Annotated in this window: 54 protein-coding genes and 1 riboswitch (1 of these 55 cut by a window edge); of the genes, 19 read left to right on the forward strand and 35 right to left on the reverse strand. The window is 67.1% G+C overall.

The annotated features are described in order from the left end of the window. Positions 1 to 65: 65 nt before the first annotated feature. The 7 genes from O1Q03_RS11385 to O1Q03_RS11415 all read right to left on the reverse strand — a co-directional run bounded on the left by O1Q03_RS11385 (position 66) and on the right by O1Q03_RS11415 (position 6,594). Entirely contained in the window at positions 66 to 515 is a 450-nt protein-coding gene (locus tag O1Q03_RS11385) for a nuclear transport factor 2 family protein (protein WP_269503490.1), read from the reverse strand. A 247-nt stretch (positions 516 to 762) separates the two neighbouring features. Continuing rightward, entirely contained in the window at positions 763 to 1,473 is a 711-nt protein-coding gene (locus O1Q03_RS11390; protein WP_269503491.1) for an NIPSNAP family protein, read from the reverse strand. Positions 1,474 to 1,511: 38 nt separating this feature from the next. Continuing rightward, the gene (locus tag O1Q03_RS11395) at positions 1,512 to 2,570 is read right to left on the reverse strand and encodes a maleylacetate reductase (RefSeq protein ID WP_269503492.1); all 1,059 of its coding nucleotides are present in this window, start codon (positions 2,568 to 2,570) and stop codon (positions 1,512 to 1,514) included. A gap of 47 nt (positions 2,571 to 2,617) precedes the next feature. Then, positions 2,618 to 3,253 carry an alpha/beta hydrolase gene (locus tag O1Q03_RS11400; RefSeq protein WP_269503493.1) on the reverse strand — a complete coding sequence of 212 codons (636 nt, stop codon included), beginning with the start codon at positions 3,251 to 3,253 and terminating at the stop codon, positions 2,618 to 2,620. A 62-nt stretch (positions 3,254 to 3,315) separates the two neighbouring features. After that, complete coding sequence (locus O1Q03_RS11405) at positions 3,316 to 4,275, reverse strand: VOC family protein (RefSeq protein WP_269503494.1); 960 nt, start codon at positions 4,273 to 4,275, stop codon at positions 3,316 to 3,318. Positions 4,276 to 4,339: 64 nt separating this feature from the next. Continuing rightward, positions 4,340 to 5,098: a citryl-CoA lyase gene (locus O1Q03_RS11410; RefSeq protein WP_269503495.1), complete on the reverse strand. Its 759-nt coding sequence runs from the start codon at positions 5,096 to 5,098 to the stop codon at positions 4,340 to 4,342. Next, positions 5,098 to 6,594 carry a class I adenylate-forming enzyme family protein gene (locus O1Q03_RS11415; RefSeq protein ID WP_269503681.1) on the reverse strand — a complete coding sequence of 499 codons (1,497 nt, stop codon included), beginning with the start codon at positions 6,592 to 6,594 and terminating at the stop codon, positions 5,098 to 5,100. Before O1Q03_RS11415 ends, O1Q03_RS11410 begins: the two co-directional genes overlap by 1 nt. A gap of 279 nt (positions 6,595 to 6,873) precedes the next feature. Between O1Q03_RS11415 and O1Q03_RS11420 the strand changes: the two genes are divergently transcribed. Both O1Q03_RS11420 and O1Q03_RS11425 read left to right on the forward strand, forming a co-directional pair. Continuing rightward, positions 6,874 to 7,581, forward strand: a complete 708-nt coding sequence (locus O1Q03_RS11420; protein WP_269503496.1) for a GntR family transcriptional regulator — start codon at positions 6,874 to 6,876, stop codon at positions 7,579 to 7,581. A gap of 392 nt (positions 7,582 to 7,973) precedes the next feature. After that, positions 7,974 to 8,687: a riboflavin synthase subunit alpha gene (locus O1Q03_RS11425; RefSeq protein WP_269503497.1), complete on the forward strand. Its 714-nt coding sequence runs from the start codon at positions 7,974 to 7,976 to the stop codon at positions 8,685 to 8,687. Positions 8,688 to 8,792: 105 nt separating this feature from the next. Here O1Q03_RS11425 and O1Q03_RS11430 read toward each other — a convergent pair whose 3' ends face one another. The 8 genes from O1Q03_RS11430 to O1Q03_RS11465 form a co-directional block, all read right to left on the reverse strand. Beyond that, entirely contained in the window at positions 8,793 to 10,034 is a 1,242-nt protein-coding gene (locus O1Q03_RS11430) for a voltage-gated chloride channel family protein (RefSeq protein WP_269503498.1), read from the reverse strand. Between the two features lie 79 nt (positions 10,035 to 10,113). Continuing rightward, positions 10,114 to 10,219, reverse strand: a riboswitch (Fluoride riboswitch). 102 nt (positions 10,220 to 10,321) lie between these two features. Beyond that, the gene (locus tag O1Q03_RS11435; RefSeq protein ID WP_269503499.1) at positions 10,322 to 11,341 is read right to left on the reverse strand and encodes a chemotaxis response regulator protein-glutamate methylesterase; all 1,020 of its coding nucleotides are present in this window, start codon (positions 11,339 to 11,341) and stop codon (positions 10,322 to 10,324) included. After that, the gene (locus O1Q03_RS11440; RefSeq protein WP_269503500.1) at positions 11,338 to 13,629 is read right to left on the reverse strand and encodes a hybrid sensor histidine kinase/response regulator; all 2,292 of its coding nucleotides are present in this window, start codon (positions 13,627 to 13,629) and stop codon (positions 11,338 to 11,340) included. The genes O1Q03_RS11435 and O1Q03_RS11440 overlap by 4 nt, the downstream gene beginning before the upstream one ends. Beyond that, on the reverse strand, positions 13,626 to 14,357 hold the full coding sequence (locus tag O1Q03_RS11445; RefSeq protein ID WP_269503683.1) for a chemotaxis protein CheW: 732 nt from the start codon (positions 14,355 to 14,357) through the stop codon (positions 13,626 to 13,628). The genes O1Q03_RS11440 and O1Q03_RS11445 overlap by 4 nt, the downstream gene beginning before the upstream one ends. 52 nt (positions 14,358 to 14,409) lie before the next feature. Beyond that, complete coding sequence (locus O1Q03_RS11450; RefSeq protein WP_269503501.1) at positions 14,410 to 15,909, reverse strand: CheR family methyltransferase; 1,500 nt, start codon at positions 15,907 to 15,909, stop codon at positions 14,410 to 14,412. Then, positions 15,906 to 16,418 carry a chemotaxis protein CheW gene (locus O1Q03_RS11455; RefSeq protein ID WP_269503502.1) on the reverse strand — a complete coding sequence of 171 codons (513 nt, stop codon included), beginning with the start codon at positions 16,416 to 16,418 and terminating at the stop codon, positions 15,906 to 15,908. Before O1Q03_RS11455 ends, O1Q03_RS11450 begins: the two co-directional genes overlap by 4 nt. Next, positions 16,415 to 18,091 (reverse strand): methyl-accepting chemotaxis protein, encoded by a 1,677-nt coding sequence (locus O1Q03_RS11460; protein WP_269503503.1) that lies wholly within the window; start codon positions 18,089 to 18,091, stop codon positions 16,415 to 16,417. Before O1Q03_RS11460 ends, O1Q03_RS11455 begins: the two co-directional genes overlap by 4 nt. A 123-nt stretch (positions 18,092 to 18,214) precedes the next feature. After that, positions 18,215 to 19,348 carry a hybrid sensor histidine kinase/response regulator gene (locus tag O1Q03_RS11465; protein ID WP_269503505.1) on the reverse strand — a complete coding sequence of 378 codons (1,134 nt, stop codon included), beginning with the start codon at positions 19,346 to 19,348 and terminating at the stop codon, positions 18,215 to 18,217. Positions 19,349 to 19,876: 528 nt separating this feature from the next. On the opposite strand from O1Q03_RS11465, the gene O1Q03_RS11470 reads away from it, so the two are divergent. Then, complete coding sequence (locus O1Q03_RS11470) at positions 19,877 to 20,122, forward strand: hypothetical protein (RefSeq protein WP_269503506.1); 246 nt, start codon at positions 19,877 to 19,879, stop codon at positions 20,120 to 20,122. Positions 20,123 to 20,230: 108 nt separating this feature from the next. On the opposite strand, the gene O1Q03_RS11475 is transcribed toward O1Q03_RS11470, so the two are convergent. From O1Q03_RS11475 to O1Q03_RS11485, 3 genes are all read right to left on the reverse strand, one after another. Continuing rightward, a complete protein-coding gene (locus O1Q03_RS11475; RefSeq protein WP_269503507.1) occupies positions 20,231 to 21,814 on the reverse strand; it encodes a Na+/H+ antiporter in 1,584 nt (527 codons plus the stop codon). A 251-nt stretch (positions 21,815 to 22,065) separates the two neighbouring features. Then, positions 22,066 to 23,499: an aldehyde dehydrogenase family protein gene (locus O1Q03_RS11480; protein WP_269503509.1), complete on the reverse strand. Its 1,434-nt coding sequence runs from the start codon at positions 23,497 to 23,499 to the stop codon at positions 22,066 to 22,068. A 28-nt stretch (positions 23,500 to 23,527) separates the two neighbouring features. Further along, positions 23,528 to 25,168 (reverse strand): acetolactate synthase large subunit, encoded by a 1,641-nt coding sequence (locus O1Q03_RS11485; RefSeq protein WP_269503511.1) that lies wholly within the window; start codon positions 25,166 to 25,168, stop codon positions 23,528 to 23,530. A 373-nt stretch (positions 25,169 to 25,541) separates the two neighbouring features. On the opposite strand from O1Q03_RS11485, the gene O1Q03_RS11490 reads away from it, so the two are divergent. Both O1Q03_RS11490 and O1Q03_RS11495 read left to right on the forward strand, forming a co-directional pair. Then, entirely contained in the window at positions 25,542 to 25,859 is a 318-nt protein-coding gene (locus O1Q03_RS11490) for a type II toxin-antitoxin system RelE/ParE family toxin (protein WP_269503512.1), read from the forward strand. Between the two features lie 3 nt (positions 25,860 to 25,862). After that, positions 25,863 to 26,162 (forward strand): addiction module antidote protein, encoded by a 300-nt coding sequence (locus O1Q03_RS11495; RefSeq protein WP_096505596.1) that lies wholly within the window; start codon positions 25,863 to 25,865, stop codon positions 26,160 to 26,162. Positions 26,163 to 26,210: 48 nt separating this feature from the next. Here the strand turns inward: O1Q03_RS11495 and O1Q03_RS11500 are convergent, their stop codons facing one another. After that, positions 26,211 to 27,497, reverse strand: a complete 1,287-nt coding sequence (locus tag O1Q03_RS11500; RefSeq protein ID WP_269503518.1) for a DUF445 domain-containing protein — start codon at positions 27,495 to 27,497, stop codon at positions 26,211 to 26,213. A 318-nt stretch (positions 27,498 to 27,815) separates the two neighbouring features. Between O1Q03_RS11500 and O1Q03_RS11505 the strand changes: the two genes are divergently transcribed. From O1Q03_RS11505 to O1Q03_RS11530, 6 genes are all read left to right on the forward strand, one after another. Further along, positions 27,816 to 28,556: an IclR family transcriptional regulator gene (locus O1Q03_RS11505; RefSeq protein WP_269503519.1), complete on the forward strand. Its 741-nt coding sequence runs from the start codon at positions 27,816 to 27,818 to the stop codon at positions 28,554 to 28,556. A gap of 80 nt (positions 28,557 to 28,636) precedes the next feature. After that, positions 28,637 to 30,256: an OPT/YSL family transporter gene (locus O1Q03_RS11510; protein ID WP_269503520.1), complete on the forward strand. Its 1,620-nt coding sequence runs from the start codon at positions 28,637 to 28,639 to the stop codon at positions 30,254 to 30,256. 24 nt (positions 30,257 to 30,280) lie between these two features. Further along, positions 30,281 to 31,465 (forward strand): aminotransferase class V-fold PLP-dependent enzyme, encoded by a 1,185-nt coding sequence (locus O1Q03_RS11515; RefSeq protein ID WP_269503521.1) that lies wholly within the window; start codon positions 30,281 to 30,283, stop codon positions 31,463 to 31,465. Positions 31,466 to 31,495: 30 nt separating this feature from the next. Further along, a complete protein-coding gene (gene pepE / locus O1Q03_RS11520) occupies positions 31,496 to 32,251 on the forward strand; it encodes a dipeptidase PepE (RefSeq protein WP_269503523.1) in 756 nt (251 codons plus the stop codon). Between the two features lie 54 nt (positions 32,252 to 32,305). After that, positions 32,306 to 33,451, forward strand: a complete 1,146-nt coding sequence (locus O1Q03_RS11525; protein WP_269503525.1) for a porin — start codon at positions 32,306 to 32,308, stop codon at positions 33,449 to 33,451. A 79-nt stretch (positions 33,452 to 33,530) separates the two neighbouring features. Beyond that, complete coding sequence (locus tag O1Q03_RS11530) at positions 33,531 to 34,490, forward strand: DUF1177 domain-containing protein (protein WP_269503526.1); 960 nt, start codon at positions 33,531 to 33,533, stop codon at positions 34,488 to 34,490. A 125-nt stretch (positions 34,491 to 34,615) separates the two neighbouring features. Here the strand turns inward: O1Q03_RS11530 and O1Q03_RS11535 are convergent, their stop codons facing one another. The 7 genes from O1Q03_RS11535 to O1Q03_RS11565 all read right to left on the reverse strand — a co-directional run bounded on the left by O1Q03_RS11535 (position 34,616) and on the right by O1Q03_RS11565 (position 39,723). Next, on the reverse strand, positions 34,616 to 35,074 hold the full coding sequence (locus tag O1Q03_RS11535; protein WP_269503527.1) for a Fic family protein: 459 nt from the start codon (positions 35,072 to 35,074) through the stop codon (positions 34,616 to 34,618). Positions 35,075 to 35,407: 333 nt separating this feature from the next. Next, positions 35,408 to 35,938 carry a hypothetical protein gene (locus O1Q03_RS11540; protein WP_269503528.1) on the reverse strand — a complete coding sequence of 177 codons (531 nt, stop codon included), beginning with the start codon at positions 35,936 to 35,938 and terminating at the stop codon, positions 35,408 to 35,410. A gap of 216 nt (positions 35,939 to 36,154) precedes the next feature. Continuing rightward, positions 36,155 to 37,378 (reverse strand): anthranilate 1,2-dioxygenase system ferredoxin--NAD(+) reductase, encoded by a 1,224-nt coding sequence (andAa, locus tag O1Q03_RS11545; RefSeq protein ID WP_269503529.1) that lies wholly within the window; start codon positions 37,376 to 37,378, stop codon positions 36,155 to 36,157. Continuing rightward, positions 37,368 to 37,694 carry an anthranilate 1,2-dioxygenase ferredoxin subunit AndAb gene (gene andAb, locus O1Q03_RS11550; protein WP_151067931.1) on the reverse strand — a complete coding sequence of 109 codons (327 nt, stop codon included), beginning with the start codon at positions 37,692 to 37,694 and terminating at the stop codon, positions 37,368 to 37,370. The genes andAa and andAb overlap by 11 nt, the downstream gene beginning before the upstream one ends. A gap of 44 nt (positions 37,695 to 37,738) precedes the next feature. Continuing rightward, entirely contained in the window at positions 37,739 to 38,224 is a 486-nt protein-coding gene (gene andAd, locus O1Q03_RS11555; protein ID WP_269503530.1) for an anthranilate 1,2-dioxygenase small subunit AndAd, read from the reverse strand. A 17-nt stretch (positions 38,225 to 38,241) separates the two neighbouring features. Continuing rightward, entirely contained in the window at positions 38,242 to 39,513 is a 1,272-nt protein-coding gene (andAc, locus tag O1Q03_RS11560) for an anthranilate 1,2-dioxygenase large subunit AndAc (RefSeq protein ID WP_269503531.1), read from the reverse strand. A 69-nt stretch (positions 39,514 to 39,582) separates the two neighbouring features. Beyond that, on the reverse strand, positions 39,583 to 39,723 hold the full coding sequence (locus O1Q03_RS11565) for a hypothetical protein (RefSeq protein WP_269503533.1): 141 nt from the start codon (positions 39,721 to 39,723) through the stop codon (positions 39,583 to 39,585). Here O1Q03_RS11565 and andR point away from each other — a divergent pair. Further along, positions 39,722 to 40,681 (forward strand): anthranilate 1,2-dioxygenase regulatory protein AndR, encoded by a 960-nt coding sequence (andR, locus tag O1Q03_RS11570; RefSeq protein ID WP_269503534.1) that lies wholly within the window; start codon positions 39,722 to 39,724, stop codon positions 40,679 to 40,681. The two genes, O1Q03_RS11565 and andR, sit on opposite strands and share 2 nt — an antisense overlap. Positions 40,682 to 40,828: 147 nt before the next feature. Here the strand turns inward: andR and O1Q03_RS11575 are convergent, their stop codons facing one another. The 3 genes from O1Q03_RS11575 to O1Q03_RS11585 all read right to left on the reverse strand — a co-directional run bounded on the left by O1Q03_RS11575 (position 40,829) and on the right by O1Q03_RS11585 (position 43,917). Then, positions 40,829 to 41,140, reverse strand: a complete 312-nt coding sequence (locus tag O1Q03_RS11575; RefSeq protein ID WP_269503535.1) for a hypothetical protein — start codon at positions 41,138 to 41,140, stop codon at positions 40,829 to 40,831. Positions 41,141 to 41,184: 44 nt separating this feature from the next. Next, positions 41,185 to 42,861, reverse strand: a complete 1,677-nt coding sequence (locus tag O1Q03_RS11580; protein ID WP_269503536.1) for a methyl-accepting chemotaxis protein — start codon at positions 42,859 to 42,861, stop codon at positions 41,185 to 41,187. A 165-nt stretch (positions 42,862 to 43,026) separates the two neighbouring features. Then, complete coding sequence (locus O1Q03_RS11585; protein WP_269503537.1) at positions 43,027 to 43,917, reverse strand: LysR family transcriptional regulator; 891 nt, start codon at positions 43,915 to 43,917, stop codon at positions 43,027 to 43,029. 91 nt (positions 43,918 to 44,008) lie between these two features. On the opposite strand from O1Q03_RS11585, the gene O1Q03_RS11590 reads away from it, so the two are divergent. The 3 genes from O1Q03_RS11590 to catC are packed head-to-tail and all read left to right on the forward strand — an operon-like array spanning position 44,009 to position 46,414. Further along, entirely contained in the window at positions 44,009 to 45,142 is a 1,134-nt protein-coding gene (locus O1Q03_RS11590) for a muconate/chloromuconate family cycloisomerase (protein WP_269503539.1), read from the forward strand. A gap of 36 nt (positions 45,143 to 45,178) precedes the next feature. Continuing rightward, entirely contained in the window at positions 45,179 to 46,081 is a 903-nt protein-coding gene (catA, locus tag O1Q03_RS11595; RefSeq protein WP_269503540.1) for a catechol 1,2-dioxygenase, read from the forward strand. Between the two features lie 42 nt (positions 46,082 to 46,123). Further along, positions 46,124 to 46,414: a muconolactone Delta-isomerase gene (catC, locus tag O1Q03_RS11600; protein WP_269503541.1), complete on the forward strand. Its 291-nt coding sequence runs from the start codon at positions 46,124 to 46,126 to the stop codon at positions 46,412 to 46,414. Between the two features lie 155 nt (positions 46,415 to 46,569). Here catC and O1Q03_RS11605 read toward each other — a convergent pair whose 3' ends face one another. Beyond that, on the reverse strand, positions 46,570 to 47,355 hold the full coding sequence (locus O1Q03_RS11605; protein WP_269503542.1) for an NAD(P)H-dependent oxidoreductase: 786 nt from the start codon (positions 47,353 to 47,355) through the stop codon (positions 46,570 to 46,572). 38 nt (positions 47,356 to 47,393) lie between these two features. Continuing rightward, entirely contained in the window at positions 47,394 to 48,446 is a 1,053-nt protein-coding gene (locus O1Q03_RS11610) for an RNA-guided endonuclease InsQ/TnpB family protein (RefSeq protein WP_269503543.1), read from the reverse strand. 92 nt (positions 48,447 to 48,538) lie between these two features. Between O1Q03_RS11610 and O1Q03_RS11615 the strand changes: the two genes are divergently transcribed. Then, positions 48,539 to 49,432, forward strand: a complete 894-nt coding sequence (locus tag O1Q03_RS11615) for a LysR family transcriptional regulator (protein ID WP_269503545.1) — start codon at positions 48,539 to 48,541, stop codon at positions 49,430 to 49,432. Positions 49,433 to 49,569: 137 nt separating this feature from the next. Continuing rightward, positions 49,570 to 49,974 (forward strand): DUF2471 family protein, encoded by a 405-nt coding sequence (locus tag O1Q03_RS11620; protein ID WP_269503547.1) that lies wholly within the window; start codon positions 49,570 to 49,572, stop codon positions 49,972 to 49,974. Positions 49,975 to 50,135: 161 nt separating this feature from the next. Here O1Q03_RS11620 and O1Q03_RS11625 read toward each other — a convergent pair whose 3' ends face one another. Continuing rightward, positions 50,136 to 52,169, reverse strand: a complete 2,034-nt coding sequence (locus O1Q03_RS11625) for an NADPH-dependent 2,4-dienoyl-CoA reductase (RefSeq protein ID WP_269503549.1) — start codon at positions 52,167 to 52,169, stop codon at positions 50,136 to 50,138. 76 nt (positions 52,170 to 52,245) lie between these two features. Between O1Q03_RS11625 and O1Q03_RS11630 the strand changes: the two genes are divergently transcribed. After that, positions 52,246 to 53,328, forward strand: coding sequence for an AraC family transcriptional regulator (locus O1Q03_RS11630; protein WP_269503550.1), 1,083 nt, complete (start codon positions 52,246 to 52,248; stop codon positions 53,326 to 53,328). Next, on the forward strand, positions 53,325 to 53,492 hold the full coding sequence (locus tag O1Q03_RS11635; RefSeq protein WP_269503552.1) for a hypothetical protein: 168 nt from the start codon (positions 53,325 to 53,327) through the stop codon (positions 53,490 to 53,492). The genes O1Q03_RS11630 and O1Q03_RS11635 overlap by 4 nt, the downstream gene beginning before the upstream one ends. Before the next feature lie 20 nt (positions 53,493 to 53,512). Here the strand turns inward: O1Q03_RS11635 and O1Q03_RS11640 are convergent, their stop codons facing one another. The 3 genes in view from O1Q03_RS11640 to O1Q03_RS11650 are tightly spaced (at most 49 nt apart) and all read right to left on the reverse strand, a layout consistent with a single transcriptional unit that may run on beyond the window. After that, positions 53,513 to 53,962: an aconitase X swivel domain-containing protein gene (locus O1Q03_RS11640; RefSeq protein ID WP_269503554.1), complete on the reverse strand. Its 450-nt coding sequence runs from the start codon at positions 53,960 to 53,962 to the stop codon at positions 53,513 to 53,515. Further along, on the reverse strand, positions 53,955 to 55,202 hold the full coding sequence (locus tag O1Q03_RS11645; RefSeq protein ID WP_269503556.1) for an aconitase X: 1,248 nt from the start codon (positions 55,200 to 55,202) through the stop codon (positions 53,955 to 53,957). Before O1Q03_RS11645 ends, O1Q03_RS11640 begins: the two co-directional genes overlap by 8 nt. Before the next feature lie 49 nt (positions 55,203 to 55,251). Next, positions 55,252 to 55,665, reverse strand: the 3' portion of a protein-coding gene (locus O1Q03_RS11650; RefSeq protein WP_269503558.1) for a MarR family winged helix-turn-helix transcriptional regulator. 21 nt of this gene lie beyond the right edge of the window; the window shows 414 of its 435 coding nt (coding positions 22-435); its start codon lies beyond the right edge, outside the window — the gene reads right to left on this strand; the stop codon is at positions 55,252 to 55,254.

Here is a 55,665-nt window from a genome sequence, read left to right on the forward strand (position 1 = left end):
TGTTGGTGGGGTGTGTTGGGCCCCGGGGGGGGGGGGGTGCGCGCCCGTTTAGCGCCACCCCCGGCTCAGTAGCGGCGGACCGGTTTCGTCCCGAGCCACGGGTAGCGGTCCGTATCGCTGCCCGCATAGTCAGGATCCAGATAGACGTGACACCGCTGGATCCTGAAATCGCGAATCTCGAACACATCACACCAGCGCCCCGCGTGTGTGGCGCCTGCCTGCCAGGCCGCACCGGTTTTCAGGCTGCCGCTCGACAGCCCCTCGACGCACACGAGATCTCCGTGTTGAATGACGTTCAGACAGGAAGTCTCGTGCGAGACACCGGCCAGAATCGTCATGAGATCGCTGAACAACTGACCGATTTCCTCTTTGCCGCGTGCAACGCCCCACTTCGGGAAATACATTTGTGCGTGGTCGTCGAACAGCTCCAGCAGGTTGCCGCCCCGGTCCAGCCGCCTGAAATACTCGAGCGCGATCGCCTTACGTTGCTCATCGTTCATCGCCTTGATCTCCATCTCCGTCTCCTTTGACCAAAAAATTTCATGCCTGTCGAACTACATATGCATTCCTAATAAATTCAAAGGGAGAACGCCCATTGAAATTTCTCCGTCCGGAACACGCCGCGCTTATTTCATGGCGGCCGCTGCGCGTCGAAAGATCCAGGCAACGGGTTCGTCGTGCGCACTGCCCCCCGGCAGGCACAGCACCATAGGCAAAGCGGGGGCTTTCCGGCCGAGCGCATGACTGCGCTGCCGCGCTCGGTCATGGCTCGCTGAACAGCGGCGACATGTCGGCCACCGGCGACGGCCTGAACAAAGCATGTGCGACGTCCAGCAGCACCGGAGAAAGTTCGTTCAGCAGCGACTTCCATGTGCCGGGCCAGGACTGCACCCACTGCCGGGCGACCCAGGCGTCGACGCTCGGCGGGCGCGTATAGACACGCACGCGGTTCAGCGGGCCGACCATCACATTGAACGCGCCCAGCAAACCATCGACAAACGACGCGTCGTCGGGCAGGCCCCGTTGCGCGAAAGCCTGCCAGAACCGCGGCACGCCGCCTGCGCGAAAGCTCAAGGTCGTCTCGACGACCACCGCGCGTGGCGCGGACACCGGTATCGGCGCGCCGTGTACCGGCAACCAGTCGTTGCCGTTGCCCCACATCGGCGTCGCGCGATCAACGCCCGCCGGCACGAGAAACTCGTTTTCCTGGCGCAGGATCATCGGCCGGACTCGCGCGAAATACGTGGCCAGACGCGTATCGCCGGGCAGACTGCCCAGCCGCGCTTGCCAATCCGCGAAGTCGTCGTAACGATAGAGACAAACGACCGACTCGGGCATGCCCGACACAGGCGCGAACGCGCCGATCAAACGCTGGAGGATCGGGTTCAGTCCATCGGCACGCAACTGTTGTGCGTCCCAGAAATCACTCAGCATGCCGGGTTGCAGCGTGTAGGTACGGCGCTCGATCAGCATCGGTTTCTCCACTTCTCGGCGATGACGCCGCTATCGTGTTACAGGGTATCGGCGCCTTCGTAAGCGCGTTCCAGCAGCGCGCGAACCGCGTGCCGCTCGATCGGGCGAGGGTTCGGATAGGTCCTTTCGACAATCAGGTCCGCCGCACGGTCGAGGCCGTCGCGCGGCATCCCGATCTCGCGCAATGAACGCGGCGCACCGAGCGAGTCGATCAGGCCGCGCAGCCCGGCGACCGCGTCCGTCGCACCGATCGCGCGCCCTATACGCTCGAGCGCATGCGCAACGTGAGCCGCGTTATAGCGCAGCGCATACGGCAGGATGACGGTGTGGACGTCGGCATGAGGAAGATTGAACGTGCCGCCCAGCGTATGGCATATCTTGTGATGAAGGCCCATTTGGACGTTGCCGAGCACGGTCCCGCAGAGCCATGCGCCGTAAAGCGCGTCGCCACGCGCGTCGACGTCGGAAGGCGACACGTACAGGCGCGGCAGCGCGCTCGCGAGTGCACGTATCCCCTCTTCGGCCATCAGGCTGTATACCGGGCTGCCATCGCGCGCATACAGCCCCTCGACGGCGTGCGCGATGGCGTTCACACCGCTCGTGACGCTCAGCTTCACCGGCAACGTGAGCGTCAGCCGCGGGTCATACACGACGCACCGCGGCAGCACGCGCCAGTCCTTGCCGGTTTTCTTCACGCCCGCTTCGGTCAGCCCGTAAAGCGGCGTCATTTCGGAGCCGGCATAGGTCGTCGGCAACGCGATGATCGGCAGATCGGCGTCGAGCGCAATGGCCTTCGCGAGGCCGATCGTCGACCCGCCGCCCGCCGCGATGCACGCATCGGCGCCGGACGCCCGCATCACCCGGACAGCCTCTCGCGCCGTCTCGATCGGGACATGCATGACCGCCTTGGCCAACACGCCCGCACTGCGCTTTCCGAGCAGATGGGCGATTTGATGCCCCAACGCCGCCTGTTCGGGCGTCGTAATCAGCAGAGCCCGAGCGACGCCCAGCGAGTCGAGAATTGCGGGAAGGGTTTCCAGGCTGCCGCTGCCGAATACGACCCGACCGCCGTGGCTTTCATGGTTGAACGACTGCATGATGTGATTCGATTCCTGCTCAAAGGGGTATCCGGCGCGCGACTGGATCACGCGTCGAGCGTGCGTCTCGCATATTCGATTTCCGCATCACGTATGCCGTGCTCAGTCGCCGGATCGACGTGCAGTGTGACGGCGGCACCGGCCGCTTCGAACAGGGCCGCCGACCGGCGGACGTATTCCACCGGGACATGAGGATCGCGCTCCCAGGTGGAAAACAGCGCCGGCATGCCTGAAAAATCGCGCGCCGCCGGAGCGCGCTGCAGTTCCGGCGGCCCGATCAACGCTCCAGTGAAGGACATCAACGCACGGTACCGCCGCCGGTTGCGCCACACGAACTCGCTGCACAGGCAGGCGCCTTGCGAGAACCCCATCAGCACCTGCGACGCATACGGTACGCCCTGCAGCCGCAGCCGCTCGGACAGCGCGTCCAGACACGCGAGCGCGTCGGAAAGACGGGGCTCGTTCAATTCGACGGGAACCAGAAAGCGCTCCGGGTACCACGATGCGCCGTCTGCCATGGGCGCCCGCCACGCAAGGTCCGGCCGACCGAATCGGCGCACGACGTGATCGTGCATCCAGTCCGCCGACTGACCACGCCCGTGCACGAGAATCACCGTTGCAGCGGCACGATCGAGCGGCGCGCCATAATCGGTCACCGGCTGTTCGAGATGTGTATTCGTCATGAGATCGACGCTTCCAGACCATCGCAGCAGGCGGCACGTCGCCGCCCGGCCTGCTTGTCGTTTCAATAATTGAGGGCTTCCAGCGATTCCAGGATCACCGCGCGCTGACTTTCGAACTGCGGCGCAAGCTGCACCGTCTGCCCCATCTCCTCGTACGGTTCGTCGATCAGGAACGCATCCGGCTTCGAAACGGTCGCCTCGAACATCGCACCGCTCGGCGTGCGAACGTAGATCGATTCGAAGTAGCCGCGGTCCTTGCGCTCCGACGTATCGGTAAAGCCGAGACCTTCGAGATTGGCCTTGACCCGATCCTGTACCGAGCGGTCGGCGACCTGAAACGCGCAGTGATGCACGATCCCCTCGCCGTAAGTCCAGCTCGCCTGACGCATGTCCGGCTCGAGCGCGTAATCGACAAACTTGCCGGAGCCGCCGTCGCCGAATGCATAGCGCGCGAACTTGCCATCCTTGTCGACCTCGTGCGCCGACCAGCCCTGCTGCATGAATTCCTGCGAAGCCTCCATGTCGCGCACGTTCACGCCGATCGTATGCAGGCCGCGAATCGCCAGCTCGGCCGGCACGTCGCCGTTCGAATAGGGCTTGCGTGCGTCGTCGGCAATGCCGATCAGCTCGTACGGGATGCCGCACGGATGGCAAAACGACAGGACCTGCTCGCCGAAACGTTCCGACCGACGGACCTCGAATCCGTGCGCGGCAAGCCGTCGTTCCCAGAACGGAATCGCCGATACAGGAACAGACAGCGACAGGCCGCCGATCTGCCCCGCGCCGCGATGCCCCTTGCGCCCGAAATGCGCGACCGGAAAGCAGGTAATCAGCGTGCTTTCCTCGCCGAGATCATTACCGTAGTAAAGGTGGTAAAACGGCGCCATGCCGTCGTAGATGAGCGTCTTCTTCACGCTTTTCAGCGACAGCACCTTCGTATGGAAGTCATAGTCCTGTTGCGCGGTACCGACGCACAGCGTGATGTGATGGTGGCGCATGATCGCCTGGTTGATCTGGGTCATGTGTGTCTCCTTCATGGAATCGAATGCGATACAAATTCGCGGCGGGCGGGAACCGGCCGACGTACTAACCGGTCATCGCGTCGTCGACGAGTTGCCAGATGAAGCGCCCCGACGGACGCTTCTGCTCTTCCGCGATATGCGCGATCAATCCGGCCGCGCGACTGAGCACGGCGAAGCCGCGCATCAACGACGGGGGAATGCCGAGATCGCCGAGCAGTGCCGCGATCGCGCCGGTCGCATTGATCGTGACGTGCTTGCCGGCGGCGGCATCGACTTCCGCAGCCAGCATCTCGAGCGCTTCGCAATGGGCGCCATACGTACCGGCATCGCGCGCGAGCGCAAGCAATGCGATGGCACGCGGATCGTCCGGCCGGTGCAGATGGTGCCCAAATCCCGGAACGGGCTCGTGCCGCGCGCGGTATTCACGTGCCACGTCCGCGGCCTCGCGCGGCCCGTTCTCCTGGGCCGCGACAATCCTCGCGAGCAGCTCCGCGGCCGGCTCCATCGTGCCGACGAAACGGCTGGCCACCGCGAGCAGGCCCGCGGCGACGCCCGCCTGAAGATTCTCGGGCGAACTCGAGTACACCATCCGCGTCGCGATGGCACTGGGCGTCATGCCATGCTCCATCAGCGTCACGAGAATCGCATCGACGACACGTCGCTGGTGCTGCGCGAGCGCGATACCGAAGGTCTGCTGCATGAATACGTCGATGAAACCGGCGTTGCCGATCAGGTCGTCGACGAGATTGCTGTCGCCGTAGTACACCGCATCCGCGGTGTAGCGACAGAGCCGGCTATCCGGCACATCGGCCTTGCCCGCCATCACTGCCCCCTTGTTCCGAGGATCGCATCGCGAACCGCCGGCTTGAGCACCTTGCCGACCGCGCTACGCGGCAATGCATCGAAAAAATGAACGACCTTCGGCGTCTTGACCGAACCGAGCTCGCGCTTGACGAACGCGATCAGTTCGTCCGTGTGTACGCTTGCGCCCGGGCGCAGTTGCACCGCGGCATGTACCGCTTCGCCCCATTTGTCGTCCGGAACGCCGACCACCGAGCAGTCCGCGACGGCCGGGTGCCCCGACAGGACCACTTCGACGTCTCCGGGATAGACATTGAATCCGCCGGTGATGATGACGTCGCGCATGCGGTCGCGCAGAAACAGATAGCCGCGCTCGTCGAACACGCCCGCATCGCCGGTACGCAGCCAGCCGTCGATCAGGGTCTTGCGCGTTTCTTCTTCCGCATTCAGGTATCCGCTCATGACGAGGCCGCCACGCACGGCGATCTCGCCCTCCTCGCCCGGCGGCAGCGGCACTCCGTCCTTGCCGATGATCGCCACCTGCGTCAGCAGCGTCGGTCGTCCGACCGACGCGAGGTTCTCGCCCGTCATGTCGGTCGGCGGCAGGAACGTGATGATTTGCGGTGCTTCGGTCTGCCCGAACGACGTACAGACGACCGGACCGAACACGGCTTGCGCATCGCGAATCTGCTCGGGCCGCATCGGCGCGCCGCCGTAGACCAGATAGCGCAGCGCGCCGAGCGAGCGCGGCGCGCTGCGCTGTTCTTCAGCGAGCGCCTGGATCAGCGTGGGCGGCGCAAAGAAGACCGTCACGTCGTGCGCGCTCGCGTGATCGAGCAACGCTCCCGGCTTCGCGTGGTCGGGAAAGACGAGCGCACCGCCGGAGCCGAGGATCGGCAGCATGTACGTCGATGTGCCGTGCGTGAGCGGGGCCGCGACGAGATAACGGTCATTCGGCTGCAACCCGAGCTCATGAATCTGCGTCGCGATGCTCGTGGTCCACGCGCGCAGCGGCTGGATCACCCCTTTCGGGAAACCCGTCGTCCCGCCGGTAAATTTGATGGCCTGCGCGTCGTCCAGCGGAATGCCGGCGCGCGAGCGCGGGCCCATCGCGAGCGCGTCGCGATTGCCGGTCTGACGAGCCAGCGCATCGAGCGGCTGCAATGGGGCATCGATCGGCTCGAGACGTTCCAGCATCGCCGTATCGGCGAGTACCAGCGACGGTTTGACGAAATCGACGATGCGGTGCAACTCGGGATCGCCGTTGCGCGGATTGAGCGGCACCCAGACCTTGCCGGCCGCGAGAATCGCGAGAATGGCCACCAGATGGTCGACCGAATTCGCGGCGCCCACGCAAACACGGCTGCGCGGCTGCGGATCGATGCGATCGAGCGCGGCGGCGCGATCGAGCACGATGTCCGCGAGCGCGGCGAACGTCAGATCGCCCTGCGGGCTGATCACCGCGAGACGGTCGGGATGCCGCTGCACGGCACGCCACAAATAGTCGATTGGATACATGGACAGACTCCGGGTTTCGGGGCGCACTCGAAGCGAGTGCATCAGTACGTGGCTGAACTTTATTAATTGTTCAAATGTTCGAACATTCGGATATACCCGAGGGCCATGCGATGCGTCCCCAACACAACCGAAGCGACACGTTCCGGACGAACATTCGAACAAAGGCCCAACCGCCCGCTATACTGAAAGCCGCTCAATCATGCGTCGTCGCCAATGAACGCCCCCGTCCCAGCGTCCGATACCGTCTCGCTCGAGTCCCCCCAGCCCCGTCATGTCGACTTGGCCCGCACGCTGATGCACGACATCGGCAGCGGCCGATACCGGGTCGGAGACATGCTGCCGACGGAAGCCGAGCTGTGCGCCCAATGGAACCTCAGCCGCTATGCCGTGCGCCAAGCCATTCTGAAGCTGTGCGAACTTGGCCTGATCAGCCGCCAGGCAGGGATCGGCACCCGCGTGATCGCGAGTCATCCACACACCCGCTACGTGCAGTCGATGGATTCGTTATCGGATCTCGCCCGTTACGCGCAAGGCACACGACTCGATGTCGTATCGCGCAGCGTCCGCCCCGCGAGCGATGCCGAATCCGGCCTCCTGCACTGCGCACCCGGGACCAAGTGGTTGCATATCGCCGGCATTCGCCACGATGTATCGGGCGCAGCCGAGCCGATCGCGCTCGTCGACCTGTATGTCGCGGAGCGCTACAGTCGCCTGAAAGGCGTGGGAGAAACGCTCGATACACCGATACACACGATGCTCGAGCAACAGTTCGGCATCAAGGCGACGCGCGTCGAACAGCAGATCCAGGGGCTGCTGCTCGTCGGCGACCAGGCAGTCGCATTGCGGGTGCCGGACCAATCGGCCGGGCTACGTATCGTGAGAACCTATTACGCTCAAGACACTGTGATCGAGGTCACGTCGGGCATTCATCCTGCAAGCCGCTTCAGCTATTCGATGACGTTTCAGCTGACGCATACATCGAGCTGATATTCGAACTCGCGCCGCGTGCTGCGTCGAACGAATGCGTCGCGTGCGTTCGACAAAAATGCTCCGTTCGACCATCGTGTCTGCCGCGCTTGCAGCGACTCGCTTGACGTAGCGTTGAAATTCGCCGGCTGCCGCGCGATGCCGCTTGCCGCGTTCCGGCTCGTTCGCGCGACATGGCCCTCTCGATGATCTTTCCTACGATCATGCGCGCAATATCGACGGGGCACGCATCGCGCTCGACGGCGGCCTCGCGGTGAGCGCAAGGTACGCAGTCGATCCGCCCGATCGTCGACGATGCATGCGACCCAACAGGCCCGGTGTATCCAGTCCCGGCGCCATCTCCCCGGATCACTTATCATACCGGCCAAGAAATTCGCGACGAAAGGCAGATCATGTTTACAGGCATTGTTCAGGGTATTGGCGTCATCGAGGCCATCAAGGATCACGGCGAGCTGCGCACGTTCAGCATCGCATTCCCCGAGGGCTTCACCACCGACATCGAGATCGGCGCGAGCGTGTCCGTCGACGGCGTCTGTCTGACCGTGACGACGATCCATTCTCCGGCCCTGATCGACTTCGACGTGATGCTGCCGAGCCTGCGCATCACCACGCTCGCCGGCCTCACGACCGGCGCGCGCGTCAACGTCGAGCGGGCCGCCAAGGACGGCGCGGAAATCGGCGGGCATCCGCTGTCCGGCCACGTCGACTTCATGGGGACCATCGCGAACATCGCGTCGTCCGAGCACAACCGGATGATCCGGATCGCCGTGCCGGCCGATTTCAAGCGCTATGTGTTCGCAAAGGGCTATATCGCGATCAACGGCTGCAGCCTCACCGTGGCGGACGTCAACCGCGACGAAGGCTGGTTCGAGGTCTGGCTGATTCCCGAAACGCGCCGCGCCACCACCTTCGATGCGAAGGGCGTCAACGACAAGGTCAACATCGAGATCGAGCGCAGCACGCAGGTCGTCGTCGATACGATCCGCGAGTCGGTCAAGGAAACGCTCGGCGAACTGACCGGCGTCGTCACGACGTTGCTCGCGGAAAAGGGCATCGACATCGAGGAACTGCTCGCGCGCAACGTCGCGAAGCTACCGAAGGCGTAACGCCCGCGTTCCCGGTGATCCACGGGATCACCGGTTCAGGCTGCCGTGGACCCGATCCGGTCGTCCGCGTCGCCCACCGCCACACCCGCCGGCTTCATGCCGGCTTCACTCCGCCTCCGCCTGCGCGCCCTTCCCCACCGCCACCCGCTGCGACCGATAGATCCCCGCGTGCCCGGAGAACAGATACGCGACCACGCAAGCAACGATCGCATACACGCCGATATCCGCGCCGAACAGTTCGATCGCCATGATCGTCGATGCGATCGGCGTGTTGGCCGCGCCCGCGAACACCGCGACGAAGCCGAGCCCCGCGAGCACCGGCACGGGCAGCGCGAGCACCGGTCCGAGCGCGTTGCCGAGCGTCGCGCCGATGTAGAACAGCGGCGTCACCTCACCGCCCTTGAATCCCGACGCCAGCGTGACGACGGTAAACGCGAACTTGCCCGCGAAATCGTAAGCCGGCAGCGGCCCGTGAAACGCGGCCTCGATCGTCGGAATCCCGAGGCCGAGATACTGCGGCACGTTCAGCACGGTCGCGGCCACGGCGACGAGCAGGCCGCCGAGCACCGGCTGCAGCGGCGCGTAGCGCACGATCCGCCGAAACCATGCCGTCAGCCCGTGCGTCGCATACGCGAACAGCCGACCGACGACACCGAACGCGACACCCGCGACCACCGTCGCGGCAAGCCCCGCCGCCGACACGGCCGGCACGAACGGAATCGCATACACGGTGTGATGCACGCCCCACGCGCGGCACACGACGTCCGCGACGATCGCCGATGCCACGCAGGTCAACAGCGCGTCGTACCGCAAGCGCCCGATCGCGAGCACCTCGAGCCCGAACACGGCACCGGCGAGCGGCGTGCCGAACACCGACGAGAACCCGGCCGCGATACCGCCCATCAGCAGCACGCGCCGATGCTCGCGATCGAGACGGAACACGTGCGTGACGCGATCGGCGAGCGCGCCGCCCATCTGCACGGCCGTGCCCTCGCGGCCGGCCGACCCGCCGAACAGGTGCGTGACGACGGTCGCGACGAGCACGAGCGGCGCCATCCGTTTCGGCACGAGCGCCTTCGGGTCGTGGATCTCGTCGATCAACAGGTTGTTGCCGCGCGCGACCGACTGGCCGAACCGGTGATAGATCCAGCCCGTCGCGAAGCCGGCGGCCGGGAGCCCCCACAACAGCCACGGATGCGCGACGCGCGTGCCGGTGGCCCAGTCGAGCGCGATCAGGAACACCGCGGAAGCCGAGCCGGCCAATGCGCCGAGCAGGGCCGAAAGCGCGAGCCAGCGGCACACGTAGCGGACGGTCGCGAAAAAATCGGCAGAAGTCGAAAAAAACATGATTTCCAGATTCGACGGAACATCGAACCCTGGGCGGCAGAACACCGCGTGGACGGCCTGCGACCTCCTGACGACCCAGGAACACGCAGGCATCATCAGCCGGGCAGACCGGCGGTTGAGGGCCGAACCGTGCGCGCAACGCGCCGGGATCGACCGCAGGGAGGCATGCCATCTCCGCTGGCGGCAATTGTACGCGACGCGCGACACGGCGCGCAATGCGGCTCCGGTCAGGGCGCGCGGGCTGCCCGGGTCGCGCGCGCGGCCCCAGCGCGCCGTCAGTCGCGCCGTCAGTCGCGCGGCATGCGCGCCACGCGCGAGATCAGCTGCGGCGCGATCCGCTCGAGCGGCAGGATCGCCGATGCCGCGCCGATGGCCGCGGCCGCCTTCGGCATCCCGTACACGGCGCTCGTCGCCTCGTCCTGCGCGATCGTGTAGCAGCCCTTCGCGCGCATCGCCTTCAGCCCGAGCGCGCCGTCGCGCCCCATTCCCGTCAGCAGCACGCCGAGCGCATCGCCCTGCCAGCCATCGGCCACGCTATTGAAGAACACGTCGATCGACGGCCGGTACGGCGTCTCGGCCGGATGCCGCGTATAGCTGAGCACGCCGCGCGGCGACAGGCACAGGTGATCGTTGGTCGCCGCGAGCAGCACCTCGCCCGGCTGCGGCACGCTGCCCTGCCGCGCGATACGCACGGGCAGCCGCGTATTGCCGTCGAGCCACTGAGCCATGCCGACCGCGAACGCCTGGTCGACGTGCTGCACGATCACGAGCGCGGCCGGAAAATCGGCCGGCAGTGCGCGCAGCAGCGCGGTGAGCGCGGTCGGGCCACCCGCCGACGCGCCGATCGCGACGAGCGTCGGCTGGCCGCGCGCGCGTGCCGGCGCGGGCGGCACGACTGTGGCGGTGCGGTTTTCGAGCAGCCGGCCGATCTGGTCGATCTTCGCGAGCAGCGGCTGCCGCGCCCCATCAGACGGCAGGCCGAGCGCGAGCGTCGGCGTGTCGACCGCATCGAGCGCACCGGCGCCCATCGCCTCGTACACCGACGACGTGTTCGCACTGACGCTCGCGGTCACGATCAGGATCGCGCACGGCGCGCGCGCCATGATCTGCCGCGTCGCGGCCACGCCGTCGAGCCTCGGCATCACGAGGTCCATCAGCACGAGATCGGGCGGATGCGCGACGCAGAAATCCACGGCCTCGTCGCCATCGGTCGCGACCCACAGCACCCGATGATCGGTGCGCAGCGCGATCACGCGGCGCAGCGCCTCGACGGCCAGCGGCAGATCGTTGACGATGCCGATGTTCATCCGCGCGCATCCCCGATCAGGTCGTGCACCGCATCGAGCAGCGCCTCGTCGTGGAAACTGCTCTTCGCGAGGTAGTAGTCGGCGCCGGCGTCGAGCCCGCGCCGGCGATCCTCGTCGCGATCCTTGTACGACACGATCATCACCGGCACGCGCGTGAGCATCGGATCGCCCTTGATCAGCGTGACGAGCTCGATGCCGTCCATGCGCGGCATGTCGACGTCGGTCACGACCAGGTCGAACGCGTCGCTGCGCACGGCGTTCCAGCCGTCCATCCCGTCGACCGCGACGGTCACGTCGTAGCCGCGCTTCTCGAGCAGCTTGCGTTCGAGCTCGCGCACGGTCAGCGAATCGTCGACGACGAGCACGCGGCGGCGCCGGTCGGCCAGCGCGAGCTGCGGATCGCGCGTGAGCTTCGCGAGCTGCCCGCCGCGCACGAGCTTGTCGACCGAGCGGATCAGGTCCTCGACATCGACGATCAGCACCGGGTCGCCGTTCTCGAGCAGCGCGCCGGCCGCGATGTTCTGGATCTTGTGCAGGCGGCTGTCGAGCGGCTGCACGACGAGCATCCGCTCGCCGAGAAAGCGGTCGACCGCGATGCCGTACAGCTCGGGCTCGCCGCCGACCACCACCACCGCCGTGCTGGACCGCGTGACGTCGGGTTCGCCCGCATCGAGCAGCTGATGCGCGGAAACGAGCCCCGCGCGCCGGCCGTCGAACGGAAAATGCGGCTGGCCTTCGAGCACGTCGATGTCTTCGTGCGCGAGTTCGAGCGTGCGCCGCACGTGGGCGAGCGGAAACGCATACGGCTCGCCGCCGACCTCGACCAGCAGGCTGCGGATCACCGACAGCGTGAGCGGCAGCTGCAGCACGAAGCGCATGCCCGCACCGGGCTCGTTGAAGATGCGCACCGCGCCGCGCACGCCGCGCACCATCTCGTGCACCGCGTCGAGGCCGACCCCGCGCCCGGACACGTCGGTCACCGCGTCGCGCATCGAGAAGCCCGGCAGCAGCAGGAATTCGAGCAGTTCGGGATCGGACAATCGCGCGGCCGTCTCGTCGTCGGTCAGCCGTTGGCGGACGACGGCCGCGCGCAGCGCGTCCATGTCGACGCCCGGGCCGTCGTCGATCACGCTGACGAGCAGCGAGCCGGCGCTGTGGCGCGCCTCGAGCGTCACGCTCGCTTCGGCGGGCTTGCCGCGCGCGCGCCGCGCGTCGGGCGACTCAACGCCATGATCGAGCGCGTTGCGCAGCAGGTGGCCGAGCGGCGCGTCGAGCAGGTCGAGAATGTCGCGGTCGACCTGCGTGCCTTCGCCGACGATCGAGAAGCGCACCTGCTTGCCCAGCGAGCGCGCGAGATCGCGGACGATGCGCGGATACGCGCGCGTCGCGTCGCCGAACGGCCGCATCCGGCACTGCAGCGCCTCGTCGTAGAGCTGCTCGGCGATGTGCGTGCTGCGGCGCTCGAAGCGGTCGAATTCATCCATCCGCTCGGCCAACGAACGCTGCAGGTCGTTCAGCATGTGCCGCACTTCGTTCACCGACGCGAGCACGCCCGCGCCGAGCTCGTCGGCAAACTGTTCGTACACCAGATCGAGCGAACGGGCCGCGTCGCGCTGCGCGCGCTTCACGCGCAGCATCGATTCGGCGAACGGCTTGAGCCAGCGCGACTCGACGAGCGATTCGCCGGACAGGCTCAACAGCCGGTTCAGCGTATCGGCACGCACGCGGCGCATCGCGCCCGCGCCGGCCGCCCGGCTGGCCTGGACCGAATCCGGCACGGCCGCCGATACGGCGAGCGGCGGCACCTCGGCCCCCGCGCCCACCGGCTCGTTCGCGGCGCCATCGTGCTCGCGAAGCGGTACGACGGACGGCGGTGCCGGCGGCGGCGTCGCTCGCGCGCCGTCCGCGCCCGTGAGCGCTGCCGCGAATGCATCGATGTCGGACGACGACACGGGCTGCGCATGCGGATCGGCGACACGCACCAGCAGGTCGACGCCCGCGAGCAGCACGTCGACGTGCGCGGCCGTCAGCGTGATGGTGCCGGCTTGCGCGGCGACGAAGCATTCCTCCATCCGCCCCGCGATGTCGATGCCGAGCGGCACGCCGACGATGCGCGCGGCCCCCTTCAGCGAATGCGCGGCGCGCATGCAGGCTTCGAGCGCGACGGAATCGGGCTCGCCCGATTCGAGCGCGAGCAGGCGCTCGGACAGCGCCTGGGTCTGCGTGCGCGTCTCCTCGCGATACAGCTCGAGCAGCGACAGGTGGCTCAGATCGTCATCGCCGCTCATCGCATGCTCCGGGTCACGGCGTCGAACAGACGATCGTCGTCGAGCAGCCCCACCGACTTGCCGCGCCACGACAGCACGCCGCGCGACAGGCCGGCGCTCGCGCGGCCGACCGTCGCCGGCACGGGCACCCATTCGGATGCGCCGAAGTGCAGCACGCCCTCGACCTCGTCGACCGGAAACACCACCGGCTCGCCGTGGTGCGCGGCGACCAGCAGCCGCGTGAAGCGGCCGTCCGCGTCGCCATTGCCGTCCTTGCCAACCTTGCGATCCTTGCCGCCGTTGCCCGCATCGAGGCCGAGCAGCGCGCCGATCGAAATCGCGATGCGCAGCGTGCCGCGAATGTTGACCACGCCGCGCACGGCCGAGTGCCGACGATGCGGCAGCGAATGGATCGGGCGTGTGCCGGCGATCTCGCGCAGCACGCCGATCGGCAGCGCGAGCCATTCGTCGGCGACGCGAAACGCCAGCGCCGCCTGGCGCGTATCGTCGTCGCCGCGCGCGCGGGTCGCGTCGAACCCGCTCATCCGGCGCGTGGCGTCGGCCATCTCGGCCGCGCCGAGCGGGCGCTCGAGCAGCTTCGCCGCGTGATACGCGTAGACCGGGCAGTTCAGGCAGCGCAGACAGTCGGCCAGCCGCTCGCACGAACGGTCGCCGCGCGTGCCGATCCGGTTCCAGCAGTCGTCGATGCCGATCGTCGTGTCGTCAGTGACAACGGCGTCGCGGTTCATTCTTTCCTCGGTCATCCCGATCTCGGCTCCAAACCCGTATTTTCATATGCGCTTATCCGGCCGAGCGCCGCGCACGCTCGAGCAGCCATTGCGCGCTGGCGCCATCGCCGCCGACGTCGAGCAAGGTCGCAAGATGCGTCAGCGCCTCGTGGTGCGTGGGCCGCAGATACAGCGCCTTCCGGTAGAACTCGCCGGCTTCCGCGGCACGCCCGCGTGCGTCCGCGATCAGCCCGTTCAGGTAGAACGCGTCGGCGTGCGGCCCCACCCGCGCCGAAAACTGCGCGAGCACGCGCTCGGCCTCGTCGAACGCCCCTGCGTTCGCGAGCGCCTGTGCCTCCTCGAGCGTCGGCACGACGTTATCGCCAGCCGGCGCGGCGGCGGCGGCCGGCAGATCACCGCGCATGTCGGTCGGCATGTCGGTCCGTATTTCCGGCCGTATTTCCTGCCGCATTTCAGCCCGTATTTCCGGTCGCATTTCAGCGCGCCCGTCGGCCCCGACATCGGGACACGGCTCGACCGCTATCGGGCGCTCGGCCGCCGCGAGCCCCGCGAACGGTTGCTGCGCGACACCGATCCACGTCGGCGGCACGGCGGCCAGCGTCGGACGCTTGGCGGCTGCCGGCGCCACCGTGAAGCGCTCCGCGCGCCGGTATGGCGCAACCGCGGGCATCGGCGCCGCATGCCGGGCCGCGTAGCCGTCCGCGGCCGCAGCGCCGCGCGCCGGATGAAACGCGAACGCGAGCGGCACGCGCGCCGAGCGCATCCCGTGCCGCATCGCGACACCCGTCTCCGCCGGACCGACGAACAAGGTTCCGTCGTCGGCGAGGCAGCTTTCGAGCGAAGCGATCACGCGATCCTGCACGTCGCGACCGAAATAGATCAACACGTTGCGGCAGAACACGAAATCGTAGCGGACGCCCGTATCGGTGCCCGGTTCGACCAGGTTGGCCTGGCGAAACTGCACGCACGCGCGCACGCGCGCGTCCAGCAGCCAGCCGTCCGCGGCCTGCGTGAAGTGCCGGGCGCGAAACTCGGTCGCCGTGCCGCGAAACGCGTTGCGTCCGTAGCAGCCGAGCCGCGCCTGTTCGATCGCGCGGGCACTCAGGTCGATCGCGTCGATCGTGAAGCTGGCCGGATCGAGCCCCGCGTCGAGCAACGCCATCGCCGCCGAATACGGCTCCTCGCCGCTCGAGCACGGCGCGCTCAGCACGCGGATCACGCGCCCGGGCGTCGCGGCAACCCGTTCGGCGGCGAGCCGCGCGAGGGTCGCGAATGCCTCGCGGTCGCGGAAGAACCACGTCTCCGGCACGACGAACAGTTCGATCAGCGCGCGCCGCTCGTCGGCCGACGCGTTGAGCTGCTGCCAGTACGCGTCGAGCGCGTCCGCGGTCACGGGCGGCCGCGGCGTCGACGGCAGCCGCTCGCTGTCGCCCTGCAGCGCATGCACGCGCTCGGTCAGCGCGCGGATCAGGAAATCGTTGCCGAGCGAATCGGGGTCGATGCCGGTCTCGCGCAACAGCCATGCGCGAAATCGCGAATCGGACGCTCTCATGCGGACTCCCCTTCATGGCCCGGCTGGCCTTCGAACAGATACAGGCGTGCGACGTCGTCGATCAGGTCGGCCACCGACACCTGCTGGATGATGCCGTCGGGCGTGTTCGCGACGCGCCCGAGCCAGCGCGTGCGCGCGCTCGCGACGCCGCTCGCCTGGAACGTCGTGCGATCGATCCGCAAGGTCTGCGTCGCACGCTCGAGGATCAGGCCGATCACGCGCGCGCGCGCGGCCGGGCCGCTGCGATAGCGAACCATCACGAGCCGCGTCGAACGCAGCGCATGCGCGCGCCGCCCGAGCGCCAGCATCGGCACGTCGATCACGGGCACCGGCTGGCCGTTGCGCATCAGCAGCCCGGCGATCCATTCTGGCGCGCCCGGCACGGCCTTGGTGGCCGCGAGCGGCAGCACCTCGTCGATGTCGGCCGCGTCCAGCGCGTAGCGCTCGCCGTCGAGCTCGAACATCAGGAACAGCGCGTGCACGCCGCCGTGCGGATCGGCGCGCGTCACGCGTCGACCTTGAAGCGCGACACGCTGGTGCGCAACTGGTTCGCGACGAGCGTCAGGTCGTCGATCGCCTGCGACGACTGGCGCAGCGATTCGGCCGTCTGCTGCGCGGCTTCCGACAGTTGCGACAGCGCCTGCGTGATCTGCTCGGCGCCGTTCGCCTGCGTCTGCATCCCTTCGTTGACCATCTGGAAGCGCGGCGCGAGCGTCTGCACCTCGGCGATGATCTGCGACAGCTGGCCGCCCACCTGCTGCACGTCGAGCATCCCGCGGCGCACTTCCTCGGAGAACTTGTCCATCCCCATCACGCCCGCCGACACGGCCGACTGGATCTCCTTCACCGTCTGCTCGATGTCGTAGGTCGCCACCGCCGTCTGGTCCGCCAGGCGGCGGATCTCGGTCGCGACGACCGCGAAGCCGCGGCCGTACTCGCCGGCCTTCTCGGCCTCGATCGCAGCGTTCAGCGACAGCAGGTTGGTCTGGTCGGCCACCTTGGTGATGGTCGCGACGACCTGGTTGATGTTCAGCGCCTTCTCGTTGAGGATCGCGAGCTTCGCGTTCACCGAGCCGGCCGCGTCCATCACGCTGCGCATCGTCTCGCCCATCCGCGTGAGCCCGCTCTGGCTCACGCCCGCGAGCGTCGCCGACTGCTCGGCCACACCGGCCACCTCGTTCATCGTGCGCAGCAAGTCGCGCGACGTCGCGAAGATCTCGCGCGAGGTCGCACCGATCTCGGTGGTCGTCGCCGCGGTTTCATTCGCGGTCGCCTGCTGCTCGCGCGACGTCGCCGCGATTTCGGCCACCGACGTCGTGACCTGCAGCGACGACTGCTGCGCGCGGGAGACCAGTTCGGTCAGCTCGTCGGCCATCCGGTTGAAGCCCGTCTCGAGCGTGCCGAATTCGTCGGCGCGGCGCAGATCCAGGCGGTGCGTCAGGTTGCCGGTGCGCATCACGTCGTGCACTTCGACGAGCCGCGCCATCGGCACGGTCACCGCGCGAAAGAGCGCGTAGCCGAGCCCGAGCGCGGACAGCAGCACGATGCCGAGCGCGGCCGCGAGGACGATCTCGGTGTCCTGCACGGACTGGCGGATCACCTTGGCGGAGTTGTCGGCGAACTTGCGGTTTTCCTGCACGAGCGTGTTCGCGTTGCGCACGACCTCGGTCCACGCGAGTTGCGCCTTCGCGTACGCGGCGACGGCCTCTTCGTGCGACACGCGATGCTTTTGCACGGCATCGTTCAACAGCGGCAGATAGCGATCGAACGACGCGCGGAACGTCGCGAAGCGCTGGCGGTCGTCGTCGCGGAACGTGGTGTTCTCGTAACCGATCGACAGCGACTCGACGTCCTTCACCGCATCGCCGATCTTCGCGAGATCGCGCTGCACGGCTTCGGGATCGCTTTCGACGAAGGTAGCCTGCTGCAGCATCGTGAACGATTCGTTGACCGCGCCGCGCAGCGACGCCGCGAGATAGACGCCGGGCAGCGAATCGCGTTCGATGCTGACGGCTTCGCTGTTGATCGCGCGCAGACGCTCGTAGGACACGCCGGCGGTCACCAGCATCAGCACGAACAGCACGCCGAAACTGAGCAGGATACGGTTGCCGAGCGTCAGCCGGGCAGCGCCGATCGTCGGGTGCAGGCTTTCATTGGTCGCGCGGGGCGTCACGGTGGCCATGTTCGTTATGGGCTTTCTAAAATCAGCGTTGAAAAAATTCGCGCCCGCCTGCGCGCCGAACGGCGCGCCACGAGCGCATCTGGGCCGGCGGGCGATGCGGCGCCGGCAGGCCGCGCCGCGATATTACCGCTCCGCTTGCGCCGGCAGGCGAAGTCCGACCATGAAACCGCGCGACGAATTGCGCATCAGGATCTGGCCGCGATGCCGCGCCGCCGTCGCGCGGACGAACGCCAGCCCGAGGCCGAAGCCGCTGCGCGCCGCGCCGTGCGCGGACTCGAGCCGCACGAACGACTCGGTCGCGGCCGTGCGCTGCTCGGGTGCGATGCCGGCGCCGGCGTCCTCGACGCCGATCAGCCACGCACCGCCGTCGTCGCTCAGCGTGCAGTGCACGTCGGTGCCGGCCGGGCCGTATTTCAGTGCGTTGTCGATCAGGTTCGCGACCGCACGCGTGAGCATCATGCGGTCGCCCATCGTCACGCACGCGGTGTCGGGCACGCTGGCCACGACGCGGCTGCCGAATCCGGCCGCCTTTTCCCACAACTGGTCGACGGCGTCGAGCACGATTTCGTTGAGACTCACGACCTCGTGCGCACGGCGTTCCGACTGCGCGCGGGTCAGGTGGATGAAGCCGTCGGCGAGCGCCAGCGCGCGGCGGGCGTGACCGGCAATGCGCTCCATGATCGGCGGCATGTGGCCGTGTTCGGCCCGGTAGACCTCGAGGAGCGCGAGGATCGACGTCTGCGGCGAACGCATGTCGTGCGACAGGAAATCCAGCGCCTCGTCGCGCTGGCGCGACATCAGGTACGAATTCGCGTGATAGCGGATCCGCGCGGTCAGCTCCATCGCGTCCGGCAGCTTCACGAGATAGTCGTTCGCGCCGGCGATGAACGCCTCGCGCTTGACGATCGGCTCCTCCTTCGCCGACAGCACGATGATCGGCACGCGTGCGGTGCCGGCGTCCGCGCGCCACGCGCGAACGAGATCGAGCCCGTCGATTTCGGGCATCACGAGGTCCTGCAGGATCACCGTCGGCTTCACGTCGCGCGCGACCGCCATCGCCCGGTGTGCATCGGTGCACACATGCAGGTCGATATCGTGCTCGCTGCGCAACGCGCGCCGGATTACCTCGCCGACGAAAGGCTGATCGTCGACGAGCAGGACCGACAGCCCCGATTCAAGACAATCCGGCGCATTTTCACCGCTCGATTCTTTCATAAATACCGTTTCAAACGCCAAATCTCCAATTGATTCATTCACAGGAGTTGTTTATCTGACTTGGACGCCATCTTGATTTGGCGGCTGGGGAAATTCCCCATTGTTGCCGAGTTGGCCTGTCGGCATTGCCTCACGGGGATTCGAACGCCGATTTCCCCCGTCGACGGTCGCATTACCTCCGCGTGCTTTCTCTCAATAAAGATAACCGGCTGATTCTAAATGAAATTAGAACACAGCATGTATCTCCTTCCGGTTTAGTGTTGCCAAATATAGTGAAAGAGCGGGATACAGATAAATCGGATCATTTCCGGATTCGAAAGACGAGAACGTTTGCGCGGGTGATGCCGCGAGGTTTGCATGCGTTGCAAGGTCGGCTCGCCGAGCATGTCGGGACCGGTTCCGGATATGCCCGAATCGGGGATGAGGGGAAGCGGCCCGTGACGGTGGGTCGTGACGGTGGCGCTGATCGCTGATCGCTGATCGCTCGTCGCTCGTCGCTCGTCGCTCGTCGCTCGTCGCTCGTCGCTCGTCGCTGGACGCTGGACGCTGGTCGCTGGTCGCTGGACGCTGGTGCTAGTGCTAGTGCTGGTGCTGGTGCTGGTGCTGGTGCTGGTGCTGGTGCTGGTGCTGGTGCTGGTGCTGGTGCTGGTGCTGGTGCTGGTGCTGGTGCTGGTGCCGATGCTCACGCGGATGCCGATGCTGACGCGGATGCCGAGCCGAGCCGAGCCGAGCCGAGCCGAGCCGAGCCGATACCGATACCGATACCGATACCGATACCGATACCGATGCCGATGCCGATGCCGATGCCGATGCTGACGGATGCGCCTGCGGCTGCGGCTGCGGCTGCGTGCCTCAGATGACACCGCGCAGCAGCCACGACGGCGGCGGCGATGCGCAAACGCCCGGCCGCCGTGCGGCCGACCGTCAGCCGCGCGCGTGCTGCGCGGATACTTCCTGCAGATCGAGGTCGCGCTCGAGCGCGTGCAGCATCTCGTCGTGGATATGGCCCGAACGGTGCAGGCGCAGCAGCTCCGTGCGGCCCGCCGCGATCGCGGCCAGCACCACGTCGTAGTGGGTGGCACGGGCACTGTCCGGAAACGCGGGCTCGTCCTTCAGGCGCTCCGTCAGTTCCGCGCGGTAGGTGTACTGCTCGAGCAGGCGCGGATGAATCACCTTGCCGCTGTCGTCGCGCACGAGCGGCTGGATCGCCACGAGCTGCGCGGCCTCGATCCGCGCCCATGCCTGCGGCTCGGTCAGGTGATGCGCGGCGCGCTCGTGGTGTTGCGGCAGGCGCAGCAGCCGGATCAGCGGCCCGATGGTCGTGCCCTGCAGCAGCACGGTGACGAGGATCACCGCGAACGACGCGACCAGGATCACGTCGCGCCCGGGCAGCGCCGGCGGCAGCGACAGCGCGATCGCCAGCGTCACGACGCCGCGCATGCCGGCCCAGCTCATGACCGTCGCGGCCTTCCAGTCGGGCGCGGGGCCGCGCCGCGCGATCCCGCGCACCGGCCACTTCAGCGCCTCGACCGCGTAGATCCACACGAAGCGCGACACGATCACCGCCGCCAGCACCGCGAGCACCGGCGGCACCATCGTGGCGAGCACCTGCTCGAACCCGCCGAGCCGGTGCATCGCACCGCGCAGCGACAGCCCGATCAGCACGAACACCATCGCTTCGAGCAGGAACACGATGACCTGCCAGAACGCGGTGCCGCGCGTGCGCACCGCAGCCGAGAACACTTCGTGCTGATGCCAGCCGACGATCATGCCGGCCGTCACCGTCGAGATAACGCCCGACACCTCGGCCATCTCGCCCGCGATGTACGCGATCCAGCCCGCGATCACGGCGACGGTGATCACCAGATAGTCGTCGTCGAGCAGCTTCAGGAACCACACGACGACCTTGCCGACGAGGAAACCGACCACCACGCCGCCGAGCCCGAGCTCCGCGAAGCGCACGACCGCGTGCTCGAGGCTGAACGCGCCCGTCAGCGCGGCGGCGACCGCGAAACGGAACAGCACGAGCCCGGCCGCGTCGTTCAGCAGGCTCTCGCCTTCGAGCAGCACCATCAGCCGGCGCGGCAGCGCGACGCGTTCGAGCACCGCCTTCGCGGCGACCGCGTCGGGCGGCGACACGATCGCGCCGAGCGCGAAGCACGCGGCCCACGGCAGCGACGGCACGACCCAGTGCACGGCGAAGCCGACCGCGAACGTCGTGAACACCACCGCACCGATCGCGAGCATCAGGATGCCGCCGACGTTGCGCTTGAACTCCTCCCACACCGAGAAATACGCGCCGTCCATCAGCAGCGGCGGCAGGAACACCAGCAGCACGAGATCGGGATCGAGATTGATCGGCGGCAGGCCGGGAATGAACGCGATGCCGATGCCGCCGATCAGCAGCGCGGCAGCGGGCGGCAGCCGCAGCCGCTTGGCGATGCATTCGAGCGCGACGATCGCGAGGAATGACAATAGAACCAGCTTGAATGCCGAGACGGGGGACATGAATCGACCTTGTGAAGAATGAATGCGCACGCCTGCGGGTGTCGTACCCGATGGCAATTTCGCGCGATTACATCACGATGCGATGCATGCAGTCGAGCGCGTTCGGCACGCGCGGCGCGCGATGTGGCCGCGACGGTACGCGGCGGGCGGCCATCGTGCCCGGATTCGCATACCGAAATGAAAAACGGCACGCGGGCCGGCACGATCGCCAGCCCGCGTGCCGCCGTGGCAGCGCGCCGCCCGCAAACGCGCTAGCGGCGCCGCACGACCATCAGCCGCGGCTCGGTCATGTCCTCGATCGCGTAGCGGATCCCTTCGCGGCCGAGCCCCGAATCCTTCACGCCGCCGTACGGCATGTTGTCGACGCGGAACGACGGCACGTCGTTGATCACGACGCCGCCCACCTCCAGTTCGTCCCATGCGCGGTGCGCATGCGCGAGCGAATCGGTGAACACGCCGGCCTGCAGCCCGAAGTCGCTGTCGTTCACGCGCGCGAGCGCGTCGTCGAAGCGGTCGAACTTCTCGAGGATCGCGACCGGGCCGAACGCTTCCTTGCGGTACAGATCCTGCTCGCGGCCGACGTTTTCCAGCAGCGTCGCCTCGAACATCGCGCCGTCGACCTTGCCGCCCGCGACGATCTTCGCGCCTGCCGCGACGGCCGCATCCATCCAGCCCGACAGCCGCCGCGACTCGGATTCCGAGATCATCGGGCCGACGAACGTCGACGGATCCTTCGGGTCCCCCATCTTCAGCGAGCGCGTCTTCGCGATCAGCTTGTCGCGCAGCGCGTCGTACACGCCTGCATGCACGAGGATGCGCTGCACGCCGATGCAGCTCTGGCCGGACTGGTAATACGCGCCGAACGCGAGACGATCGACCACGTAGTCGAGCTGGTCGCGCTGGTCGGCGTCGACGATCGCCGCCGCGTTGCCGCCGAGTTCCAGCACGACTTTCTTCTTGCCGGCCTTCTCCTTCAGCGCCCAGCCGACGGCCGGCGAGCCCGTAAACGACAGCAGCTTGAAGCGCTCGTCGGTCGTGAACAGATCCGCGCCGTCGCGATGCGCGGGCAGCACCGAGAACGCGCCCTTCGGCAAATCGGTTTCCGCGAGCACTTCGCCGATGATCAGCGCGCCGATCGGCGTGCGGCTCGCGGGCTTCAGCACGAACGGACAGCCGGCCGCCAGCGCCGGTGCGACCTTGTGCGCGGCGAGATTCAGCGGGAAGTTGAACGGCGAGATGAACGAGCACGGGCCGATCGGCACGCGCCGCGTATAGCCCGTGTAGCCTTGCGCGCGCGCCGAGATCTCCAGGTTGATCACTTCGCCGTCGATACGCACCGACTCCTCGGACGCGACGCGAAACGTGTCGATCAGCCGCGTGACTTCGCCCTTCGAATCGTTGATCGGCTTGCCGGCCTCGATGCACAGCGCTTCGGCCAGCTCGCCGAAGCGCTCGCGAAAACGGGCGACGCAATGGTCGAGCACCGCCTGCCGCCTGTAGGCCGGCAATTCGCGCAGCGGTTTTTCGGCGGCGACCGCCGCGCCGATGGCCGCATCGATCGCCTTCGCGTCGGCCAGCGCGACGCGCGTCGCGACCTTGCCGCTGAACTTGTCCGTCACCTCGAGATCGGTGTTCGCGTAGACCGCTTCGTTGGCCAGGTAGTACGGATAGGTATCCTTCAACATGGAACGCTCCTTGCGGTGAACTGCGGATTCAGAGTTGCGCCGACAGGCGCTTGATTTCGCGGTTGAGCACGCGCTCGTTGTCCGAATAGTCGATCGGCACGTCGATCACGTGCACGCCGGGCGTCGCGAAGCAGTCGCGCAAGAGCGGCTCGAGATCGTCGGCCGCTTCGACGCGATGCCCGTGCGCGCCGTAGCTCTGCGCATACGACACGAAATCGGGGTTCTTCAGCGTCATCGCGAAATCGGGGAAATTCATGTTTTCCTGCTTCCAGCGGATCATCCCGAACGCATCGTCGCGCAGGATCATCACGACGATGTCGAGCTTCAGCCGCACGGCCGTTTCGAGCTCCTGCGAATTCATCATGAAGCCGCCGTCGCCGCACACGGCGATCACCTTGCGCTGCGGATGCACGATCTTCGTCGCGATCGCCGACGGCAGGCCCGCACCCATCGATGCCAGCGCATTGTCGAGCAGCAGCGAGTTCGGCTCGTGCGCGCGCCAGTAACGCGCGAACCAGATCTTGTACATCCCGTTGTCGAGACAGACGATCCCGTCGACCGGCAGCGCGCTGTACAGATCGTTGACGATCCGCACCGGATACATCGGGAAGCGCGGGTCGTGCTGGCCCTTCTGCAGGTGCGCGTCGAAATGCTCCTTGATCATCTTGAAGCGCTCGAAATCCCAGTGCGATTGCGGCGTGACCGCTTCCTTCATCTGCCACACCGCATTCGCGATGTCGCCGACCACCTCGATCTGCGGGAAATAGACGGGATCGACCTGCGCGCCGAGGAAGTTCACGTGGATCACGGTTTTGTCGTCCGCGCGCATGAAGAACGGCGGCTTCTCGATCACGTCGTGGCCGACGTTGATGATGCAATCGGCATGCTCGATCGCGCGGTGCACGAAGTCGCCGTCGGACAGCGTCGCATTGCCGAGCCACAGCGGATGCGTTTCGTCGATCACGCCCTTGCCCATCTGCGTCGTGAAGAACGGGATGCCCGTCGTGTCGACGAATTCGAGCAGCATCTTGCAGGTGGTCTTGCGGTTGCCGCCCGCCCCGATCATCAACAGCGGATGACGGGCGGCCTGGATCGCGCCGATCGCATGCGCGACCGCCTTCTCCTCGGCCACCGGCCGCCGGCTGTAGCTGCGCGGAATCGGCTTGCCGTCGCCTTCCTCGTGCGCGATGTCTTCCGGCAACTCGAGGTGCGCGGCGCCCGGGCGCTCTTCCTCCGCGCGGCGGAACGCCTCGCGCACCGCCGACGGAATATTGCCGATCGACACGATCTGCCGCGTGAACTTCGTGAGCGGCTGCATCATGTCGACCACGTCGACGATCTGGAAGTGGCCCTGCTTGCTGGACTTGATCGGCTTCTGCCCGGTGATCATCAGCATCGGCATGCCGCCGAGCTGCGCATACGCGGCAGCCGTCACGAAGTTGGTCGCACCGGGCCCGAGCGTGGCGAGACATACGCCGGTGCGGCCCGTCAGGCGGCCGTAGGTGGCGGCCATGAACCCGGCTGCCTGCTCGTGCCGGGTCAGCACGAGCTTGATCTTCGATCGCCGCAGCGACTCGAGCAGATCGAGGTTTTCCTCGCCGGGAATGCCGAACACGTACTCGACGCCTTCGGCTTCCAGCGCCTTCACGAACAAATCCGATGCTTTCATGGGGGACCTCGGTTGATGCCGCCTGCCCGGCTTACGGACGCGCGGCGGCCGGCCTACGGCACGCGGACGCTTTACCTACAGGACACAGACCACGGCACGACACGCCGCGCGAAGCAGGATTGGCCACGCACGACGGCACCTCCGCGAGACGGAGGGCAAACGGATCCGCCCGCGTGACAAGCACGCGCGGGCAGCAAAGACGTTTTTGATTGTAGACGGATTCGGGAAATTCCGGCCTCGGCCGGATGGCCAGGCCCGCGGCCGGAAAAGATCGGCCTGATGGCCAATCCGGCGTCAAACGACGCGCGCGGCCCTACTGTAGCGGCACGTCCATTCATTCGACATGTGAACTATGGTTGACACACTGCGATTCATGCCCTACAGTGCCCCTACATTCAGCATCCGGACCACCGACGTCTTCGACGCGTGGTTCGCCGGGCTGCCCGACCGTGTCGCGAGGCGCCGCATCCAGGCGCGCATCGACCGCCTGTCGATGGGCAATCCGGGCGACTGGAAATCCGCCGGCGCACCCATCGTCGAAATGCGTATCGACCACGGGCCCGGTTATCGCGTCTACTACGTGCGGCGCGGAACGATATGGGTGATCCTGCTGTGCGGCGGCGACAAGTCGACGCAACAGGCGGATATCCGCGCCGCGCACGCGATGCTCGCGCGGCTCGACCTGGAGTGACGGATGGACAAGATCAAGACCCGGCCGTGGGATTCGGCCGAACACCTGAAAACCGACGACGACATGGCCGAGTACTTCGACGCGTGCCTGCGGGAAGCCGGCGACGATCCGGCCTTCATCGCGCATGCGCTCGGCGTGATCGCCCGTGCACGCGGCATGTCACAGGTCGCGCGCGACGCGGGCCTGTCGCGCGAAGGGCTGTACAAGGCGCTGTCGCACGACGGCAATCCGAGCTTCGGCACGATCCTGAAGGTCATCAAGGCACTCGGCCTGCAACTGCACGGCACCAAGGCGCACGCGTGATCCGGCCGCACGCGGCGGTGTGCCGCCGGCGCCATGTGCGCGGCCGCATCAATGCAACCATGCGCCGGCCCAGCGCGGCACCAGCGACACCAGATACAGCCCGAGCCCGATCAGCCCGCCGACCAGCGTGCCGTTGATGCGGATGTACTGCAGATCCTTGCCGATGTTCAGTTCGATCTGCCGCGACATCTCGCGCCCATCCCAGTTGCGCACCGTGTCGCGGATGTGGCGCATCAGGAAATCGGCGAAATCGGGCGCCACCTCGTGCACGGCCTTCTCGATGTGCTCGTTCAGCGATGCGCGCAGCGCCGGGCTTTCCGCGAGCCGTGCACCGAGCCAGCCGCCGAGCGTCGCGGCCTGCCGGTGCAGCGCCGAATCGGGGCGTGCGAGATCGGCCTTCAGCCATGCGCGCAACTGGTCCCACAGATCGCGCACATACTCGTTGAACGCGTCGCCGTCGCGAATGTAGCGCTTGATCTCGTCGCCTTTCGCGATGAACGCGGGATCGTGCTTCAGCCGCTCCGTCAGCCGCACGACGGTGCGATCGAAGCGCTGCCGCAGTTCGTGCTCCGGATCGTCGGCCACGCCCTCGAGCACGCGGCTCACCGCGCTTGCCAGCATGCGTGCGCCGTTCTCGCCGAACCACTGCGTCGGCATGATCTTCTCGATCTTCGGATACTGCGTCTTCAACCATTCGACGATGAAGCCCGCGATCACCTCGCGGTTCTCCTCCTTGTCGAGCACGTCGACCACCTGTTCGATCGCGTCGTCGAGCAGCGCCTGGTGGCGGCCGTCCTTCGTCAGCGTATCGAGGATCGCGCCGGCCGATTGCGACAGGTCGACCCGGTCGATCACCGCGCGGAACGCGTCGTGCACGAACGACTGGATCCGCGCGTCGTCGGTCATGTCGAGCGCGAAGCTCATCAGTTTCGTCACGTAGCTGCCGAGCGCGTCGGTGTTCGCCGGCTCGCCGAGCCACGCGCCGAGCTTCCGCGCGGGATCGTGCTGGCGGATCTGCGCGGCGAGCGCGTCCGGGCCGAGAAATTTCTCGCGCACGAACACCGCGAGATTGTCGGCGATCTTGTCCTTGTTCTTCGGGATGATTTCGGTGTGGCGCGACACGAACGGGATCGGCACGCGGCGGAACAGCGCGACGACCGCGAACCAGTCGGCGAGCGCGCCGACCATCGCGGCCTCGGCCACCGCCTTGAAACCGTCGACCCACGGGTCGCGCGGCAGCAGGATCGTCGTGACGAACACCGCGACGGCGGCGAGCAGCAGCCACAGCGCGCGGCGCTTGCTTCGTTTCAGTTCGAGGGCTTTGTCTGGCGTCATGGGTGACCGGTGAGGCGAACGATGCCGCCAATATGCACCGAGTCGGCGGCCGCCGCCACATACCCGGCCCCGTTTAACGGGCCACCCGACTTCGCCGCCGATCGATGGAGCGGGCCATGCGTTTCACCATGCGTCCGGCCGGCCTCCACGCTCGCCCTCCCCGCCGGACGACCGTCCCGACACCGCGAACCGCCCGCTCAGCCGCGCCGGCCGGGCTGTCTCTCAATGTCGCGTTTACCCGGATAGCACGACGCCATCGCGTCCGCTCAGACTGTATTCACATTTCGAGACACTGTCTCTCATACAGAGACGAACATCATGCTCAAGACACTCAGCAGCGCACTGCAACTGATGCAGTACTTCACCGCCCAACAGGCCGCATGGGGCGTCCGCGAACTCGCGAAGGAAAGCGGCGTGCATCACGCCATCGTCCATCGCGTGCTCGCGACGTTCGCGGCCGAGGGCTATCTCGTGCAGGACGATGCGGGCCGCTACGCGCTCGGCCTGCGCTGGTTCGAAATGGGCGAGATCGTGCGGCGCTCGCTGTCGCCGTCGCAGATCGTCGAGCCCGCGCTGCACCGGCTCGCACAGCAAAGCGGCGAGACGGTGTTCCTGTCGCTGCTCGACGGCTACGAGGGGCTGTGCCTCGACATCGCGCACGGCGATCAGCAGTTGCGCTTCTCGATCGAGGAAGGCCAGCGCTTCGCGCTGCACGCAGGCGCGCACGGCAAGGCGATCCTCGCGTTCCAGCCCGATTCGATGCGTGACGAAGTCTTCGCGCGGGCGACGAAGGCCGGCCAGGCGCTCGACCGCGCGGCCATCGAGGCGCGCCTCGACGTGATCCGCGAGAACGGCTGGGCCTACACGCGCGAAGAAGCCGCCACCGGCGTTGCAGGCCTGGCCGTGCCGCTCACGGCGAAGGGCAGCCGCTCGGTCGCCGGGTCGCTCGCGATCTCGGGGCCGATGCAGCGCCTCGACGAATCGGCCGTGCCGCGCCTGCTCGATGCGTTGCACGACGCGCGCCGCAAGATCGAAAGCGTGCTCAGCCTGATGCGCTGACCGCCGCGGCGACCAACGGGGCCGTCGCCGCCCCGCCCCGACACACCAGAACAAGCCACAGGCATCAAGAGGAGATACCCATGAACGCCCTGCACGACGCGCAGGCCGGCACCCCCGCCGTGCCCGCCGCCCCTTCCGGCGCCCCGCGCGTCCGTTTCGCCGAACCCGTGCTGCTGATCGTATCGGTCGTCCTTTCCGTGCTCGGCGCGATCATCGGCATGCAGCTGATCGTGTCGCTCGGCATTTCGGCGAACACGTCGATCATCGGCGCGCTGATCGCGATCGTGTTCTCGCGCATCCCGCTCGAACTCACGCGGCGCTTCCGCGTGCTCGAACGCCAGAACCTCGTGCAGACGGCGATTTCGTCCGCCACGTTCGGCGCGGCGAACTCGCTGATGATCCCGATCGGCGTGCCGTACGCGATGGGCATGCCCGAGCTCGCAACGCCGATGCTGATCGGCGCGCTCGCCGCGATGCTGGTCGACGGCACGATGCTGTATCTCTTGTTCGGCAGCCGGATCTTCCCCGCCACCGGCAGCTGGCCGTCCGGCGTCGCGACCGCCGAAGCGATCTGGGCCGGCGACCGCGGCGGCCGCAAGGCCGCGTTCCTCGGGATCGGCGTCGCGGTCGGCGTCGCCGGCGCGTGGCTCGGCATTCCGATGTCCGCGTTCGGCGCCGCGTTCCTCGGCAACCTGGCTGCGCTGACGATGTTCGGCTTCGGTCTGCTGATCCGCGGCTACTCGGTCGCGTTGACGGGCGTCGACATCGCGAAGGCGTATATCCCGCACGGCGTGATGATCGGCGCGGGCATCGTCGCGATGCTGCAGGTGTCGTCCGAAATCCGCCGTGCGCGCCGCGCGCCGGTCGACGAAGCGGGCACCGGCGACGTGTCGCCGCTGCGCGCGGGCCGCATTCTCGGCCTCGGCTACGTCGTCTACATGCTGATCGCGCTCGTGATCGTCGGCTGCACCGGCGGCTTCTCGGAGATGTCGACCGGCATGCTGATCGTGTTCGTGCTGTATGCGGCGTTCGCGGCGTACATCCACGAGCTGATCGTCGGCATCGCCGCCATGCACTCGGGCTGGTTTCCGGCGTTCGCGGTCGCGCTGATCACGCTGACGATCGGCATCCTGATCGGCTTCCCGGCACCCGCGCTCGCGGTACTGGTCGGCTTCTCGGCCGCGACGGGCCCGGCATTCGCCGACATGGGCTACGACCTGAAGACCGGCTTCATGTTGCGCGGCTCCGGCCAGGATCCGGCGCTCGAAATGGCCGGCCGCCGCCAGCAGTTCCTCGCGGCCACGCTCGGCTTCGTCGTCGCGGGGATCGTGGTCGTGCTGTTTCACCACGGCTTCTTCAGCCGCGACATGCTGCCGCCCGTCGATCGCGTCTATGCGGCGTCGATCAAGGCCGGTTCGTCGTGGGACATCGCGCGCGACCTCGCGATCTGGGCCGTGCCCGGTGCGCTGCTGCAGTGGCTCGGCGGCGCGAAGCGCCAGCTCGGCGTGCTGCTGTCGACCGGCATGCTGCTCACGTCGCCGCTCGCGGGCTTCGCCGTGCTGATCGGCCTCGCGATCCGCTTCGTCGTGCTGCGCACGCGCGGCGAACGCGACATCGCCGAGATGAGCGCGTTCGCGGGCGGCGTGATCGCCGGCGATGCGCTCTTCAGCTTCACGCGCTCGCTCATCAAGCTCAAGTAATCCGTTTCACCGACAGGACTCCAGATGGACATCACTGCAATTCGCGCCGATACGCCGCTGACGGCATCGACGATCTATCTCGACACGGCCGCCGCGTCGCTGCCGCCCGAGCCCGTGCTCGATACCGTCAACGACTATCTGCGCGATACCGGCCGCATCGGGATCTACCTGCCCGCGTTCCGAAAGACGACCTATGCGCGCGTCGATGCCGTGCGCACGCAGCTCGCGGCATTCCTCGGCGCGCAGGCCGACGAGATCGCATTCACGAAGAACGCGACCGAAGCGATCTCGCTCATCGCGCAAGGTCTGCGCTGGCAGCCGGGCGACGAAGTGCTCGTCGCCGACACCGAAATGCTCAGCAACCTGCTGCCATGGAAGCGGCTCGAAGCGACGCGCGGCATCGTCGTGAAGATGATCGCGGCGAACGGCGAAGGGCTGCTCGCGCCGGACGCGTTCGCGCAGGCGATCACGCCGCGCACGCGCCTCATCACCTTCTCGCACGTGCCGAACTCGTCGGGCGCGCTGCAGGACGCCGCGGCACTGTGCGCGGTCGCGCGTACCCGCGGTGTGCTGACGCTCGTCAACGCGTCGCAAACCATCGGGATGGTCGCCACGGACGTGCGCACGCTCGACTGCGACTTCCTCGCGGGCTGCGGCCGCAAGGCGCTGCGCGCGACGGAAGGCTCGGGCTTCCTTTATGTGCGGCGCGCGTGCATCGACACGCTCGAACCGGTGCTCGCCGGGTGGTGGAACGGCACGTACGATCGCGCGAGCGGCGCGTTGTCGTTCGTCGCCGGCGCGAAGCGTTTCGAGGCCGGCTGCCCGATCGTGCCGGCGATCCTCGGCCTGGGCGCCGCGCTCGACTATGCGCAACGTATCGGCATCGCGCGGATCGAAGCGCGCGTGCGCGAGCTGACGGCCCATGCGGTCGCCACCTTCTCGACGCTGCCCGGCTTCGAGCTGTACGGCCCGCGCGATGCCGCGCAACGCATCGGCATCGTGCCGTTCAATCTGCGCGGCATCGATCCCGCGACGATCGTCGCGGCGCTCGAGGCGCAGCACTGCATCATCGAGGCCGGCAACTTCATGGCCGATGCGATCCTCGCGCGCTATGGCGTGTCGACGATGGCGCGCGTGTCGCTGCACTATTTCAATACCCGCGAAGAAATCGACCGCGTCGCCGAACTGATCCGCGCGGCGGCCCGCTGACCCCACCCGACAACCGACACAGGAGCCACCATGAATCAACGCTTTCTGCTGATGAGCAGTTCCCGCAAGGACGCACTCGGCTATCTCGAACACGCGACCGAACAGATCCACGCGCTGTTCCGCCACGAAGCACGCAAGATCGTGTTCGTGCCGTATGCCGGCGTGTCGTTCAGCTTCGACACGTACGAAGGCATCGTGAAGCCGGTGTTCGAGAAGCTCGGCTATGCGCTCGAATCGCTGCATCACAGCACCGACCCGCGCAACACGATCGAGAACGCCGACGCGATCGCGGTGGGCGGCGGCAATACGTTTGCGCTCCTCAAGCGCATGTACGACGCGAACATCGTCGATGCGATCCGTGCCCGTGTGCATGCAGGGGTGCCGTACGTCGGCTGGAGCGCGGGCAGCAATGTCGCGTGCCCGACGATCCGCACGACCAACGACATGCCGATCGTGCAGCCGCCGACGCTGCGCGCGCTCGGCCTCGTGCCGTTTCAGATCAACCCGCACTTCATCAGCGGCAAGCCGGTCGGCCACAACGGCGAGAGCCGCGAGGAGCGGCTCGGCGAATTCCTCGACATCAACGCGCCCGAACAGGTGTTCGCGCTGCCCGAAGGCTCGGCGCTGCTCGCCGACGGCACGACGGGCACCGTGCTCGGCGAGCGCGGCGCGCTGCAATTCGCGAGCAAGACCGACGTGCGCACGCTCGCGGAAAACGCGACCTTCCCGCTCGCGTCGATCACGGGCCCGGTCGGCATCGACCAGTGGCCCGCGTTCCGGCAATAAGCGCCGGGTACCCATTTTAAAAAAACCGTCCCATATCGGTTAGGAGACCTTTTCATGAAGAAGCAGCTTGCCGGACTCGCGCTGTTGGCCGGCGCGACGGGCGTCGCGCATGCCCAGTCCACCGTGACGCTCTATGGCGTCATCGACGTCGCGATCGGTTACCAGACCCACACCAACGCGGCGGGAGACCGGACGATCGGCCTGCAACAGGGCAACGAGGGCTTCCTGTCCGGAAGCCGCTTCGGGTTGAAGGGCAACGAGGCGCTCGGCGACGGCTGGAAGGCCGGCTTCACGCTGGAGAACGGCTTTCTCGCGAACAACGGCAAGCTGGATCAGCAGGGCCAGCTGTTCGGCAGGCAGGCATTCGTGAAGCTCGGCCACGAGCGCTGGGGCGAGCTTGCGCTCGGCCGGCAGTACACCACCGGCAACACGATGCTGTACTACGTCGATCCGCTCGGCGTCGGCGCCGCACCGACCAATTCGTGGCAGGTCTACCTGGTCGGCCAGCGCTACGACAACGCGCTCAGCTATACCGGCACCTACGGGCCGATGCAGGTGATCGCCGAGTATGCGTTTGGCGGGATCGCCGGCGCGACGCGCGCACGTTCGTCGATGTCGCTCGGCGTCAAGTACGAAGCGGAGCCGGTGACGTTGATCGGCGATGCGCAGCAGACTCGCGACACGCAAAGCCGTCGCGCGCGGATCTATCTCGCCGGTGCGAAAGCCGCGCTCGGCAGCGTGAACCTGTTCGCGAACTACCTGCACAGCGATCGCGACGCAGGCTTCGACTCATCGAACGGCGGCACGGACACCGCGTCGATCACAAGCATGGCGTCCGGCGCGCCGAGCGCTGCCGTCACGATCAACTCGGTATTCGCGTCGCATCGCCGTGACGATTTCTTCACGGTCGGCGCGAACTGGCGTGCGACGCCCGTGTGGAACTTCGTCGTCGCCGGGATGCACGACCGGACGCTCGCCGACGGCTTCAACGGTGCACGCAGCACCGTATACGGCGTCGCCGACTACAGCCTCAGCAAGCGTACCGACGTGTATGTCGCGACCTCGTACGAATGGACGCGTGGCGGCTGGTCGGGCCTGTTCGGCAATACGACGACCAACGCGGCAGCCGCGAACGGCGCCGCACTCAACGGCCGCAACGAGCAGCTGTCCGTGCTGCTCGGCCTGCGGCACTTCTTCTGACCCACCGCGGATTCGACCGATGCTGCCCGCGACGCGGCGCACGACCGGCGCATCGGCAACCTGAATCAAGAGGCATTCGATGGCACTGAAACAGACCCTCGTCATTTTCGACGCGCTCGACGGCGCGACCGTCAACGGGCAGCACATCGCCGCGCTGTTCGCGCCGTACGCGCCGCACGGCGTGACGGTCGAGGTCACCACGGTCAATAACGAACCGCCGGAAGACACGACGAAGACGACCGACTTCATCACGATCGTGATCCCCGGCTCGCGCGGCAAGAAGGCAGGCGGCGACGCGCGCACGCTCGGCATCGTCGGCCGCAACGGCGCGATCGGCGCGCGGCCCGCGAAGTTCGGGATGGTGTCGGACGCGGACGGCCCGATCGGCTCGCTCGCGGCCGCGCTGAAGCTCGCCCAGATGAAGGCGAACGGTGACGTGCTGCCCGGCGACGTGATCGTCACGACGCACCTGTCGACCGACGTGTCGATGAGCGAGAACAACGGCGTGCCGTTCATGGGGATGCCGGTTTCGTCGGCCACGATGAACCGCTACGAAGTGACGCCCGACATGGACGCGATCCTGTCGCTCGATGCATCGAAGGGCAACCGGATCGTCAAGCAGCGCGGCTTCGCACTGTCGCCGACCGCGATGCAGGGCTACATCCTGCGGATGGCGCCCGACCTCGTGTCGATCATGGAATCGACGACCGGCATGCCGGCCGTCACGTTCCCGATCTCGCTGCAGGACATCACGCCGTACGACAACGGGCTGTCGCACTTCAACAGCATCATGCAGCCGCACGTCGGCACGGACAAACCGGTGGTCGGCGTCGCGATCACCGCGCGCGCGGTCGTGGGCGGCAGCGATTCGAGCGCGAGTCACGAAGTCGATCTGGCCGAAGCGGTGCGCTTCTCGGTCGAAGTCGCGAAGCGCTACACGGCGGGGACTTGCGAGTTCTACGACGCGAACGAGTGGCGCAAGATCCGCGACGCATATCCGGACCTGAGCGTGTTCCAGGGGTACGGCAAGGCGGCCTGACGGTCAACGGCCCGGGCGACGCACGACGCGCGACGCGGACCTGGCCGATTCCCGGGCCGCAGCGGAATGGAGCGCGGCCCCGACAGGGCGCTGCGGCAGCGCTTATCGTTGCCGCGCCTTCTCCATTACGGCATACCGGGCCGCGCCCTCCGGGTCGTCGCTACGATAAGCAACGTTTTGCTCCGTGCCGGTACGGCCATCCAGCCCCTGAACGGCAAGCAGCCGTTCCCGCCAGTGCCGCCGAGGTTCGACATCACGGAGCAGCGCCGAAAATATGCGTCGAGCCGGCCTTTCCCCGGGTTCCACAACTCCTCGGTAAGCGCGTCCGGATAGGCATTTTTCCGCGATGAACCCCAGTCGATCGCAATGCCGGCGCGGGGGCACAGCTCGGTATGAACCAGCAGCATCGTTCGCCCGTTGCCGTCAAGGAACGGATGGCCCCACGCAAAAGCGCCCATCACGTCGCCGGGCCCAGCCTGCCCGCGATGCATGCTGGCAGCCAGTCGGAGCCCCCACTCCACGGCCTGCTGCGACCGGTCCGCCCGCTCGAACTCAACCGCGCCGTCGCCCTTGCCGACGTGCATGCCCACTCCTAGTGGTGATCCGGTCCGTCCTGGCCCCACCGATAAAAACCGGCAAACAGCATGCGATGTACGCCCAGGAAAGTCCGGTACGTGATGTCCGGAGAACGATCCGGCGAAAGATAGTCGAGCGCTTCTTCCAGGTGAGTGGTAAAGAAAAGGTGCCCCTGGATCTTGACGATATCGAGATCCTTCAGCGCTCGATATTGCGCAGGTATCCCGCCGACTGAAAATCCCCGAATGGATCGAACATGCTGGTCTCTTTTTCAAATCCGGACGGCTTGCATCGCCACGGCTCGTTCGCGCGCGATCGAAGCAGCGGGCAACGCGGCCGGCCTACGGCTGGCCGTGGCCGGCCGTGACGGAAGACGAACCTGCTGCCAGCCCGCCATTACGCAACGCGTCATTTTCGCGCTGCTCGCGGACGTAGTTCGTCATCAGACGCGCCATCTGAGCGCTGTTGATGAGTTTTGCCTTGCCGAGCTTCACGAGCAGGCGCCCGACGGCATCGAGTTTCACGTGATCGCCTGCCGCCCGGGTCACGGCCTCCGCCCACGCATCAAGATCCGATCGACTATCTTCGATGCAGTGCGCTCGAGCAAAGGCACGCAGAAACCCGCCGACGTTCTTCGTCGGCAATTTGTCCGGATCCGACGGCATCGTGGGCGCGACGTTTCGTCGTCGGCCATGCATCCCCACGTATCTGACCGTGTCATGTCCGACTTCGAACTGTCTGGATGAACGCGACCCGCCGGCATCGATCTGGTAGACGTAGCCGCGCTGATTCCGTTCGGCCCGCACTTGACTCTCGGCAATGCCCAGTTTGCCGAAAGGCTCCCGCACCACGACTTCGGACGGGGCGAGCAACTTCGCCTTGCCGTCGGGACCGATTCGCGCTTTCGCGAAAAACCCCTTTGTCCAGGCGCAGCTTTATTTTTCATGTAATTACGGGCTCACCTCGGGCCAGCGCATCGAACGTGCCGAGCGGCGGCCGCGGTGCCGTCCACATCATCGGATGCATCGTCAATAGCAGGCCCAGCCGGGCCGACGATCCAACCCGGCAAGCCGCCCGCTTTTATCGATTTATGACAGAAACGTCTTCAAATTGACCGCCGGATCCGCAAGCTTCACCGGATCGGGCACCGCCCCTGCCGCGATCAACCGCCGCGACGCGCCGATGTCGCGCCCCAGGTTCGCCGCGGCCACCGCGACGATTTTCCCGTCGTCACCGAGCCCGAACACCGTGAACGGCCCGCTCGCCGGGTCGCCGCGCACGACGATCGTCCGTTCGCTGCCGAACAGCCCGAGCATCTGCAGATTGCAGTCGTACTGATCGGACCACAGCCACGGCAGCTCCGCATAGGTCTCGTCCGCGCCCAGCAGGTTCGCGGCCGCGACGGCCGGCTGGTTTTCCGCGACCTGCCACGACTCGATCCGAACGTGCCGGCCGAGCAGCGGATTGAAGTGCATCGTCACCTCGCCCGCCGCGAAGATCGCGCAATCGTCCGTGCGGCAGCCCGCGTCGACGCGGATCCCGTTGTCGATGTCGAGCCCGGCCGCCTGCGCGAGTTCGACGTTGGGCACGACGCCGATACCGACCACGACGATATCCGCCTGCACGTCGCCGCGATCGGTCTCGACGATCGCGCCGCCGCCCGCCGCGCGACGAATCGCACGCGGCAGCGTCGCCATCTGAAAGGTCACGCCGCGCGCGTCATGCAACCGGCGCGCATACGCGCCGACGACTTCCGGCAACGCCCGCTGCAGCAATCGCGGGGCCGGGTCGATCACCGTCACGTCGCAACCGACCTGCCGCGCGGCGGCCGCCACTTCGAGGCCGATGAAGCCGCCGCCGAGCACCGCCACGCGTCGCCCCGGCGCGAGCTGCGCACGCAGTGCGCGCGCGTCGGCAACGGTGCGCACGTAATGCGGCACGACGCCTTCGTCGAGCGGCCCGCCGAACGCCCGCACGCGCGAGCCCGTCGCGAGCACGAGCCGCGCGTACGGCACCGTCGCGCCATCGTCGAGCCGCACCCGCTGCGCGTCGCGATCGATCGTCTCGACGCGCGTGCCGAGCCGCAGCTCGATGCGCTCGGCGTCGTACCATGCCGCGTCACGCACGAACGCGCGCTGCTCGCCGCCGTCGCCGAGCAGCGCATCCTTCGACAATGCGGGCCGGTCGTACGGCAGCTCGCGTTCCGCGCCGATCATCACGATGCGCGCGCCGGCGTCGCGCGCGCGCAGCGCCTCGGCCGTGCGCCGGGCCGCGTGACCCGCGCCGACGATCACGAACGGGTCAGTCGACATTGACTTCCACCTGCCCGTCGACGACCCGGATCGGATAGACCCGCACCGGCTCGGTGATCGGCGCGCATTTCGGCGCGCCGGTGCGAATGTCGATCAGCCCCTGGTGCAGCGGGCATTCGACGCAACCGTCTTCCACATAGCCTTCCGACAGCCGCGCGTGACCATGCGAACACAGGTCGTGCATCGCGAACAGTTCGTCACCGATCCGGAACACCGCGATCGGCTTCTGGCCGGCGACACGTGCCGCCGGTTCGTCCTCGGAGAATTCGTCGAATGCGCCCAGCGGATGCCATTGCGCGAGCGTTGCTTCAGTCATGTCGGTTCCTTGCTTCGTCAGATCGGTCAGGGCGGTCAGAGCGGTCAGATCGGCGTCGCGAGCAGCGTCTGCACGCGCGACGTGTCGTAGATCACGCGCTTGGTCTTGTAGCGCAGCCCGTCGGGCGTACGCACGACCGTGTCGTAGTACTTGCCGGCCTGGTACACGTTCGATTCGCCGTTGCTGCGCGTCTGCACGACCACGTAGTTGCTCTCGGTGTCGATCTCGCCGTCGCGCACGGCGACGATCGTCAGGCCCGACGTCATGTGCCGGTACGTATGCTCTTCATAGATGTTCGCGTGCCGCAGCGACACCACTCGGTCGCGCAGCATCCGCTGGTTCGTGCAGTGAACGATCCCGACCGGCAGGCCGAGATCCGCGTTCTCCTTCGGCACGATCTCGTACGTGCAGTCCTCGGTGAACATCTCCGGCCAGCGTTCGAGCCGGTCGTTGTCGAGGTGGCCGATGTAGCGGTTCTGGAGCATGTAAATCTCGAACCACGTCTTCATGTCTTCCGTCAGGTTTTCCATCGTTCCGCGCTCCCGCTTCAATAGCCCATCAGCTTCTGGTAGCCGACCCAGAACTTGCGGATCAGGCTTTCGGTGATCACCGTGTCCTGCTGGTCCGGATTGCCGCGCGACATCTCGATCACCGACGTCGCGTCGGCATCGCGCACGGTGCCGCGCTGCACGAGTTCGGTCGCTTCCGTGTCTTCCATCGAGATATAGCCGGCCGGCCCGACGAGGTTCGCCTGCTTGATGCGCAGCGCGCGCAGCTCGGGCGTGTCGTCCGCGTAGCCGAAGAAGTGGAAGATCAGCTCGAAATTGTCCGGCCCCTTCGGCAGGATCTGCCGCGCGACCAGCGTGTTGTGGATCTGCTGGATCACGAGCTGCGGGAAGATCGGCTGGATATGGTTCGTGCAGTCCTCGTCGTATTCCGACACGAGATCGAGGATCGACTCGTCTTCCAGATGGAAGCCCTCGTCGAACGAACGGATGTTCTGCTGCTTGTATGCGGCCGACGTGTCGTCGCCCGTCTTCGTCACGGTGATGATGCTGTGCAGCCCGTGGTTCGCATCCGGAATCGAGCGCGCCTTCATCCCGACGCGGAAGATGTTGAAGGTCGTATGGAACAGATGCAGCATGCTCGCGTGATACGGGTCCTTCACGTTCTCCATGTAGAGCTTCCAGTTCGACTTCGAATACTGGCGCGTACAGCCGAGATACTCGATCGGCTTGTGGAAGATGCGGTCGATCCACGGGCGCATCTGCTCGCCGAGATAGTCGGGCAGCGGCATCACGTCGTCGCTGAAGGTCGCGAACACGAGCCCGCGATAGCTGTCGACGCGCAGCTTGCGCAGCCCGTGCTGCTTCGGATCGAAATCGGCCGGCATCCCGGTCATCCCCTTCTGGCCGCGCCGGAACGGCACGCCGAGCAGGTTGCCCTGATTGTCGAAGCTCCACTGGTGGTACACGCACGTGTGCGAACTCGCGTTGCCGCGCGACTTGCGGCACACCTGCGCGCCGCGGTGCGCGCAGCGGTTCACCCACGCGGACAGCGTGCCGTCCTCGGTGCGCGTGACGACGACCGGCGTGTCGCCGACGAACGTGCTCTTGAAGTCGCCGGCATTCGGGATTTCCGCTTCCAGCGCGACGAAGTTCCACGTCGGCCCGCGGAAGATGCGCTCCTGCTCGCGATCGTAGACTGCCCGCGAGCTGAACACCTTGTACGGCACGCGCGAGCCGTCGTCGTGCGGAAAATGCACGTCGGACGCGTCGTCGCGCGCGGCGAATACGACGGGCGATTCTGTCTGCTCCATGTCGGACTCCTTGTGGTTCCGTTTGGTTGATTGCATGGAGTCGATTTTTGAAAAGCTAATATTCCCCGTCTATCCGGAAAGTGCGATTGCGGCAGCGCAATATCCACTTTCGGCGAATTTCTGCGCTAGCATGGCGACACACACGTGCCGCAGCACGACGATCGCGACCCATTCGTCGAAGCCGGCGTCCATACCAAGGCCGATGCCCATGTCCCCAACGTCGTTCGAGCCGCTTGCGCTGCGCGCGCACCGGCTGTTCGAATCCCGCGATCTCGACGAGACGCGCGAGCGCATCTCGCGCGTGATGCAGCCGCACGCGCTGCTGCCGAGCGGCCGCGTGCAAGGCGCATCGCACATGGATTTCGTCCGGCTCGGCGGCCTCGGGATCGGTACCATCGCATTCGGCGACGCGATGCGCGTGCAGGTCGACGCCGTCGACGGCTATTACCTGCTGATGTTCTGCCTGTCCGGGCAGGCCGAAGTCCGCGCGATGGGGCGCCGGCTCGGCGTCGACGGGCAGACGGGCGTGCTGTGCGCGCCCGGCGAGCGCTTCGACGCGGTGCTGTCCGCCGACTGCGAGCAGTTCGTGCTGCGCATCGACGCGGCCACCGTCGGCGCGCTGACCGGCGACCCGCGCGCGACGCTCGACCCCGTGCTGCACATCAGCGACGCCGCGCTTGCCGCGTGGCGCCAGCAGCTGATGCTCGTCGCGCGGTCGCCGGAGCTGCTCGAACGCGCGAACGCAAACCCGCGCGTCGCGTCGCAGCTCGAGCACCTGCTGATCGACCTGCTGATCGAAGGCCACCCGCCGTCGGCGCTGCAGGCGGCGCACCGCGACCCGGCGCCGGGCTTCGTACGGCGCGCGCAGGAATTCGTCGATGCCCAGTACATGCAGCCGCTGCAGCTCGCCGATATCGTCCAGGCCGCCAACGTGCCCGAACGGACGCTGCGCGACGCGTTCCTGCAATTCCGCGGGATGAGCCCGATGCAATACCTGCGCGCGACGCGCCTCGCGCACGCGCGCGAACTGCTGCGCGGCGCGGCATCCGACCGGCGGATCGCCGATATCGCGCTCGACTGCGGGTTTACCCATCTCGGGCGGTTCGCGATCGCGTATCGGGAGAAGTTCGGCGAGTCGCCGTCCGAGACGCTCGACGCCAGGCGCTGAAGCCGTGCGCGCACGCTCCGCGCCACGCCGCATGCGGCACTTCGCGCTTCGTCAAGCGCATCGCCATCCGCAGCATTCGCCTTCCGTTCGTGCGGGCGGCCGCGCCCTGATCGGCGGCCGGTTGCGCTCGCGCGACGCCGGCGGGATCTACGCCGGCGGTCCGCGCCGCGGCACGGCGTCGCGCTCTGCATCCTCGGACGGCGGGCACGCACGGTCGAGCCGTTCCGCCGCACACGCCAGCGCCCCTTCGACCCGTTCGAGCATCGTGCGCGTGGCCTCGCTGCGCGGGCTCGCGCGCAGCAGCAGCTTCAGCCACTTCAGCCGCCGCTCGAGCATCGGCACGACGAGTGTTTGGACGATCAACCGCTGATCCCGGTCCAACGGATCGAAACGCACGCATGCGTCGACGAGCGCATCGAGGGTGAGTACCACGTAAGCAGAATGCGTCGAGCCTTTCATGGGTCGATACTCCCGTCGCAGCAGGCTGCGGACCGTTATCCCGATCAAAACGCCTTCCAGTCGACGGATCCGCCCGCGGCAGGCGCGCTCAGCACCACCCGCGGCGCAACGGCCGGCGGTTCCGTCCGCGCGGGCGCGAGCGCGGGCGACGCCACGGCCGGCACATCGACGGCGTCCGGGGCGAGCTTGAACGTGGCCATCGCCGCCTGCAGACGGCCGGCCTGCTCCTCGAGCGAATGCGCGGCCGCTGCCGCCTGCTCGACGAGCGCCGCGTTCTGCTGCGTGACCATGTCCATCTGCTCGATCGCCAGATTGACCTGCGAAATCCCCTGGCTCTGCTCCCGCGACGCAGCCGCGATTTCGGCGACGATATCGGACACCTGCTTGATCGCGAGCTTCACCTGCGCCATCGTCTCGCCGACGCCCGTGGCCTGCTGCGCGCTGTCCCGGATCATCGACACCGACGCGCCGATCAGTTCCTTGATCTCCTTCGCGGCGGCCGCCGAGCGCTGCGCGAGGCTGCGCACCTCGCTCGCGACCACCGCGAAGCCGCGCCCCTGCTCGCCGGCGCGCGCGGCCTCCACCGCGGCGTTGAGCGCGAGGATGTTGGTCTGGAACGCGATGCCCTCGATCACGCCCGTGATCTCGGAAACCTGGCTGGAACTGCTGCTGATCTGCCCGATCGTCGCGACCATACCCTGCACGGCATCGTTGCCGGCATCGGCCATCCCGGTCGCGCGCGTCGCCAGCGTATTGGCCTGCTGCGCGTTGTCGGCGTTCTGCTTCACGGTCTCGGTCAGTTGCGTCATGCTCGACGCGGTTTCCGCGAGCGACGCGGCCTGCTCTTCCGTGCGGGCCGACAGATCGGCATTGCCGCTCGCGATCTGGCGCGACGCGACCGCCACCGCTTCCGCGCTGCGCTTGATGCCGCGCACCGTCGTACCGAGCTGCCGATCCATCGTCGCCAGCGCGCCGAGCAACCGGCCGAATTCATCGTGCGAATCGATGTCGATCCGGTTGTCCAGCGACCCGCCGGCGATTTCGTCGGCCACGCGCACGGCCTTTCCGAGCGGCGTCGAGATGTGCCGCATCAGGTGCGCGGACACCCACGCCGCGACCAGCACGCCGGCGCCGATCAGGCCGATCGCAATCCATAAAATCATCACGAAGGTCGACGCGCTGTCGTCCGCGAACGACTTCGCCTGCTCGAGGTTCAGTGCGATGTCGTCGTCGAGCGCCTGCTTGAGCGCGCCGGCGGTCGGCGCCAGCCGGTCGATCGCCGCGGCGGCCGCGTCGCGGTCGCCGCCGTCCACCGCCGCGAGCGCTTCGCCCACGCCGGTCCGGAACCGCGGCAGCAGGTCGCGGATCCGGTCCGCGATGCGGCGCTCCTTGTCGCCCGTGATCGATTCGCTGTAGTAGCGGTTCCATATCGTGTCGACACGGCGTTGCTCGGCACGCGTCGCGTCGATTCCGCTTTGGACCCGCGCGGGATCGCGCTCGGACAACGCCCCACGCACCCGAAGCTGCGTCTCGAAGGTCGCGGCGCGAACTTCCGACAACTCGCTGATCGGCAGCGTGTTGCCCGCGTAAGCCTCATGGACGTTCGAATTCAGTCGCGACAGGCCGAATATGCCGAACACGCCGATTGCGACCATGAGCGCGACGCAGCCGGCAAGCGCGAAAAATATCCTGAACTTGATGCTTTTCCCAAATCGGTTCACGTTGCTCTCCTTGAATGTTCCGGTCGATGCGGAGCGGAAAATTCCGCTTTCAACCTGTTTACGGAGAGCGACACGACCGGTTTACCCGCCGGCGGCAGGATAGAAAAAACCACGTGCAGCAATAATCGGCACACTGGCGATCGTTTTTCGGTCGCCGGCCAGCCGTCACGCCGCCGGCACGATCATCTCCCGCGCGATCGCGCAGAACGCGGCCGTCACCGCGCTTTCGCCATGCAGCCGGCGGCTCATGATGATCGGCGACGTCGCCATGGGCTCCGGCAGCCTCCGGTAGACGACGCCCTTCACGCGCACGCCCTCCACGCTTTCCGGCACGAGCGATACCCCCATCCGCGCGGCGACGAGCCCGAGCGCCGTCTGCAGTTCGCGCACCTCGTGAACGGCCGCCGGCACGAGGCCGCCGTCGCGCAGCGCGGACAGCTGCTGGTCGGCGTAGCTCGGCCGCGGCGTGCTCGGATAGACGATCAGCGTCTCGTTCGCGATGTCCGCGAGCGTCAGCGGCCGGTCCGGATCCGCGAGCGGATGCCCGAGCGGTAGCACCGCGATCAGCTTTTCCTCGATCAGCGCCTCGCGCACGAGCTGGTCGTCGTCGAAGCGCAGGCGACCGAACCCGACGTCGATTCGCCCGCCCTTCAATGCGCCGAGCTGTTCGAGCGTGAACATTTCGATCAGCGACAGCTCGACGGCCGGCTGCGCCTCGCGAAACGCGCGAATCACGTCCGGCAGCGCGCCATAGAGCGTCGACGGCACGAAGCCGATCACGATCCGCTCCGACAATTGCGCGAGCCGACGCGTCAGCGGGCCGAGCTCGTCGGCCTGGTCGACCAGGCGCTTCGCCTGCGCATAGAACATGCGCCCCGCGTCGGTCAGCTTCAGCGGCCGCGCGCCGCGCTCAAAGAGCGGCAAGCCGACCTCGTCCTCGATGGCCTGGAGCTGGCGGCTCAGCGGCGGCTGCGTCATGTGCAGCCGCTCCGCCGCCCGCGTGATGTTCATTTCCTCCGCGACGGCGATGAAGTAGCGGAGCTGGCGCAATTCCATTTCATGCCTCAAAGGTATGGAAGTAGTCGGAAAGAGTGTTGGACGACGCCGGGTCGGAATTCCTACCATGTGCACCAACAGGAGGAATCGCATGATAGCAACCGCCGCCACCATCGAACGCATCGACACGCTGCTGGTCGATGTGCCGACGATCCGGCCCCACAAACTATCGGTCGCGACGATGAATTGCCAGACTCTCGTACTCGTCCGAATTCGATGCACGGACGGTATCGAAGGCGTCGGCGAGGCGACCACGATCGGTGGTCTCGCGTACGGCGAGGAAAGCCCCGAGAGCATCAAGGTCAACATCGACACGTACTTCGCGCCGCTGCTGCAGGGCATGGACGCGACGCGCCCGGGCGCCGCGATGGCGCGGGCGCGCAAGCTGTTCCAGGGCAACCGGTTCGCGAAGTGCGCGATCGAGACCGCGCTGTTCGACGCGCAGGCGCGCCGCCTCGGCGTGCCGCTGTCGGAACTGTTCGGCGGCCGCACGACCGACGCGGTCGACGTTGCGTGGACGCTCGCGAGCGGCGACACGCAGCGCGACATCGCGGAGGCCGAGGCGATGCTGGAAGCGCGCCGGCATCGCGCGTTCAAGCTGAAGATCGGCTCGAACGCGGTCGACGACGACGTCGCGCACGTGATCGCGATCAAGCGCGCGCTCGGCGAGCGCGGCGACGTGCGCGTCGACGTGAACCAGGCATGGACCGAAACCGATGCGATCCGGGCCGGCGCACGGCTCGCGGATGCCGGCGTCAGCCTCGTCGAGCAGCCGATCGCCGCGGCCAACCGCGCGGGGCTGAAGCGCCTCACGCAGCTCGCGCAGATTCCGATCATGGCCGACGAGGCGCTGCACGGCCCCGTCGATGCGTTCGCGCTCGCGCAGGACCGCGCGGCCGACGTGTTCGCGGTGAAGATCGCGCAGTCGGGCGGCCTGCTCGGCGCGGCGGGCGTCGCGTCGATCGCGTCGGCCGCCGGCATCGACCTGTACGGCGGCACGATGCTCGAAGGCGCGGCCGGCACGATGGCGTCCGCGCAACTGTTCAGCACGTTCGGCTCGCTGAAATGGGGCACCGAACTGTTCGGCCCGCTGCTGCTCACCGAGGAAATCCTCGTCGAGCCGCTGCGCTACGAGGATTTCAAGCTGCACCTGCCGGCGACGCCCGGCCTCGGCATCACCTTCGACTGGGCCCGCATCGAACGGATGCGACGCGACGCCCGCTGATCCCACACGACACGACAACCGAAACCGGAGACACAGATGAACAAGCAAGCCATCGACGCCCTGCTGAAGACCTTCGACGACGCCGCAGAAAAGCCCGGCAACCCGCGCGTGCGCGCGATCGTCAACCGGATCGTGAAGGACATCTGCTACACGATCGAGGACTTCGACGTACAGCCGAGCGAGTTCTGGACCGCACTCAACTACCTGAACGAAGCCGGCCGCGAATTCGGGCTGATCGCCGCGGGCCTCGGGCTCGAGCGCTTCCTCGACGTGCGCATGGACGAGGCCGAGCAGAAGGCCGGCATCCAGGGCGGCACGCCGCGCACGATCGAGGGGCCGCTGTATGTTGCGGGCGCACCGGAATCGGTCGGCCATGCACGCCTCGACGACGGCACCGAGCCGGGCCAGACGCTGATCATGCGCGGCCAGGTGCTCGGCCACGACGGTGCGCCGCTCGCGAATGCGCTGGTCGAGGTGTGGCACGCGAACCATCTCGGCAACTACTCGTACTTCGACCCGTCGCAGCCCGCGTTCAATCTGCGCCGTTCGATCCGTACCGACGCCGAAGGCCGCTACAGCTTCCGCAGCGTGCTGCCGGTCGGCTACAGCGTGCCGCCGGGCAGCAAGACCGAGCAGTTGCTCGACCAGCTCGGCCGTCACGGCCACCGTCCGGCGCACATTCACTTCTTCGTTTCCGCGGACGGATATCGTAAGCTGACGACGCAGATCAACATCGAAGGCGATCCGCACCTGTGGGACGACTTCGCGTTCGCGACGCGCGAAGGGCTGATTCCGAAGATCAAGCAGGCCGAGGGCGCGGAAGGCAAGCCGTATGGCGTCGACGGGCAGTTCGCGCTGATCGACTTCGATTTCTCGCTGCTCAAGGACAAGCAGGACGTGCCGGCGAGCGACGTCGAGCGGGTGCGCGCGCAGGCCTGAGCGGCGTCCCGTTCGACGCATCGATCACGCAAGGAGTGCAGAATGCTGTTTCATGTGGAAATGACCGTCCGTCTGCCGGCAGACATGGATCCGGTCAAGGCGGCCACGCTGAAGGCCGAAGAGAAGGCGATGTGCCAGCGGCTGATGAACGAAGGGATCTGGCGACATCTGTGGCGCATCGCGGGGCAGTATGCGAACGTCAGCATCTTCGATGTCGAAAGCGTGCAGCAGTTGCATGACCTGCTGAGCCAGCTGCCGTTGTTTCCGTATATGGAAATGGAAGTGCGCGCGCTGTGCCGGCATCCGTCCTCGGTGCGCGACGACGATCGGTAAGTGCGTGTGAAGCGCGCCGTCACCGAACGGCGCGCGAAACACGACGCGGGCGGCCGGCGAGGTTCTCGCCTGCCGCCCGTGCGCTTTGCAACGCCTGCTTCAGGAATCGCCGGGATCGCCGGGATCGCCCGCGCATCGCGCCGATGCAGCGACGATTACTGCTCACACGCGAGATGCGCCGCGAACCCGACCTGCCCCGGCGCGATGTCTGTCTTCAGCGTCAGCGCCGGAATCTCGTAGTCGCCCGCGTTCTGCCGCCGGAACGGAATCGGCTGCGCGGTCCACAGTTCGTCGAGACGCTTGCCGAGCGCCGTACGCGTTGCGTCGAAACGCGCCGCGTCCATCCGATGCGTCTGGTACAGCACGAACGGCGGCAGCACGTCGAACCCGGGGTAATACAAGATGCCGTGCTGGATCGGAAACAGCACGTCGTCGATCGGCCCGTTGATGCCGCGCGCGCTGTAGTGCGACTCCCACCCGCCCGTCGTGACGATCACCATCGCGCGCTTGCCTGCGAACGAGCCTTCGCCGTAACGGTCGCCCCAGTGCCGGTCGGAATGCTCGCCGACGCCATACGCGAATCCGTATGCATACACACGCTCGACCCACCCCTTCATGATCGCCGGCATCGAGAACCACCACAGCGGAAACTGCAGAATCAGCGCGTCGGCCCACCTCAGCTTGTCCTGTTCGCGCGCGATGTCATCGCGTTGCGTGCCGGCCTCGAACGCGCGCTTCGAATCGAGCGCCGGATCGAAGCGCACATCGGGCGCGCGGTCGGTCACGTCGCTCGCATCGAATGCGGCCTTCCAGTTCATCGCATACAGGTCGCTTACCTGCACGGCATGACCCGCCGCTTCCAGATGTTCGACCGCAAAGTCCCGCAGCGCGCCGTTGAGCGAGCGCGGTTCGGGATGGGCGTAGACGATCAGCACGTTCATGTTGGCAACTCCGTTGATTGATTGACGTCCTCCCCCGCCTAAAGGCGGAGGATTCCCACACCTGGCGATGCACGTCCGCATCGGAGAATGTTCAGCGCAGCGTTGATATCACGATCATGTTCGACACCACAGTCACTGCAGGTCCACTCTCTTATTCGCAGTCCCGCGATACCTTTCGGCCGCGTCGTGCTGTCTTTCGACCCGCACGACGAACAGGACTGGGTAGAACCGCTTTCGTCGACTTCCTCGAACGTGGCTCCGTGCGTGATCGCTTTGTAGCGGAGCTTGTTTCGGAAGGACGACCAGGATGCGTCGTAGACGCATTTCGCCATCCTGGTTCTGGCGAGTTTGACAGCCGACACGTTGCCGACCGCGATGTAATCGAAACGCCGCACCAGATCGAGCGCAAGCTTGTGCTGGAAATCGGCACGGGCATTCGCGATCTTCGCGTGCAGCTTCGCGATATGCCGCTTGTGCTTTCGCGCCCGTTGCGCTTTCGCCAGCTTTTCCGCCGCTCGTCGACCGAACTGGTCATTGGGCAGCTTCTCGCCGGTCGAAAGTGTGGCGAAGTCTTTCAGGCCGAGATCGATGCCGACGCCGGAACGGATCGGGCGAGCCTGAACATCTGGCATCTCGATCACGATGTTCAAGAACCAATTGCCGCGCGCATCCTGCGCAAAGTTGGTCCCGTCCTTGATCTTGCCTTCGGGAAACGGTCGGCTGTTGAACACGCGGAAGGTGTTGCCAGCGAAACGAAACGCGTCGCCCTCGCGCTTCAGGTCACGGCCCTTCAGCGGCACCCAGCCCAGCGATTTCCTGCCGCGATAGCGCAGGTAGGGCCGACGGCGCTGACTGCGCGACTTCGCGTATTGCTCGCACGTCGCGTTGACCGTGCCGGAGTGAATACCGAGTTCCTTGCTGCTGCCGGTCGTCAGCACGTTCAGGTCGAATCCCGTCGGCCACTTCTTGCCCCACTTCAGCGCGTGCTTCTGCGTGTCATTGCAGAAGTTCCAGACGTAGTTCACCGCACGGCTCTGCTTGTTGAGCAGTCCGTTGAGCGACTTCACCCGGTAGCGGTAGACAAGGATCATGCCGGTGATCCTAACCCGTGGAAGAAGCTGCTTGTCAACAGCACTTCTTTCCTTCCCGCCATCAATGGCGGGGTTTCTCGGAGCAAATTCTGATGAATAATCTCAGAAGGCTCGATCTGAATCTGCTCGTCACGCTGGACGTGCTGCTCGCGGAGCACAACGTCACGCGGGCGGCCGAAAAACTGAACATGTCGCAGCCCTCGGTCAGCGTGCAACTGCAGAAACTGCGCGACGTGTTCGGCGATCCGCTGCTGCTGCCCGGGCCGCGCGGGATGCGGCCGACCGCGCGCCCGGAAGCGCTGCGCGAGCCATTGCGCGACGCGCTCGAAGCCGTCGAGCGTGCGGTGATCCCGGCCACGCCGTTCGATCCCGCGACCGCGACGAACACGTGGCGCGTGGCCGCGACCGACTACGGCGAATCGACGATCGTGCTGCCCGCGCTGCGCACGCTGCGTTCGACCGCGCCCGGCACGCGGCTGGCCGTCGTCGAACTCGTGCCGCCGCGCATCGAGCAGGACACCGAACGAAACGGCATCGACCTGGCTTTTCATCTGACCGAAGGCGCGCCGCCCGGCATGCGGCGCCTGCCGCTGTTCGTCGAGCGTTACGTGCTGATCGGCCGCGCCGGTCACCCGAAGCTGAAGCGGTGCCCCACGCTCGCACAGTTCGGCATGCTCGAGCACGTGATCGTGTCGCCCGACGGCGGCGGCTTCTTCGGCGTGACGGACGAAGTGCTCGCGAAGGTCGGTGCCACGCGGCGCGTCGTGCTGTCGGTGCCGCACTTCCTGTTCGTGATGTCGGCCGTCGCGCGCACCGATCTCGTCGCGATGCTGCCCGAGCGGCTGGTGCGCGACGTGCCGGCGCTGCGCGTGGTGGACGCACCGGTCGAGGTGCCCGGCTACGAAATGTCGATGCTCTGGCACGAGCGCGTGCCTCGCGACCTGGCCCATCGGTGGCTGCGGGAGACGATCGCGGCGGCGGTCTGACACGCCGGTCGCGACGCGGCTGACATTTACTGTCATCGGGGGCTTGAAAGTCGACCAATCACTGTATATATTTACAGTGTTTCTGCATCATTTGACCCGAATTCCGTCATCCCGAGACGGTCTTTAGTGAGGCGACCATGTTCCAGTCATCCGCATTCGATCCCGAGCAACCCGGCTTCAACCCGGCCCACTTCGAACGCGCCGCGCAGCGGGCGGTCGTCGATCTGCAGCGTGTCGTCGGCGCCCCCGCGCAGCGCGCGCTCGGCCTGCGACGCCGCACCCATCCGGCCGCCGTCCGCACGATGAGCTGGCAGGCGCTGCTGAACGTCGAAGAACTCGCGTTCTCGAATGCCGGTTTCCTGAGCCGCAACGACCCGACGGTCGTCGACGCGTTCATCCGTCTGCGCGACAGCCGGCTGGTGGCCGCGGACGTCGAGGAACCGGTCGACTGGCGTCGCGACGACGACGATCTGCCGGCCGTCTACCTGATCGTCAAGGCGATGCTCGAAGCGGAAGAGGAAGAGCGGGCCGAAGCGGCCTGACGCGCACCGGCCGGTTGCGGGATCGCGTCGCGACGTTGCAAGGCGACGCGAGATGCGTGTTCCGTTCCGCCGGCCGAACCGGCATGACAGTCGCGAAGCGCCCCGCACGCACACTACCGCCATGCGCGGGCGCCTCGCGCCGCCCCCCGAAGCAACGCCCGTTACAACCGCGCCGCGAGCCGCGACCCTTGATCGATCGCGCGCTTCGCATCGAGCTCGGCAGCCAGTTCCGCGCCGCCGATCAGATGCACCAAGCGTCCGGCCGCCTGCAGCGGCGCGAGCAGCGCGCGCTGCGGCTCCTGCCCCGTGCAGAGCACGATCGTATCGGCTTCGATGCACGCGTGATCGGTGCGCTGCTCGCCGTACGACACGTGCAACCCGCGCGCATCGATCCGTTCGTAGTTCACGCCGCCGATCATCTTCACCTGCTTCATCTTCAGCGTCGCGCGGTGAATCCAGCCGGTCGTCTTGCCGAGCCCCTTGCCGAGCGGCGCGGCTTTGCGCTGCAGCAGCGTCACTTCGCGCGCGGGCGCCGCGACCTGCGCGCGCGTCACGCCGCCACGCGTCGCGGCCGGATCGGTCACACCCCACTCGGCTTTCCACTCTTCCAGATCGAGCGTCGGCGACTCGCCGTCCTGCACCAGATATTCGGCGACATCGAAGCCGATCCCGCCCGCGCCGACCACCGCGACGCGCCGGCCAACCGGCTGCCGGCCGGCCAGCACGTCGATATAGCTGAGCACGTTCGGCCCGTCCTGCCCCGGAATCTTCGGATCGCGCGGCGCGACGCCGGTCGCGAGCACGATCTCGTCGTAGCCGCCCGCGATCAACTCGCTCGCGTCGACGCGCCGGTTCAGATGCAGGTTCACGCCGGTCAGTTCGACTTGCCGGCCGAAGTAGCGCAGCGCTTCGTCGAATTCTTCCTTGCCCGGAATCCGCTTCGCCATGTTGAACTGGCCGCCGATCTGCGGCGCGGCATCGAACAGGTCGACCCGATGCCCGCGCTGTGCGAGCACGGTCGAGCACGCGAGCCCCGCCGGCCCCGCGCCGACCACCGCGATACGCTTCGGCTGTTGCGCGCGCGTGTAGATCAGCTCCGTCTCGTGGCACGCGCGCGGATTCAGCAGGCACGACGCGATCTCGTTCTTGAACGCGTGGTCGAGGCACGCCTGGTTGCAGCCGATGCAGGTGTTGATCTCGTCCGCGCGACCCTGCGCGGCCTTCACGACGAACTCGGCATCCGCGAGCAGCGGCCGCGCCATCGACACCATGTCCGCGCAACCGTCCGCGAGAATCTGCTCGGCCACTTCGGGCCGGTTGATCCGGTTGGTCGTCACGAGCGGGATGCCGACCTCGCCCTTCATCTTCTTCGTCACCCATGCGAACGCGCCGCGCGGCACCGACGTCGCGATCGTCGGCACGCGCGCCTCGTGCCAGCCGATCCCCGTGTTGATGATCGTCGCGCCCGCGCGCTCCACCGCCTTCGCGAGCTGCACCGTCTCGCTCCAGTCGCTGCCGTCCGGGATCAGGTCGAGCATCGACAGCCGGTAGATCAGGATGAAGTCGCGCCCGACCGCTTCGCGCGTGCGCTCGACGATCTCAATCGGCAGGCGGATGCGGTTCTCGTACGAACCGCCCCACTGGTCGGTGCGCTTGTTGGTGTGCATCGAGATGAACTGGTTGATCAGGTAGCCCTCGGAGCCCATGATCTCGACGCCGTCGTAACCGGCTTCGCGCGCGAGCTGCGCGCAACGGACGAACGCGCGGATCTGGCGCTCGACGCCGCGCGCGCCGAGCTCATGCGGCGCGAACGGCGAGATCGGCGACTTGATCTTCGACGGCGCGACCGCGAACGGGTGATAACCGTAGCGGCCGGTATGCAGGATCTGCAGCGCGATCTTGCCGTCGTCCGCATGCACGGCATCGGTGATCACGCGGTGACGCCGCGCACCGGCCGACGTCATCAGCGTGCCGCCGAACGGCTTGGTCCAGCCGGCCATGTTCGGCGCAAAGCCGCCGGTCACGATCAGCCCGACACCGCCGCGCGCGCGTTCGGCGAAATAGTCGGCGAGCCGCGGCAGCGTCTTGCGGCTGTCCTCGAGGCCGGTGTGCATGGAACCCATCAGCACGCGGTTCTTCAGCGTGGTGAAGCCAAGGTCGAGCGGTGCGAGCAGATGGGGAAACGAGGTCGTCATGATGGTCCTGCCGGTAAGCGATGGGTGTCATCGTAGGCCGCGCGCCGCCTTGAACGTGAGGGGGCAAACAGCCATAATGCTTGTCATTTCCGGCCAAAACGACATGACCTCCCCGCCACGCAAGGACCACCTCGGGCTGCGCCGGCCGACGATTCCGGTCGCCTATACGCGCCTGCTGCTGCAGGCGCTGGCCGCGCGCGGCGTCGATCTCGCCGCGGTGCGTGCCGGCACTGGGCTGCGCGACGCGGTGCTGGCCGAACCGGATGCGCGCGTCGCGCCGTCGCAATGGGGGCGGCTCGTGCTCAACGCAATCGAGATCGGCGGCGACGCCGGCATCGGGCTCGCGTTCGGGCTGCTGCTGAAGCCCACCGTGCACGGCTTTCTCGGCTATGCGACGCTGACCGCGCGGGACATCCGCGCCGCGCTGATCGTCACGCAACGCTACTTCCGGATGCGCAACCGTCAATATCGTCTGACCTACGCGGAGGACGAGCACGGCGCGACGCTCGAACTGCACGGCGTGCAGGCGAGCCCCGTGCTGCAGCATCACGTGATGTTCGAGTTCGTGCTGACGGGGCTCGCGCAGAATATCGCGCAGTGGTCCGGGCGCGCGTCGCCGCCGATCGCGCTGCGCTTCATGTGGCCGGAGCCCGACTATTTCGCGCGCTATCGCGGCCAGTTGCCGCCGGTCGAATTCGGCTGCCCGGCAAACGCGCTGTGGATCGCGCACGACGTGCTCGACTGGCCGCTGCCGCTCGCCGACGAAGTCGCGCACCGGCAGGCGCTCGTGCAGGTCGAGCGCGAGTATGCGCAGGTGCGTCAGGACGAAGGCGATCTGATCGAGCGCGTGCGCGCGGAACTGGCACGCACGGCCGGCGATTATCCGGGGCCGCACACGCTCGCCGACGCGCTGCTCGTGTCGACCCGCACGCTGCGGCGCCGGCTCGAGGAAGCCGGGTCGAGCTATCGGCAACTGCTTGACGAAGCGCGGTTTCGCGACGCGAAGCAGTTGCTGTCGGCATCGGATCTCGACCTGAAGACGATCGCCGAGCGGCTGCAATTCACCGACCCGGCGAATTTCACGCGCGCGTTCCGCAGGTGGGCCGGGCAGACGCCGAGCGCGTATCGGGAAGCCGCGGCGGGAACCGCGGACGAATGACGCAACAACGCGGGCGACGCCATGCCGCCCTGCACGTGGGCCGCGTGATCGCGTGGCCCGAAATCCGACGGCTGAAGCAACCGGGCGGCAAGCGCGAGATGACAGCGGCGCGCAACGCGCTGTCGCTCGCGCCGCAAGCGTTACCGCATATTCGCTACATCTGAGCCGGCGCGCGCATCACGCGTCAGCCGCCGATGTCGATCCGCGCGCCGCCGTCCCCGTCGCCCGCTTCGATCCGCACGTCGGCCGTTGCAGCGACAATCGCGTCATACACGTCGTCCGTCACGCACACCACCGGCACCGCGATCGCATACAGCTCGGCCGCGACGATCGCACCGATCGAGATGATCAGGTCGCGCTCCTTCAGCACGATCGCGACCGGCCCCGTGCCGTTGCGCACCGCTTCCGCCAGCACGCTGCTGCTCGAACTCGAGCCCTTCGCGTGCGGCATCACCATGATCCGGCCGGCGAGGCTCGCGCCCGCCTGCGGATGCCCGCGATCGACGATGCGCCCCGCGCCCGAATCGTAGCCGCCCCAGAAGCTGAGCGGCTTGTCGAGCACGATCGTGCGCGCGCACGCGCGGCCCGGCACGAGCGTGTCGCCCGTCAGTCCCTTCACCGTTGCTTCAGTCATCGAATCGCACCTTTCCTTCGAACGCGGAGCGCACGCACTCGCGCATGCTGCCGTACGCCACCGTGACGCCGATGTTCGCGGGCGCATACGATGCCCATTTCCCCGAGTTGGTCATGACGAGGCCTGACAGTTGCCTCATCACCGGCGTGATGTACGTGCAGGTGTCGACGACGATCTGGATGCCGCGGGCCTCGAACTTCTCCGCGAGCCCGAGCTCGCCCAGTTCCCACAGGATGAAGCGGCTCGTGTTCACGTAGAAATCGCACGTCGGCTTGCCGTCGAATTGATCGAGCAGCGCGTCGAGCGTGCGGAATTCGGCCAGCGAGAAATGCGGCGTGCCGAGCGCGACCGCGACGAGCGCATCGCCGTCGGCGCCATGGTTCAGCGTGCGGCGAATCTCGTCGAGATCGGCCATCGCGACATCGACGGTCCGCCGCGCGGCACACCCGTGCAACGCGGCGTCGAGGGTCGGCGCCTCGGGCGTCACGCCCACCGCATGGAACAGCGCGACCGCGCCGCTCGATGCGGCGGCGGCGCCGAGCGCCTTGAGTTCGTCCTCGGTGGTGTCCGCGGGCAGCCCGACGATCGCGGGCACGATCGCGCCGGCGATCCTGCCGATCAACAGCCCGAGCGCCGCGAAATAGATGTCGCGCGACGAGCATCCGCCGAAGTCGGGCGCGTTGAACACGATCTGCGCGGCGCGATTCGCTTCGACGTGCAGGCCCGCATACGGCGCACGCCCGGTGATCGCGGCGGCCAGATCGAGAAAGTCGCCGTAGCGGCTGGTGCGCGCGCCAAGCACCGAATTGGCGAACACGATCGCATTGGATTCGGCCCACGCGATCTGCTCGCCGACGCGCGGACGATTCTTCAGCTGATACGGCGCGCACGTGAAGCTCGATTCGCAGCCGAGCTGCAGGTGCGCGTCCATCAGGCGCTGCGCGTCGCGCTGGATCGTGCGGTCGCCGTGATACAGCTCGGGATGCATCAGATCGAGCGACCCGACGTTCAGCGTGGTGGGCACCGCGACTTTCGCGCCGGTGTCGACGAAATACTCGACGAAGTCGAGGCTCGTCTGGCCGTGATACAGACAGCCGTCGATATGCGCGGACGTGATGTCGATCAGGTGCGGCGCGGACATCACGCCGGCCGTGCGGGCGACGATCCGCATCGCGCGTGCGACGCCGTCGCCGAATGCGCCGCGCAACATCGCCTCGTCGCGCTCGCTCAACTGCAGCATGGGGTGCTCCTCGTGTCTCGTCCGGTGGATCCGGATCGCTTTTGTAATACTACCGTGCGCGCATCGCCGTCACGCTGAACAACTCGCCGCGCAACGCCTCGGCGCGGTCGCGGCCGAACTGCGTCTCGAACTCGTCCTGCGCGGCCCGCCATGCGACTTTCGCTTGCGCATAGGTGCGCTCGCCGAGCTTCGTCAGGCTGAGCGCATGCGCGCGCGCATCCTGCTCCGACGCGGCCGCGGCGACGAATCCGTCGCGCTGCAGCGGCTTCAGCGCGCGCAACAGCGTCGTGCGATCCATCACGAGCGTGTCGGCGAGTTCGCTCATCACGAGGCCGGGCCGATGCGACAGGTTCGCCATGATCGAAAACTGCGCTGGCGTCACGCCGACCGGGGCCAGATGGCGCTCGTAAAGTTGCGTGACGAAGCGCGCCGCCTGACGCAGCGCGAGGCAATTGCAGGCCTG

The sequence above is a fragment of the Burkholderia sp. IMCC1007 genome, assembly GCF_027257875.1.
Taxonomy (GTDB): Bacteria; Pseudomonadota; Gammaproteobacteria; order Burkholderiales; family Burkholderiaceae; genus Burkholderia.

Excerpts from the sequence above, each read along its gene's own strand:
- O1Q03_RS11610 (WP_269503543.1), bottom strand. The coding sequence starts at position 48,446 with ATGATCCTTGTCTACCGCTACCGGGTGAAGTCGCTCAACGGACTGCTC.
- O1Q03_RS11565 (WP_269503533.1), bottom strand. The coding sequence starts at position 39,723 with ATGGGCATCGGCCTTGGTATGGACGCCGGCTTCGACGAATGGGTCGCG.
- O1Q03_RS11585 (WP_269503537.1), bottom strand. The coding sequence starts at position 43,917 with ATGGAATTGCGCCAGCTCCGCTACTTCATCGCCGTCGCGGAGGAAATG.
- O1Q03_RS11390 (WP_269503491.1), bottom strand. The coding sequence starts at position 1,473 with ATGCTGATCGAGCGCCGTACCTACACGCTGCAACCCGGCATGCTGAGT.
- andAd (WP_269503530.1), bottom strand. The coding sequence starts at position 38,224 with ATGGAAAACCTGACGGAAGACATGAAGACGTGGTTCGAGATTTACATG.
- O1Q03_RS11435 (WP_269503499.1), bottom strand. The coding sequence starts at position 11,341 with ATGAACATCGGCATCGTCAACGATCTGCCGCTGGCCGTCGAGGCGCTG.
- O1Q03_RS11400 (WP_269503493.1), bottom strand. The coding sequence starts at position 3,253 with ATGACGAATACACATCTCGAACAGCCGGTGACCGATTATGGCGCGCCG.
- O1Q03_RS11395 (WP_269503492.1), bottom strand. The coding sequence starts at position 2,570 with ATGCAGTCGTTCAACCATGAAAGCCACGGCGGTCGGGTCGTATTCGGC.
- O1Q03_RS11460 (WP_269503503.1), bottom strand. The coding sequence starts at position 18,091 with ATGGCCACCGTGACGCCCCGCGCGACCAATGAAAGCCTGCACCCGACG.
- O1Q03_RS11430 (WP_269503498.1), bottom strand. The coding sequence starts at position 10,034 with ATGTTTTTTTCGACTTCTGCCGATTTTTTCGCGACCGTCCGCTACGTG.
- O1Q03_RS11485 (WP_269503511.1), bottom strand. The coding sequence starts at position 25,168 with ATGAAAGCATCGGATTTGTTCGTGAAGGCGCTGGAAGCCGAAGGCGTC.
- O1Q03_RS11630 (WP_269503550.1), top strand. The coding sequence starts at position 52,246 with ATGCTTGTCATTTCCGGCCAAAACGACATGACCTCCCCGCCACGCAAG.
- pepE (WP_269503523.1), top strand. The coding sequence starts at position 31,496 with ATGAATCAACGCTTTCTGCTGATGAGCAGTTCCCGCAAGGACGCACTC.
- O1Q03_RS11410 (WP_269503495.1), bottom strand. The coding sequence starts at position 5,098 with ATGGCGGGCAAGGCCGATGTGCCGGATAGCCGGCTCTGTCGCTACACC.
- O1Q03_RS11415 (WP_269503681.1), bottom strand. The coding sequence starts at position 6,594 with ATGTATCCAATCGACTATTTGTGGCGTGCCGTGCAGCGGCATCCCGAC.
- O1Q03_RS11510 (WP_269503520.1), top strand. The coding sequence starts at position 28,637 with ATGAACGCCCTGCACGACGCGCAGGCCGGCACCCCCGCCGTGCCCGCC.
- O1Q03_RS11495 (WP_096505596.1), top strand. The coding sequence starts at position 25,863 with ATGGACAAGATCAAGACCCGGCCGTGGGATTCGGCCGAACACCTGAAA.
- O1Q03_RS11645 (WP_269503556.1), bottom strand. The coding sequence starts at position 55,202 with ATGCTGCAGTTGAGCGAGCGCGACGAGGCGATGTTGCGCGGCGCATTC.
- O1Q03_RS11425 (WP_269503497.1), top strand. The coding sequence starts at position 7,974 with ATGTTTACAGGCATTGTTCAGGGTATTGGCGTCATCGAGGCCATCAAG.
- andAc (WP_269503531.1), bottom strand. The coding sequence starts at position 39,513 with ATGGAGCAGACAGAATCGCCCGTCGTATTCGCCGCGCGCGACGACGCG.
- O1Q03_RS11605 (WP_269503542.1), bottom strand. The coding sequence starts at position 47,355 with ATGAACGTGCTGATCGTCTACGCCCATCCCGAACCGCGCTCGCTCAAC.
- O1Q03_RS11575 (WP_269503535.1), bottom strand. The coding sequence starts at position 41,140 with ATGAAAGGCTCGACGCATTCTGCTTACGTGGTACTCACCCTCGATGCG.
- O1Q03_RS11590 (WP_269503539.1), top strand. The coding sequence starts at position 44,009 with ATGATAGCAACCGCCGCCACCATCGAACGCATCGACACGCTGCTGGTC.
- andR (WP_269503534.1), top strand. The coding sequence starts at position 39,722 with ATGTCCCCAACGTCGTTCGAGCCGCTTGCGCTGCGCGCGCACCGGCTG.
- O1Q03_RS11525 (WP_269503525.1), top strand. The coding sequence starts at position 32,306 with ATGAAGAAGCAGCTTGCCGGACTCGCGCTGTTGGCCGGCGCGACGGGC.
- andAa (WP_269503529.1), bottom strand. The coding sequence starts at position 37,378 with ATGTCGACTGACCCGTTCGTGATCGTCGGCGCGGGTCACGCGGCCCGG.
- O1Q03_RS11530 (WP_269503526.1), top strand. The coding sequence starts at position 33,531 with ATGGCACTGAAACAGACCCTCGTCATTTTCGACGCGCTCGACGGCGCG.
- O1Q03_RS11450 (WP_269503501.1), bottom strand. The coding sequence starts at position 15,909 with ATGAGAGCGTCCGATTCGCGATTTCGCGCATGGCTGTTGCGCGAGACC.
- catA (WP_269503540.1), top strand. The coding sequence starts at position 45,179 with ATGAACAAGCAAGCCATCGACGCCCTGCTGAAGACCTTCGACGACGCC.
- O1Q03_RS11445 (WP_269503683.1), bottom strand. The coding sequence starts at position 14,357 with ATGAACCGCGACGCCGTTGTCACTGACGACACGACGATCGGCATCGAC.
- andAb (WP_151067931.1), bottom strand. The coding sequence starts at position 37,694 with ATGACTGAAGCAACGCTCGCGCAATGGCATCCGCTGGGCGCATTCGAC.
- O1Q03_RS11635 (WP_269503552.1), top strand. The coding sequence starts at position 53,325 with ATGACGCAACAACGCGGGCGACGCCATGCCGCCCTGCACGTGGGCCGC.
- O1Q03_RS11500 (WP_269503518.1), bottom strand. The coding sequence starts at position 27,497 with ATGACGCCAGACAAAGCCCTCGAACTGAAACGAAGCAAGCGCCGCGCG.
- O1Q03_RS11440 (WP_269503500.1), bottom strand. The coding sequence starts at position 13,629 with ATGAGCGGCGATGACGATCTGAGCCACCTGTCGCTGCTCGAGCTGTAT.
- catC (WP_269503541.1), top strand. The coding sequence starts at position 46,124 with ATGCTGTTTCATGTGGAAATGACCGTCCGTCTGCCGGCAGACATGGAT.
- O1Q03_RS11535 (WP_269503527.1), bottom strand. The coding sequence starts at position 35,074 with ATGCACGTCGGCAAGGGCGACGGCGCGGTTGAGTTCGAGCGGGCGGAC.
- O1Q03_RS11480 (WP_269503509.1), bottom strand. The coding sequence starts at position 23,499 with ATGTTGAAGGATACCTATCCGTACTACCTGGCCAACGAAGCGGTCTAC.
- O1Q03_RS11385 (WP_269503490.1), bottom strand. The coding sequence starts at position 515 with ATGGAGATCAAGGCGATGAACGATGAGCAACGTAAGGCGATCGCGCTC.
- O1Q03_RS11475 (WP_269503507.1), bottom strand. The coding sequence starts at position 21,814 with ATGTCCCCCGTCTCGGCATTCAAGCTGGTTCTATTGTCATTCCTCGCG.
- O1Q03_RS11515 (WP_269503521.1), top strand. The coding sequence starts at position 30,281 with ATGGACATCACTGCAATTCGCGCCGATACGCCGCTGACGGCATCGACG.
- O1Q03_RS11490 (WP_269503512.1), top strand. The coding sequence starts at position 25,542 with ATGCCCTACAGTGCCCCTACATTCAGCATCCGGACCACCGACGTCTTC.
- O1Q03_RS11615 (WP_269503545.1), top strand. The coding sequence starts at position 48,539 with ATGAATAATCTCAGAAGGCTCGATCTGAATCTGCTCGTCACGCTGGAC.
- O1Q03_RS11640 (WP_269503554.1), bottom strand. The coding sequence starts at position 53,962 with ATGACTGAAGCAACGGTGAAGGGACTGACGGGCGACACGCTCGTGCCG.
- O1Q03_RS11625 (WP_269503549.1), bottom strand. The coding sequence starts at position 52,169 with ATGACGACCTCGTTTCCCCATCTGCTCGCACCGCTCGACCTTGGCTTC.
- O1Q03_RS11620 (WP_269503547.1), top strand. The coding sequence starts at position 49,570 with ATGTTCCAGTCATCCGCATTCGATCCCGAGCAACCCGGCTTCAACCCG.
- O1Q03_RS11505 (WP_269503519.1), top strand. The coding sequence starts at position 27,816 with ATGCTCAAGACACTCAGCAGCGCACTGCAACTGATGCAGTACTTCACC.
- O1Q03_RS11405 (WP_269503494.1), bottom strand. The coding sequence starts at position 4,275 with ATGACCCAGATCAACCAGGCGATCATGCGCCACCATCACATCACGCTG.